Origin of the sequence: Pseudomonas putida (genome assembly GCF_002025705.1) — a bacterium.
Lineage (GTDB): Bacteria > Pseudomonadota > Gammaproteobacteria > Pseudomonadales > Pseudomonadaceae > Aquipseudomonas > Aquipseudomonas putida_J.
On the sequence record NZ_CP018846.1, the window covers coordinates 4,459,841 to 4,511,363 of the forward strand.

The following is a 51,523-nucleotide window of genomic DNA, read 5'->3' on the forward strand; positions in this document are numbered from 1 at the left end:
GCAGCCTGGGCATGCCAGCGCAGCCAGGCACTGGTCCAGCCACTGCCGTCGGATACCCGCACCCGAGCGGCTGCAAGGTCCACCGCAACCACCCGGCAGGGAATGACCATGCACGCCAGCATGCGGTCATGCATGGCACTGACGTAGCTCATGTCAGGTCCTCCGGGGCGATGTAGTGCGCCTCGTTGCCCAAGCCGATATCAGGCGCAAAGCCCAATACCAGGCTGCCGGGAGGCTGGTCCGGCCAGCTCCAGCGTGCCTCGCCAAGCAGCACCGGCTGGTCCCAGCGCACGGTCCAGGCGCTGCCCTCGAATTGCGCCTGCACGTTGCGGCTGGCTTCGACGAAGTCCAGTGCCCAATGCTGCTGACGCAGCAGATCCATCAGTTGTGCGGCAAGCAGGCTGCCCTGCAGGCGCGCTTCGGGGTTGGCGCTATCAGCGGTGATATCCGCCTCGAAGGTGGCGATCAGCACCGAGCGGCCATCGCGTGGTGCCGCATCCGCCGTCATTTGCACAATGCCGTGGCGCAGCGCCGGTCGCTCCGGGGCATTTCCTACAGCTGTATAAGCATCGACCGAGGCCAGTTCCGGCATTGCCTCACGAATAGTTGCGGTCACGGCCGCATGCAAAGTGGCCAATTCGCTCATGCATATTCTCCTTATTGCTCGTCGGCCTGCGTGGTGTCGCGCAAGCCCAGGCGCCGTATCGCCCAACGTTCGTAAAGGCGCATGGCGACATCGGCGCCGCCGACGGCGGTCATGCAGCCAAATGCACTGGCCGCCCAGATCGACAGGCCGCCCGCATACAGCAGCATCACGGTCGACACGCCGCAGACCATGCAGGCCCCGGAGCGCAGCGCCAGACGGCGCAGCAGCGACCAACCGGTGGCTCCGGCCTTGTCGGCCCGCCACATTTCGCCGCTCAGGCCGCCCAGCAATGCCAGGACGATTACCAGCCAGAGCGGCATCTCCAGTAACGCTTGTTGCTCGTTCGTCACTGTCCTGTCTCCTGTGTAATGCCTGTTGACGGGGCCAACAGGCGGGTTGTGGGTACTCTGCATATTTCATAAGCCTCGGCATTCCAAAAAGCCCGGCTCGCCAGGCTTTTCAGTAATGCGTTGTCGAACCGCCGGCCACGACTGGTGACGCCGCGCGGTTCCGCTACAAATTGGTGACTCCGACCGCGGCCGCCTGCCCGCCGGATAACTGTTCGTGGTGCTTTACGCTGCACACCCGGGCCAGTTGCCAACCCTCTGGACAGTTGAGGCCTGTCCATCGCTGCCTGTGTAACAACCGGTTTCCGTCCGGCTTGAGACACAGGCTATGCATTCATGCATATGCAGTCAATGCATTTCTTTAAATTTCTATGCACTTATTTTTGCTGATATGCATGCAGGCCATGCACGGCTTGCCTTGTAGGGCTTTTCTGCAGGCGAAAAAAAACCCGCCGAAGCGGGTTTCTTGTGAGTGGAGGCGTCAGCGAGCGTACATGCCCCACCAGAACACATGCCCGAGCAGGCTGATCTGTTCGTCCTGCATCTGCTGGAAGCTGTAGTCCTCATCGGGGTGTTCGTCACGGTTGAAGCTGCGCAGGCGGATACCGGTAGGCAGGCGGTAAACCTGCTTAACCCGCAGCTGGCCGTTATGGTTGATGGCGTAGAGATCGCCATCGATGATGTCACCGATCGAGCATTTGCCGGTGTTCACACCGACCGTCGCGCCATCGCGCAGCACCGGCAGCATGCTGTTGCCGCGCACGGTCACACACTTGGCCTGGTCGAACTGCACGCCGTTGTGACGCAGGCTGCGCTTGCCAAACCGCAGCCGCGCTCGCTCGCTCTCTTCGATGACGAATCTTCCTGATCCTGCTGCCAATTCGACCTCGCGAAGAAAAGGTACCGACACCTCGTCATCCTCGACGGGGGTTTCATCGTCCCACAGGCTGATATCGCTGAGGTCCGCATGGCCGTGGGCCGGCAACGCCGCTTCGCGCGACTCGCCCAGCTCGGCGCGACCGCGCAGCTGCTCGGTGCTTACACCGAAGTATTCGGCGATCTTCGACACGTGCTTGTCGGAAGGGTCGACGATCTTGCCGCCGAGGATCCGCGACAAGGTGGATTGAGGGACGCCCGTGCGCCGGTACAGCTCCGTCGGGGACAGGCCGTGGCGGTCGAGCAGTTCTCTGAGTACGGTGGCTACATTGCGTTTTTGCATAACATGCATAATGCAGGCATGCGCCGGCAAATGCAATGCGCCTGGCTGCGCGCGCATGCCCCATGGCCCGCGCCTGCATCTGGTTGAAAAAGCCTGTACCATTGCCGGTTTCACAATCGCCAACCAGACCACCCGCTGTAAGGCCCTGAATGTCTGATCTTTCCGCACACACACCAATGATGCAGCAGTAGTGTGAGAAACCGACCTCAGGCCGCGCCGTTCGCGGCCTATGCATCGAGTCTGTCTAATATGCATCGGCGAGTTTGGGCGACTTTCGCCCAGTAAAACCGAGAAGCATCAGCGCGGTTTTAGACAGCCAAAGCACCCTCCTCCGGCGTTCTGCCGAACCCTCCCCCCTTACTTTTTGGCCGGCCGCAGTATCTCGTGCACGTAGTAATTCGGCTCTGGCTCGGTGTACTTGAACAGTCCGCACGCGTACCACTCCTCGTGCTCGGCCAAGCCATACAGCCGCGCCGACTCGACAAACTCGAGCATCTCGCACAACTGATCAGCATCCACCTCTCGGCGCCGGTGCGCCGCCATTGCCATCTCGCTCAGCACCGCCGCCCGGCCATCCGGGTCGGTGGCCAATTCGCACTGGTCGTTGAGCTCATCCAGCCAGGCTCTCGGCAATGAGCTCATCATTCTGTCCTGCACCACCAGGACTGCGCATACAACACGCCGTCGATGTCCTCGACCCCGTTGATGTTAATCCCGAGCTGGGCCATGCCGTTGACTTTGGCGTCGTGCAGCCTAGGGATGATGTCGGGCCCAGGGGTCGGGTTGAACACCCAGGCCTGCGTGGCCACCCGACCCAGCGGCTCGCTGTGGTGGTCGCCGATGTGGATGTCGGCGCGCAGGGGCTGGATCTTCCTGAGCTGATCAGAGGGGATGGCCTGGCCATTCACGCGGCGGCGGACGAGAAGAAAGTACATTGGGCACCAATACTGTATATCGATACAGTATCGTATATCCCAGATCGCACTGACAGCAATAGCCGGTCGGCAGCATCAATGGAGAGGCGGGAGCTCCTGGCCGCGGGCTTTGGCCACCACCCGCATCTGGTAATCGCAGACCACTTGGAATAGCGACTCGGCCAGCAGGTGCAGCCGCTCGATCTCCTCAGCGGGCTTCCCTTCATCCTGCGCCTGGTGATACGCCCGCATGGCATCCAGAGCCTCCTTCAACAGGGGTTCTCCCGCCTCAATCATCCCGATGAAGGTGCGCTTCTCCATTACCTGCTCCGATCAGTTGATCAGCGCATTATAGGACCTCTCGCAGAGCTGGCCCGCTATTCGGGCTTGGTCATAAGCTTTCGCCAGCTCTCCCGCTCGAGCATCAGCCCGGTCGCGCAGTCCGGAGAGCCGATGGCGACGTAGCACAGATCTGTTCAACTCAAGCAACGAGACACCTGATAACCAGAAGCACAGTAGAAAAGCGTCAATCATTTTGCGCTACTAGTAACCTTCTCTTCCTCTATCTTCTTTGCGAACCGCTCAATGACCCGCCGCCAGTTGCCTGGCAGAACTCCACCTGCGGCTACGATGACGGACCTATCATCATCCTTGAAAATATACAATCCGTTTTTCAGGCGCCACACATACTTATCCTTTTCCATTTCAACGGGCTCACCAAACGCTCTCCGAAGCGAATCCTGCAAATACCCCGAGGGAACCTTACTCTCAATATTGTAGGGAGCCATATATAAAATATGCGAAATATTGCTACTATCGCTATAATTATTGTAGTAGACGACGCTGTGGAAAAACGGATGCTCAACTTTTACTGAGACAAAGTCCTGATCTTCATCCTCTTCGATTTGACTAGCAAGATAAACCTTCTTCACCTCACTTATTGACTGCCCAACCTTTACTTTATCAAAGGCGGTTGGATACGACAATCCTTCTACGAAAAGGGCTCCAAGCTTGGCCACTTCGAGCTCTCGGCTAACAATATCAAGTTTAGTCTTCGTAGCCTGCAGCTCGCCAGAGGCGGCATTCAAAGTTGAGCTCAACTCAGCTTTTTCCTTTGCGCTACTATCTATCAAAAGCTCTCGCTGTTTTGTTTCCCGGGCAAGTTGGCGACTCAACTCCGAAATCTTGAATTCACTTGTAGCTAACTGTGCGGGGAGAATGACCTCCTTGTAAACTGCTACACTTAAAGCAATTGTACCAGCCACTGCCACTCCCGCCACATATACAGGATGATCTGAAAATCCGCGCTTTTCGCGATTAGAGCTTCCTTCCATGTTATTTATGACCTCATGCCCAGAGATGAACCTGAACAGCTTAACAGAGCCAATGATAAACTTTTACCATTGGCACGCGTTCACAACTGCAGCAAGCTGTTTTTCGTAGCCAATCCGCTGCCTGCGCTCAGCCAGAAGCGCCCGCACCTTCACCTCTAGGCTGTCGGTGTTGCGAAGACCGGCGACCGCCCAAGGCGGTACCGCCACCTCCGGCGCCCGGCACGGCACCTGCACCGGCACCTCGACGCGAACGTATTGAACCTGTGGCGGCGCCTTGGCCGCGCACCCCGCGAGTAGCAGGCCGACCAGCAGGAATGCTTTTCGGAATGTTTTGCTGTCCATCTTGTCGTTCAAAGGTCCAGCTCCTTATCGATGATCATGGCAGCAGCTGCGCACTGGTCGCCACCGGTGCGCTCCTGCTGAAGCCGGTTCGCCGCGGCGTAGTCGTCTTGAGCGCCGGCCTTCGCTTCTCTCATCGCCTGCTCAGCCCTGGCCTGGCGCTCGTTCGCGGCCAGGGTCAGGTCGCCTAGGGCCTTGCCCTGCTCCGTGGCCAGGCTGGCGAGGTTGTCGCGGGCTGCCTTGCAACTGGCTACCCGGTCCTGCTCGGCGTCGAGAATCGGGCGGAAGTGGCTGGTGGTGGCCCAGGTGCCCACGGTCATACCGAGCAGGATCAGCAGGCAAGCTCCGGCGGAGCGCGACAACCAAGCACTCATGCCGCCACCCCGCCGAGCCGATCCCACTGCGCCAGCAGCTTCTCCAGCTTGTGCGGATTCTGGCCGTAGACGTTACCCGGGAAGCTGGCCCAGATGTTGGAGCACTTGGCGATCGCCTGGCCTATTCGCCCGGCACGGATGTCGTCGAGCGCACGGCGCTCGCGAACCTGCTGCAGCGCGACTCGGTCCTGGTTCTCCGGGGTGAATCCGCCGGTCAGACGCAGGCTGACCTTGTAGGCATCCCAGTAGCGCTCGAGCAGCTGGTACCGGCCGGCCGCAGTGCTGGTAACCGGCTTGCCGTTGATAGGTAAGGTCAGCCGGCGCCGCGGGTGGTCGGCATAACCCTGGAACAGGCCGCCGCCGTACAGCACGTTGTAACCGGCATCGCTGCCGCTGACGGTTGATGTGCCTTCCGAGAAGGCGATCAGGTCCAGGAAGCGGAGCGCGTTGGCGCATCCGGCATGGGCTTCGGTGAGTCTGGCCATGTTTTCTCCAGGCAAAAAAATACCGCCAGGCGGCGGTCGGTGGTTTCGGTGTAGGTCAGGCGGGCTGCTCTTCCGGCGCGCCCGTGTCGGGCTTGGCCGGCATTTCAAGACGAACGTCGATCCAGCTGTTCAACGGCACATCCAACGGGGCTCCAGGCCCCAAGTGCATTTCACCCTCTTCATCCAGCGTCCAGCGCTGCTTGAAGAGTCGCAGGGTGATCACGCCTTGGTCATCCTGCTCGCTTTGCGTGATCCCGAGCATGCGGCCGCCATCAGGTGAGCATGGGTCTTGAATGCGCCACCCCTCCAGAGCCAGGCCCAGGCTACCGGTGATCACGTAGACGCCGACATCGGTCCGTTCAACCGTTACGCCGCGCGCCTCGTCGTTTGTCGCGCCATAGGCGCCAGCAGGCTCGAAGGACTGCTCAAGCAGATCGCGCCGCTCGGATCGCGAAACATCGGCAACACGAAGAATTGGCGAAGCTGCAGACAAAGCACCGCCAGACCCGCGCGTGGTATTCCCGGTGTGGTAGAGCATGCACCAGGGCCCTGGGCTTCCCACTGAAGAAAAGTGCCTTACTGCGATGTATGGATTGTAAACACCGTAAGATGGGTCTTGGACGATCTGCTGAATGTACGAGCCGCCGAGGGTATTTGTGATTACAGATCCGCCGGTACCAGCATGAGGTACACCTGCCTCTTCGCCATTGAAGCGCGAGAATCCAGGGTAATACGTCAAGTTCGGCGACCGAATTACTCCACCGCCCAGACCGCCAAGACCAAAATCTCCAACTCGCAGGACGCTGCCTGCTGATGGGTCGTAATTTGAAGTAGTGAGAGGCGCTACAGCGGCAGTTCCCAAGCCGAGCGCAGTACGTGCGGCGGCAGGGGTGCTTCCGCCCGTCCCCCCTTTTTCAATAGGAAGAGCAGCGGGAAGAACTGCCGGGCTTCCTGACGCCCCCAGAGCAGCATACAGCTCATCGAAATTCGCGCCGATCTTCACGTTGGCGCTGCGGGGCGTATCCCCGCCTTGCCCGGTTGGGGCGACGCCGAGGTTGATTGTCTGTTTGGCCATGTGAGGTCCTATAAGGGTTTCATTGGGCGGGATGCAAAGAGGGTTCTACCATTCACGCTAAGCGCGTTGATGCCGTCGAAGTTCTCGCAATACATCTGCAGCACGTCCCGCCGCCCAGGCAGAAATCCACCGTAATTTGCGCGTATCGGCTGGGTGGTTTGGATCACGTTCGTGGAAGAAAACAGCGCGTTGGCAAGAACATAGTCTGCGAAATTCCCGGTCCATCCCATTTGGGCTGGTGAGGCGTAATAACCTGCGCCCGAGATCGGCGTGCCAGCGGTATAGAAAGAGTTATTGGCCGGCTGGCTATTGAGTAGCGCCAAATTCGCCGTCGTCACAAATGTACGGTTCGCTGAGGCGTCACGTACCGAGGCTCCGTAAAGATCAGCCGGGGTGCTTGGCACCATATAGCTCGCGCAGAACCATTTAATCAGCATAGGGTACAGCGCTGTGTCCCCGTGTGCTGTTTGATTGTTGAAAGCCTTGATGCGAAAGCCCGTCCAATTTCCCGGAGAGCCCGTCACGAAGAAACTGCCAACCATCATGTAGTTGTCCGCGTTCAGAAAAATCAGCGGACGCTCATATGTGGTGATTGGTTGGGCGAAGGTGACCGTGCCATAGGTGATTTGGTTTCTGCTACCGGGCCCTTGGAAGCCAATGTTCAGAGTGCCGTTGTAACGCACAGTAAGCACTCGGTTATCCGCGTCAATCTGAGTCCTGATATTGTTATTTGTAGCCCTAATCCCGTAGCTACCGGGAGCGGCAAAAGGCTCACCACCTTGGGACAAGATCATTACCTGCCAAGTTCGCGTACCAGGCTGCCGCAGCCGCAGTTGACCAGCCGTAGCCCAAGCCGGCGGGCTGAACGTGTTGTCGCCTCCATCGTAAAGCGCATCCACCACCACAAACGATGCGGTTTGAATCTCCGGTATGGGGATGTACTGATCAAAGGCATTGTTGCCGGCAACCTGCATCATCTTCAGTGATCGGATCGGCGTGATGGTCGTGTCCAGGGTTACTGCCCCCGCCGCATCACGCGTCCGGAGCCCATAGAGATCGGCCATCAGGTAAGCCTCCCCACTGCGGTTCGCTCAGTCCCATTAGCGTCGTAGACGTATAGACCGCCATTGTTCAGCAGCGTCGAGCCATTTGCATCTTGGCCGCGCACGGTGAACGCCCCGGTGACCAGGTTGATCTCAATGAGCGGCAAGCCCTGAGCGTTGAGAGCCTGTGACTTCAGCGTCATGCCCACGATCAGGTTCTGAATGTACGCCTGATTGATCAGTGCCGAATTGAGGTACAGCTGGCCGTTCTGGAACACGAACAGGCTCGCCTCGGGGCCATTGATGCCGTTGATGATCGCAACGCGGTCAGCAGACAGGAGGATCTCTCCGACGGAACCGTCACTACCTTGAATGATCCCGGTGGCCACCTTCTTGCCGGCGGCATTTGTCTCGGTCTTCCACGAGGAAATGGCCGATACCCTGCCATTGGCATCGACAATTGCCTGGTCGTTGCGCTGGATTGCCGACGTGTTCTGGGCCTGCTGGGCTTGCACCTGGCTGAACTGGGTCGCTGTTGCTGAGCTCAGGTCAACGACGGACTTGCTGACCTGCTGAACCAGTGCATTGGTTTCGCCCTGACGAACCTCGACCCGGTCGGTGCGCTGCGCCTGCGCTACATCACCCTCAATTCGCGCTGACTGTTCAGTCCAAACCCCGACATACGTCTGCTCCGAGCCAGCAAATCCCTCGTCACTACCAGCCATGGACGGGTTTACCTGGGCAAACACACCGTCGATCTTCTGGGCGTTGGCATTCACCTTGCCCTCAATGGTCTCGACGGTACCCTTCATCTGGCTCAGGCCTTGGGCCGTAGCGGCGACGCCTGTTACGGGGTCATTCACTTTCACCTGGACAGCCTGAAGGCTATCTGCCGTGGCGGTGATACGGTCGTCCTGCTCATCTATATCGACCCGGTTCTGCGCCACCTGCGCAGCCAGCCCGTTCGCAGTTCGAACCGCCTGGCCAACATCGGCCCAGTAGTTCGTGTTCGGCGGCGGCGTGTTGACCGGCACATCACCCTTGGCTTGATACAGCTTTCCGTCGTCGCCAAGCACACCCTGGTCAATGGTGTAGGTGCTCTCCGGGTTGTAGGGCATCGAGTCGGACAGGTCGCCTATCTCTTCGCGCAACTCGCCGATTCGCTCATTGACCGAACCAGGCCCACTCCCATCTATCAGCTCGATGCGGGACTCCAGTTCTGGCCATAACTGCCCCTCCCGGATCTGGCCCTCAAGCGCCTTGAGCATGTTGGTCATGTCGGCGGAGGTGGAGACCACCACCTTCAGGAATGCACTCACCCCGTAGGCATTCTTCGACCGGATGAAGTAGGCGTAGTTGGTGGCAAAGGCCAGGCCGGTGTGGGTGAAAGACAAGCCCTGCCCCAGATACTCGCCCTGCGTGGCCTGCGGGTTGGTCGAGAAGAAGTATTCGTAGGTGCCGCCGTTCAGTCCGTGCAGCGTGTTGCCCGGGATCAGCGTGATGGTGTCGATGGTCGCCTGCACCACGCACGATTCTGGGATGGGCGGGCCATCGATGTTCACGGTGATGCTGGCCTCGCCAGAGCGGGTCAGCGGGCCGAGGGCGGCCACGCTCATCGTGTAGCTGCCAGACGGCAGGCCGGACAGCGGCAGCTGGACGGCGGTAGCCGGCAACTGTTGCGCCTGAACTGCGGTGGTGCCCTGACGCACGGTGACTGCGTAGCCGGTGACGGTGCCCGACGGAGGCGCCCAAGAAAGCACGCCCTGGACGACCTCTGCCGAATCATCGGTCGTCCAAGTCAGATTGGTTGGACTGCCAAGGCCACCTGTCGGGAGGCTGATAAAGCCGATCGGGTTGTACGGCTGGCCCACAGCATCATCGAAGATGGCCGGTTCATTCTGGGAGACCGACACGCTGCAGCCAGTATCAGCTGCCATCGACCAGTCAGTGACGATGAACTCACCCACGATGTTCAGGGAAGGCAGATTGACCTTCACGGATCGACCTGGCCGGCAGTTGTAGCCCACGAAGTTCATCGGAATGCTGAGTGTGCCACCAGCGCGCCGGCGCCGGAGCTCGATGTTTGCGAGACGCTGTGCCTGGTACGGATCGCTCACGTACGAAAACGCCAGAGTCTCGGCCGCCTCGCCGCCATCGGCTACGACCCACTCGGCCACGGAAACCTCGGGATAATCGGTCTCGGCCCAGGCCTGGGACGGGTCGATGAAGGTGCCGCGCACGGTGTTGAGGGCCGAATCGTTGGAAGGCTCAGTGCTACCGGTCACGGTACCAGTGACCATATCCTCGGTGATCTCGAAGTCGTATGGCCCGTAGTAGGCTCCTACCTGCAGCATCCAGCGGCCGCCGACACGGATCAGCTTGCCACCGCACGCAGCCTCCAGCTTTTGCATGACCTGAGTTCGGGATTCGTCGGCGCCGATCACGCAGCCTGAGTGATAACGCGGTGATGTGGTGCCGTCCGGGTTGGCGACCGACTCATCGCACACGCTGGCACTGTTGGCGAAGCTGGCGAACACGATCTCGTCATCTGGCACGCCGCATCGGTTCCGCAGGAACCAGAGGATGTGCAGTGCCGTGTTTGCGCTGTACCCCGTCATGCCGGTGCGCGGGTCGTAGATATCCCGGCGCCCACGGATCACAAATCGAACGTCAGGGATGCCCGACGGGTATTTCTCGGCGCTGTATTTGAACGACAGACGAACGTAGGACAGGCCTCGCCCGATCTGGGTGTCACGCCAATCCGGACAGTTGGCCTTCAGGAAGGCGTTCACCTGGGATGGGTCGACGACAAGCTCATAAGACGCATGATCGCCATAGGCCTGGACAACCTCCTCACCGAGATAGATGTCCTCCAGACCATCAATAGCTCCTTCAGCGAGCACGTAGACCATGTGCAGCCATTCACCATCGGTCTGGCCACCGGCTTGCTCCTGCCCCCAGGCCAGCACTCCGCCCGTGCTCACCAGCCCCAGCACGTAGCGGGCGGCAGCTTTCGAAGAGCGCAGGGTCTGGCTGGACGGCTCACTGGCACGCAGCGAACCGGTATCGAGCTTGTCCTGCTGCGACGAGACGTAGAACGCCAGCGCAGCACCAGCCAAGGCGCCCCAAGGACCGCCCTGGACGAAACCGATCGCGGCGCCGACGGCAACCTGGGCAACCTTCTTGACTGCTGAACTCATTCAACTCTCCACACCGTCAACGGCTCACACTCGATGCGGCCCACCCCGTCGGGGGATACCGACCAGAACTCATCTGCCCAGAACACCGCCACGCCCCGGCCATTGGGGCCGTCGTACAGCGCAATGTCGCCGCGCTGGATCAACCCAGGCTGCACCCGGGCAAAGCAGGCATCCCATGCCGCCTCCAAGGATCCGTGCAGCTTCTTCAGCAACCGCTTTGCGCCTGCCTCAGATGAGTAGTTGCCCCGGTATGCTTCAGCAGGATCCACCTCGCACACCGCCACGGCGCAGTCGGCGGCAAACAAGCAGCAGTCGAATTCGCCCCATGAAAAAGGCCGCTCTATGGCGGCCTTGATCGTGTGGGCAAGCTGTGTCGTCCAATCGCGCTTTCGCATGGTCACTTCTCGTAGGTGAACTTCGGAGCATCCTTGGAGGCGCCCCAGTAAATCGGCCAGTCGGCAATCTGTGCGATGGCGAAGAAGAAGCGGTCATCCTGGCGACGGGCACGATGGTTCTCATCCGTCCACCGCTCGGTGCCGGTGCGGTTCCATTCGGCCATTCGGTCGATGAGCGGGACCGTGATGCTGTTGCCCTCCTCGCCATTGCCGGCGTAGGAAAATTTGGCGGCATCCATCCGCCCGCTGAACAGGATATCGGCGGCGTAGGTGCCGTCCTCGGCGAACACTACGAACATGAGTTTGCCGGCCCGCCCCCGGCAGCCCTTGAGAGAAGTTTCGGTAATGATCTGCGTGTCCAGGCCGTTGAGGGTCAGGTCGACCGACATCGGCGAACCTGAGTTGCTGCTCTCCTGCGACTGGCCAACCTCACCGAAGCTTCCAACGCCCTGGTAAGTGATGCCATCAATGACCAGGTCACCGGTACCGGTGTGCGCGAAGACCATACCGTCCGGGAAGTCTAACTGGCAGGCATACACCGCCATGAAATTGCCCCGGGCAATGATGTCGACCACCGTCTGGCTGAAGGGGAAAACGCCCGTGGCCATCAGAAAGCCTCCCGAAACTGGAAGCTGCCGTTCGACACCACAGGCTGGATATTCCACTGATTGGTGTCATCCATGCGCCGCATCTCGCAGTAGGGGTTCTTGTATTCAACCGGGGTGCCGGCGGCAATGGCCTTGCGAACACGCTTGTTCACATAGACCACAGCCTTGCCGGCGGCATCGGTTGAGGCACGCTCAACCACCTCGAACATTTCGCCGCCGATGGTGATGTGGTCGCCGCGGCTGAACACCTGACGGCTCGCTGTCATTCCCTGCAGCTGCAGGAACGTCGACTGGGCATTGGCCGAGGCCACGACCGGGGCGCCGATGTTATCGGTCCGGGTTCGGGTGATCGATGGAACCTTCACAATGCCGAACATGCCGTGCAGGCGACCCAGCAGCGATGTCAACTCACGCTCATCCTCTTCGTAGAGCACGCCGAAGTTCAGCGTGCACATCCAGTACGAGCCTGGCTGCGCCATGATCTGCTGGGAGTTCGACAGCGACGAGGTGAACGCCCGGTTGTTGTAGACGATTCCCCAGGTAACCTCAGTGGGCTCCAAGGATTCCGGCCATTCCTCCGCCATTGGATAGCTCCAAGAAAAAGCCCGCCGAAGCGGGCTGGATCAGTCATCTGCGCTCGAGCAGTTGCCTCGCCGCGCCATTCGTTTTGAAGTCTCGAAGTACCAGTTCATAGCCGTCTCGCGCTCCCTGCTCCGCCGCTCGCCGGACATCAGCCACCGTGGCGGCGTTGGCCTGGCCTGACACCTGGATGTGCTGGGTGATACCGCCGAACGTTACTGAAGCCTCTCCGCCTCCCCCGCCAGCGCCGGCGGCCATAACCCCGAGCGAACCATCCGGGCCACGGTGCAGCGGCAGGATTGCCTCTGGCCCGGCCTCAGCGAAAATGCCGGCGCCCTTGGCGAAGGCGAACATCTGCGGGCTGTCGTACACCTGGCCCGAGTAGGCCGACAGGCTTGGCGACTCATAGACGCCGCCCTTGGCATTCTTCACGAACGATCCTTCGCTGGACCCCGTCATGGTGCCCTGCCCCAGTGCCGAGCCGCCCCCACCAAGGAAACCGAACGCCGAGCTGAGGAAGCCTGCGGCGGCCTGGCGGACCTGAATCCGTATCAGGTCCTCGATGATCGAGTCAGCAAAGTCGCTGAAATTCGCCTTGCCGGTTTTGACGAACTCGACGACACCGTCCTCCAAGTTGCCAAAGGCGTTGGTGAACAGGTCCTGAGTCTGCCCGGCCACATCCGCCGCGCTGTCCAGGTAGTTCTCCAAGGCTGCCGTTGCGCCATTTGACCAGCTCGACTGGGCCTCATCGACCCGCTGGAAGTAGCTCTGCTGTGCAGACAAGCGCTTGTTGAGCTCGTCGGTGAGGACCTGCGTTTCCTGCTGATAAAGCTCAGGGCTGATTTGCCCGGTATTGCGCTGCTCGTTCAGCTCATTCAGGTCTTCAACGTACTTCTGGCGCAACGCCAGGTCCGCCCGCATTCGGTCGCGCGCCTTGTCCCCTCGACCAATGCCGGCGAGCTCTTGATCGTAGCCATTGATCGCGGTTTGGGTGCCGGTGGCTTGGGCCGCCTTGAAGGCAGAGAGTTTCAGGGCGTCCTCGTTGGCCTTCTTGATCTTGTTGAGGGCGTCCAACTCGGCAGCCAGGTCGAGCAAGTGCTTCTGCTGAGCCTGTGAAAGATTGCCGAGCTTGCCCTCCTGAAGCTCGAAGGACAGCTTCGCGACCTCTGTGGCGTCTTTCTGCTTGTCGCCGGTGGTGTTGATTAGCTGAATTTGCCGCTTGTAGCCTTCCTCGGCGGACTCGAAGTCCTTGTTTTGCTTCTTGGCCGACTGCTCAGCCTCGGAGGCGTTCTTCCTGCCGGCCTTCGCTGCAGCATCATCGGCCTTCTTCTGCGCATCGCGAGCAGCAGCAACCGAAAGGATTGCTGTTTTCTCACCTTCCGTCAGGTCGGTCCTCTCTGCGATGTAACGCTTTGCGGCATCCGTATTGGTTTTGTCCTGAGCGGAAGCCAGCTGCTTCAGCTGCTGGTCGAGATATTTCTGAGTTTCCTGAGCAGCCGTGGCCCTGGCCGCCGCATTCTCTCTCTCCGCTTTTGTGTTGGCATCTGTCTCGCCGGTCAGCTCAGCCATGGCCTGCTTGAGGCGACCGATCACCTCCGCCTTCTCGGTCGCGGCTCCGCCACTTTCTTCAAGGGCATCGGCCATTACAGCCGTGACGCCGGGGACCTCCCTGATTTGATCGGCCACCGACTTCCAGTCGACAGCCATGCCGGCAGCCTGGTCGGCTGAGGCCTTCTTCACGATGTCCATCGCCGCTTGGAACTCGGCCGGCAATGGCGCTATGCCCCCCATGAATCCAGAAGAGCCAGCCAACCCAGCGTTCGTTAAGCTACTCTGGAACTCGAACGCGATAGATCCAGCAGCAGTTGTCAGCTCGCTCTCTGCGTCCTCAATCGAAGCCTTGAGCTCCCGAAGAGTTACCGACTGGGTGGCACGGTTGAGCTTATTGAAGCGCTCAACCAGCTGGTCTATAGGGTCGTTGAGGTCTCCGAGCTTTTGCTCGAGGACGCTCGTGTTGTCACGCAAAGTGAGGAAAGCCGTAGCGGCGCCAATTGCCAGAGCGGCAATACCTGCAGGCCCTCCAAGTACGCCAATGACACCGAGAGAAGTTCGACTGACAGTCGATTGCGCAGCAGCAACAGCGTTCGTCGCTCGTGTTTCGAGCATCCGCGCCTCAGCGAGTTGCAGCGACATCTGAGTTTGTACAGCAGTGCCTCGCGCTGCTATGGCCTCCTTCTCTGCCAGGAATACAGCAGTTTGGGCCTTCTGCTGCTCAGCCTGTGCTGCAAGCAGCACAGCGCTTGCTTGGGCCTTTCTTGCAATTGCGTCGGAGATAGCGCCTTTTGTAGCTGCGATTGACGCTACAGCACTACCAGCAAGGCTCCTTGCATAGCCTGCAAGGGCGCCAACCGCAATTACGCCAGCGATGTTCGCCAGCGATTCGAAGTTGTCCCCGATAACGCTGATGCCTTGGGCCAGAACACCCGTACCATCGGCGGTCTCGTTGAGGCGACCGATATAGACCGTGAAGGCATTGCTGAGGTTTTGCAGTGCATCACGCACTGCCACGCCCATGCTGTCGGCGAGCTCGCCGTTAGCCTGAGCCGACTTCTGCAAACCTCCAGTGAGGATGTCTAGGCTGAGTTTGCCATCCGCACCAAGAGACCGGATCTCCTCGGCGCTCTTACCAGTCGCCTTAGAAAGCGTATCAACGATGGTCGGCATAGCGGCCAGGATCGACTGCCAACCGTCAGCTTCGACCTTGCCGGTCTGTAGTGCTTTGGAATATGCATCGATCGCCGACGCAGCCTTGTCAGTGGTGGCCGAGTTGGTCACGAGCAGGAAGCTGAAGCTATCCATCACATCCAGCGCCTGGCTGGTGTTGTACCCCATTGATTTGAGGCTGTCTGCCGTTCGTATGTAAAGCTCTTGCGCCTCGCTCAATGGACGGTAAGTGCGCTTGGCAGTGTCCAGCAACCGGTCTTGCACCAGGTTGTACTCGTTGACACTGGATGTGGCCAGCCCCATGCGGTCCGACATCTGAGAGTAGGAGTCGGCGACATCAATGATGGAACGGACCGAAGCAGCGCCCACTGCAACCGCAAGTGCATTCTTGATCAGGGCGCCTGCACTCTGCGCGCTATCCGCCGCCCGATCGAAGCTCTCGTCAATTCGGGAGAGGCTGCGATCGATCGCCGTGGCGCCCTGGGCAACAGTTGATTCAGCCCTCGCAATCTCCGACCGAAGCTGAGCAGTAGTCGCCTCAATTCGAACCAGCATCCCCTGGATGTCTGAATCTGCCATGCCGATCTCCAGGCAAGAAAAAGCCCAGCATCGCTGGGCTCAAGAACAATGATGACTGCATTCAGTCAGGGCTTCTGTTGGCCTTATTCGCAGCATCGGTAAGTTTTTTGACTCTCTTTTCAAGCCGTGCTTGTTGCTTCTCCGGATCATAAAGATGACGGAGAAAGAGAGTCGCACCTCCAAGCACCAGGGCAGCAGCAACGCCAAAAATTACAAACGCAGCGCCTCCAGCGACAACGACTGTCGCGATTACCCCAAGCATCCAAGGTGCTATCAGGACAATGATTACAAGAAGCGCCAATAGAATAAGTAGCTGCATGGATCCATCCCCAATCGAAATCGGGGAATAGGATACCTGCCGACGTCAACTCAAGCAGCTTTTCTGCCCGTCAACGCCTGCCGGAGCTTATCCGCAACGGTGGATGGCTTCGGCTTATCCTGCTGGCCCGATTTCTTACCTCCGCCGAATGGATTGGTCATCTGCACCCACTCGAGCCTGGCGTCCATCGCCATGAACAGCTCAGGCAGCGGGGTGATCCAAGCCACATCCGGCGCCCAGCCCAACCACCCGGTGGCGATAGCATACAGCCGGTCGACGTAGCTGCCGTCCTCGACGACGCTTACGCCGTCCCGGCTTGGTCGTTTCCCGGCGCATCGGCGCCTCGGGGGTTGTAGAGGGCTTTCAAGTACTTGTTCAGCTCCACCGATACGTCGAGCACGCCAGCCTGCCAGACCTTCTCAGTTATGGCGTCCGCCGCCTTGCCTTCCAGGCCAGCGCCTGCGGCAAGAATAATTGCGCATCCTTCCACGCTCAGCGCATTGATAGTTTGCGAGGCGCCACGCAGACCTCCGAAGCGGTTTTCGATCGCCCTCACCGCCTTGAGGGTGGGTCGAAGGGTGATTTCCTCATCGCCCAGCTTCACGGTCATGGTGCCGTGCAGGGTATTGTTCATCGCTCAGTCCTGTGAGGCCGGGGCCGGAGCCCCAGCACGGTTATGGGGTTACCGGAGCCGGCAGCAGCTCGAGGATGTCCGAGTTGATGCCGATGGTGACGTTGCGGCGCACGACGTTGTCGGCGGAACCAGGTGCAACGGTGTTGTTCATCACCTTGCCGCGGTAGTAGAAGGTGGTCGGCTTGATCGCCGGCGAGGCATCTGGATCACCGTCGTTGAGGGTGATCTTGATGTTGTAGTCGCCCTTGCTGCGATCCTTGTGCGCGGTCTTGATGGCAGCCTGACCAGCGTCGCCGTTGTCCAGGCCCACGGTCAGGGTCAGATCGCCGGCATCGGCGGTGCCCTTGTACTTGCGCACGCGGCCATTCTTCAGCGAGGTGAAAGTCACGCTGCTAAAGGTATCGCCGAACTCGCCCAGGTCTTCGATCTCGCCCACTTCGACGTAGGTGTCGGCTTCGTATTCGGTCTGGGTGTCCGCGCCGGTCTTACCGCCAATGAAGAAGCGGCAGCCGGCGGCTGTGTTGAGGTTGTCGTCGGCCATGGGGGTTCCTCCAAAGGCACATTGGATAAAAGCCGCGGCGCGGCCGGTGGGTGATTCAGTGGGTGGTGATCACGCGAACGGTGATCGAGCCCTGGTAAGTGATGCCGTCGGCGTCGCGCTGGGCATCGGCCTGCTCGATCCGGACGGATACCGCGCGCCCCACCTCCAGCGGCAGCCGCCGCTCGTCCAGCGCGGCGATGATCTCGCCGTTGATGCGCTTGACCTCAGCCTGGCCGTTCGCATCGGACCAGACTGACAGGTAGATCAGGCGCTGCTCTCGCTTCCTGCCGGCAATGGGGCTGGCATTCACCGAGATTTCACGATCGATAGAAACGTATGGCATGGGCGCATTGAGGCCTGCCCCGTCGTAGATCGGGCAGCTGACCTCGGCCTGGAGCCTGGCGAAGAGCGCTTTCTGCAGGGCAAGCGATGGATCAGGCATTTCCTACCCCCTGGCTTGCCTTGCGCAGCGTGCGGCGCACTGCGGCCTCGATATCGGCCATCACATACTCCCGGTTGACCTGCATCGACGGGCGAAGCCATGGGTGGGCTGGCCGGGCCGGAATGTCGGGGTACTTACCGAAGAAGTGCGTACCGTCGCTCTTGTTGGTGGCCTTTCGGTTACGATTCCCAGCGCGCTTACCGCCGAGGTAGCCTTTGGTTCCATACTCGATGAAGCGCAGATAGAAGAACTTCCTGTTGTCGCGTTTGCCGCGGATGCCGATCTGAGCATCCAGGCCGCTCGGTGAGACATAGACTTTCAAGGCCGCCGCCGCCGCCCCGGTATCCTTTGGCATCAGTTGCCGCTGGGTCTCCAGGATGCGATTCGCAGCCTCCTGCATCGCCGGCTGCAGCTCGTTGTCCATCGTCTTGTGGATGTTGCGCAGCGTCCGGCGCAACCGGATGTCGCCGCGAATGCTGGAGCGCCGCGCCATGGATCACTCCTTGGCCTGGGCGGCCTTCGCAGGTTTCTCCACAGCCGGGTCCGCTTCCGTTACCTCTACCGCGTAGCCGCGGGCGATCAGCCCATCGCCATACGCCTTCTCCACGACGAAGATTTCACCCTTCTCGCGCTCACCGGAGGCCCCAGTGAGCGGGCCCAGTGCTTGAATTTTCATGATTCACCTCATGGGTTTGGGACGCTGGAGCACAGCAGCCGCAGCATGTCCCGTTCGTTGTTGAGTAGAGCAGCCTCGACCTTGTAGGTGATGCCGGTGCGCTTCTCAGTCAGCCGCCAGCCGGCGGCAATGTCCGACCGAGGCCGAATGCGAATTTCAGCGCTGATGACAGCCTCGATCTGCTCGGCCACAGGCGACATCCTTCCCGTGGGCATGGCCACTTCTGCCCACACCTCACCAGCTGGCAACCAGGCGAGATCAAAGCCACCCGAGTCGTTCTGAACCCGGTCCTCATATGCGAGGCGACAGCGGTGCCGCATTGGGCCGGCTCTCATACGTTCACCCAACGATGCGGGCGCCAGAGAGCGTTGGTCGCCAATGGCAGCTCTGTCGCGATGGTCCCGGTGGCCACAGCCTCACGGTTTGCGTACCAGTGGCCGATCAGCAGCAGCGCTCCCTGGCGAATTGCCTTGGTGATCGCAAGCGCGTTGCCAACCGGATCAGGCAGCGGATCGCCCTCGGCAACCAATGATCGGTTGGTCCAGAGCTCAAAGGAGCTGATGGCGGCGTCGGTGTACCCCTGAATCAGGGTGTCCTCGTCGTCGCCATCGACCTTCAAATGCACCTTGACCAGGTCAAGATCAATCATTTTTCGGAACCAGGGCCTGCAAGGCAGGCTTGAGCAGGCCGGCATCGAATTCAATGTTGTTGGCGGTGAGCCACTCCTTGAGCTTCGGCACTGTCATTTTGAGGGGGTCGGTTTCGTTCTCGGCTTCCTTCTGCAACAGAATCGCCGCGTCGATCTCTTCTTGCGAGCTGCGCGAGTTGTAGCCTGTCGGCGGGTAGCTCGCGGCGGGATAGCCAGCCTCTACCCACTCGGCCACCGTAGGACCGTCTTCGAGCAGCATCGGCCCACTCTGGCGTTCGAGGTACTCGGCCACGCCCAGGTGCTCCACCGCCACCAGCGCGCAGCGCTCCGACACGTCCTGTTCGCCGGCCTGAAACTCGACCACCTGATTGCCGTCCACGGCGAACGGAAAAGGCTTTTTCACGAGAATGATTGGCATAAATCCTCCGAAGAATGGGCGCCCGGAGGCGCCCGCCCGATCAGGCAGCGCTCAGGGTCAGAACCTTGATCGCCTGGGAGTCGACGAGCATGCCGCCGACGCGCTTGGTGGTGTAAAAGCCCACGTTCGGCTTGTTGGTGTACGGATCACGCAGCACCCGGGTGCCGATGCGATCGACGATGGTGTAACCGCGCTTGAAGTCGCCGAAGGACACCGCATTCGCGTCAGCAGCCCGCTCTGGCATGTCCTCGTTCTCAACGATGCCGTAGCTGAGCAACGTGGACGGCTGGCCAAGGGTCAAGCCGGGTTGCCAAATGTAGTCGCCACGCTCGTCCTTGAGCTTGCGCACGTAGGAGACCGTGAGGTTCGACATCATGAAACGAGCGTTCGCCCGATAGCCGGCCTTCAGCGCGTGCACCAGGTCGATCAGGTTGTCGGCGGTCAGCCCACCAGCGACACCAGAGATCAGCTTCTGTAGCTTCCCGAACGCTCGGACTTTATCGGTCTCGGTGGTCAGGTCGTAAGCCAGATAGCCTTTCGGCTTGTTCGAGCCGTTGCCGAGGGTGAAAGCGCTTCCCTCCTTCTCCGAGAACTCGCGGGCGACCTCATCCCCCAGCCAGCCTTCGGCGTTGAAGAAGATGTCGTCCAGGCTTGTCTGAGTGGCTTGAGGGTTGGCGTAGAGCTCTCCCATGAAAGCCGAAATCTGCCCGAGGGTAGGAGTGCCAGTTGCTGGACGCGGATCGATTTCGCCGACCCAGCCAGAACCGGCGCCGCCCAGGCTGACCAAGCGCTTGTAGTCAGGCGAGCCGACGGTGATCTGATTGCACACCTGACGCATGGGAGAGGTGTCCTTCAGCAGCTCGATGATGTTGCGGTCCAGCTCCTCCGGCACCGCGTAGCCACCGTCGGCGTCGCTGCCGATCTGGAGCGCCTTGGCCTGCAGGTCGCCCAGGCCGGTATCGACGCCTTTGCGAACGAACTGCATGAAGGCGGTCTTGTGCTCGCTCGCGGCCTTGGTTCCGGAGCCATCAGGTCGCTTCAGATCGGCCAGTTCCTTCTCGAGAGCTGACTTGAGCTCGTCAAGCTCACCCAGCTTCTCGTTCAGCGTGTCTACCTGGCCGGAGAGTTTGCCTTTCTCGGCCTCCAGGCCTTCGATGCGCTTGTCATTCTTTTCCTTGAATTCGTCGAACTTCTTGCCCAGGGCATCGGCGACTTCTTTGATGTCTTTTTCTTCAACGGCCATGAGAGGCTCCTTCAATGCGGTCAATAAGGGATTTCAAGTGATTGAGTGATGCGTCGGCACCCGCCTCTCGCGGTGAAACTGCGCCATAGCCCTTAGCCATAAAGGCCTTGGCTTGGGAGCCAGAAAACCCTACCTCTCGCAGGGCTCGCTCCACTTTGCTGGGCGGCGGGGTTTCGCCGCGGGCCAGCAGAGATTTCACATCGGTGATCCGGGCCTCGTCGTTGGCCGGGAAGGTGACCAGGGACAACTCCCAAAGGTCGATCTGTTTCAGAATCCAGACGCCCTTTTCCTTGTCGTACTCGTAGTCGTCCAGCATGTAGCCGATGGACGTGCCGGTCAGGCTGCCGGCCTTCATGTGAGCATGGGCGCGCTTGGCAAGAGGATCGTCTTCGATGAGCAATCGCCCCCTGAAGAACAGGCCCACGTCGTCCTCGCGCATCTCGGTGTAGATGCCGATTGGCTCGCTCATGTTGTGCTGCCAGAGCATCGCCGGCAGACGGCCCTTCTCTTTCCACTTGGCGAGGCTGGCCTCGAAGGCACCCCGGACAACTACGTCGCCGTAGCTGTCTTCGACGCCAAACACGGAGCCATAGCCTTCGAATTCGCCTGTCTCGCTGACCGACTTGATGGTCAGCGGGCGATCAAGGCGCTGTTTTGTCTGCATCGTCGGCAGCCTCTGGTTTGGTGGTCATGTTCAAAGGAGTCAGATACACATCGCCGCCTTCTCGCGGGTTCATGTCCTCAAGATCTCGGCACTCGTTGGGGCACAAAATGCTCCACTGAATACCCTTCGCGTATGCTTCGTAGCGTCCCTTGAGGTCGCCGCGCATCAGGGCGCCGGCGTTGAATTTGGCGTAGTGGGTGAGTCGGTCTTTGTCGTTGAGCAAACCGACCTGCACCCGGTGCTCGATGCGCGTGATGATCGGCACTAGTGAGTAGTTCACGAAGTTCATGCCCATTTGCTCAACGTTGTTGAGCGTCATCTTGTCCATGTTCGCCACCAGGTGCGGCGGAACACGGAAGAGCCCGCAGATCTGCGCTTCCGTCATGCGCTTCGACTCGATGAACTGCGTGTCCTGGGCATTCAGGCTGATCGGCTTCCAATCCAGCCCCATCTCCAAGATCATGGGTTTGTAGGCATTTGCCACACCCATGTGCTCGCCTTGGAACTCTTCCTTAAGCCGACCGAATGCCTCATCGGTGAGGGTCTGCTCGGTACGCAGAACTCCGCTGGTTACCGCGCCGTTGGTGAAAAGCTTCCCTGCATGGGCATCCATCGCCTGCCCCAGACCGAGCGTCTGCCGCGCATAAGCGATAGGATTCAAACCGTGCAGCCCGTCCAGCGTGAACAGCCGCACATGCCAGATTTCTTTCTGTGAAAGAGTTTTCTGCCCAGTCTTGAAGTCGACTTTGTACTCAACCGACCAATCGTCGTTCAGCTTCGGCTGGACAATGTCAGGGTTGAGCGGCAGAAGCTCGACTACATTGCCGAGAGCCTCGACCTTGTAGGCGTAGAAGTTGCCGCGCAAGCACAGGCACGCCACCAGCATTTCCCAGAATTCCTGGGCGGTCATGTAACCGTTAGGGGCCATGGACAGAAGCGGATACAGCCGATGACCAGTCGCCGGCAGTCTTACCTTTTCCGTCTGCTTCATCAGCCGGCATGGAAGCATGCCTATCGACTCGGAAAGCACGCGCACGCAGTTGAAAACTACTAGCTGCTGCAGGGCGGTTGTAGTCGTGACCTTCTGGCCGGATGCCGTCTCGTAGCCAGACCCGAGCGCCTGTGCCAACTTTTCCGAAGTGTCGATGGTCAGCGGATTGCTCTTTCTTCCAAGGAGAGCGCGAAGCATCAGCTACCCCCTCGAATGATTGCGTAAGCGGACAGAGCCATCAGGATCACCCCGCAGACAGAAAGCGACACGGCCTCTCCAAAGCCCACCCACAGACCTCGGGCCAGCAACCCGAAGCCGACCATTCCAACCAGGTCCGGCAGGCTTTCGCGAAGGCGATCAAGGGCCGACGCCCCGTCATCGCGAGGCGCCTCTTGCTCAGTGGTCATAGAGATCTGATTCCGTGCTTCATGATGTGGTCCGAGAGCGTTTTCTCGGGTTGTGGATTCAACGCCATCAATGACACGGCGTTGAATGTGGCCATCAGTGGGTCAATTTTCGCGGTGCCGGAAGCCTGCTTGGTAATCAAGAACGCATTCGCAGAGGGAACGCCCTTGGCATTGCCGCACGCCCAAGCCATGAGAGGCTGACCGCAGTGCTGGAGAGACCCATCTGCAAGGCGCCGCTCGGTGGTTTTAATCGCCCCCGTGAGCTTCCACCCCTGGGAGATGCCGATGACCTTGTCTTCCGGAACGCCCGCCTCGGCCAAGGCGTCTAACACTGCACCAATGCCCGCAGGATCGAGCCCTACCTTGTCCAGCAATCCGGCTTGGTGAATTCGCGCAACGACCGCAGCAAGCTGCTCAACATCGTCACCGATGCGATCCACAATGGTGAGGTCGCCCGTAGCCTGAAGATCGAGCAGCCTGGGGGCTTCCGACTTCCGCCTCTCAAGCACAGATGGATGGGCCCAGGCGTGCGCCCAGTGCAGCCAGGTTCGCGAATCCCGCATCCGACCCACAGCGGCAAGCCCAAGCAAGTCGTCCAGACCGCCGCCATCCCCACCAACCGCGATGACATCACACAGCTCGAACATTCGGTCGAGTGTGAGCCCGGGCCTGACCTGAGCCTCCCAGTACGATGCACCAACCCAGCTATCAGACATCAGCGCTAGGCCGATCTCGATGTTGAGATGCTTGGCCAGGAAGCCACGCACTTCCGCTTCACCGTCGATCTCCGCCTGCATAAACAGGCGCTCCAGCGTTGGCCGGTCGACCGAGTAGTCCATGTTCGGGTTGACCAGCCTGAAGTTCTCAGGCTTCCGGGCCTCCCCGCTGTCGATCATCTCCTTCGGGAATTCGTAGATAACCGCCAGGAAGCGGTTGTCATTGATCCGGCCGTCTCGCACGCCGCGGGCGTAGTTCAGCTTGGAGCGGAACACGCCTGCCGGCGGTTCGTTCGACTGGGTGGTCAGCCAGATGATGAATCCTTCTGGCCGCGACAGCAGCCCCCCCGTTGCCTCGCGGATCATGTCCGCTGCTTTCGGGTTCTTGCCAAAGAGCCAGGTCTCATCGATCAGCACACCGACGGCCTTTTTACCGCCGACCGTATCACTATCTGCTGCAACCACCTTAAGCGTGGCGCCGGTCTCAAGGTGCGTGATCAGTCGCAGGTGCGGCTGCACATGCAGCAAGGCCTTCAACTCTTCGTCGTTGTTGACCATGTCCTTCGCGGGAACGAAGGCGTTGTCTGCAATCTCCTTGGTCGGCGCGAGGATGATGAACTCGGCCGACTTCCGCCAGTTGCGCACCAGCGCGGTCACCATGATGGCAGCAGCGATGGTGGACTTGCTGTTCTTCTTCGGGATGCAAAGCATGAACTCCCGAATCAGGCGCTCGCCAGTTTCGCAGTTGTAACTGCCGAATACCGCCCCTGCAAAAGCGAGCACCCACGGAGCACACGCGCTCTCAATGGTCGGGCTGCCTGGAGCATCGACGATGCGAAGCCCCTTGAATACTTCAAGACTTTCTTCCGCTTCCCGGGGAAAAAGCGGCTCGGGAATGATCGACTCGCCGGCAGCCAGGCGCTGCCACCAGTCCGGGCAGGCCGTGGTCCAAAGCATGTCTTATCCCTTGACGACAGTGAGAGGCGGTTTGCTCTGGGAGTACTTGCCCTTCCCGGCCTCTTTGGCCGCTTCGGCTTTCTGCTCTTTCTTGCCGGCCTCCGCCCTTTTTCCATGGATGTATGGCACGGCAGTCTGCGCAGCGTTGCGCCGGTCGAAGACCTTCGCTCGCGGTTCGTTCATCAAGGCCAGTAACCACTCCAGAGGATCCTGGGTTGAGGGCAGGCAACTGAGGAACTCGCCGTCGGCCTCGTTTACCTCCACGGGGTCGCTGGAGGCCTCGTCAGCTTGCGGCTTCCTGCTTCGTTTCTTCGGCTCAGGGTTAACACTGAGCTCAGCTTTGCGAGCCAGGATGGCTGCCGCAATCTTCGGATCATTGGCCCAGCGCGACCCTGCCGCAGCAGCGGTCGAAGCCTTGCTGCCTGCGGCCTCCGCTGCTTCTTTGTTGGACGCACCTCGGGCCTTAGCGTCAACAAACTGTCGTTGTTTGTCTGTTAACACCATTAACAAAAACCTTCAGGGGGGGAGAAAAATGTGCACGTGGGGTCGGTGGCGGTCTAGCTAAGTGAGAATGGCTATATTTTGACCGCCCCCCTGCCCATGACCCGATTTTTCAATCTGGAGCCTTCGCCGTGCTTTTTTCCTTAGAAAAATAAGATTCTTATGGCGCTATAAGATTCCAGCTGCCTCTTCGGCCTGCTTGACCGAGTCGTGACAGGGCTTGCAGAGAGGCTGCCAGTTGGCCTGATCCCAGAAGAGATCCTTGTCACCTCGGTGCGCCACGATGTGGTCGACGACACTGGCCGCTGCCGTTCGCCCTTGCCGGGCGCAGTAGGCGCACAGCGGGTTGTCGCGCAGGTACTGCTCTCGCGCCTTCTGCCATCGGTAGTCATAGCCGCGCTGGGAGCTGGTCATGCCGCTCCTCCAGCTGCCAGGTGTGACGACCTTAACCCGGGAGCCGGCGCTCTCCTTGATGCGCGAGCCAAGCGTCTTGAGCCTGGCCATCAGCCTTCAACCTTCTTGCTCATGAACCTGTCGGAGTACTCACGCAGCTTCTCCACCCCGATGAATCCCACCAGGCAGCCAGCGAAGACCGATAGGTTGGGCGGCAGTGCGAAGTACTCCAGCACCGGCAGCAGGCTGATGGCGATCAGGCCACAGATAGTGCCCTCAAGCACGACCTTGCGGCCTCGACCACCACCGTAGATGACGCGACACATAGCCACGGCAGCGGCGATACCACCGGTGTACAGCTGAGGCTGGTGAGCCAGCACCCAGGCGAGCACAGCGGCCCACAGGCCAGGATCCTTCTCGGGCATGTTCGGCATCTCGATTCCTCCCTTTTGGGGAGCGGAATAGGTTAGGCCCCAACAGCACACCCATCTCGGGGCGATGGTTGTGGTGGAGCCGAGAACGAAAAAGCCCCGGCAGATGCCGAGGCTTGGAATGAGGTGATATTGGAATGGCTTCATCGAACTAGACGACCTTCGATGAGTAGATCCAATCGTTAAATGGTGGTATCAAAAAGCGTGGCAATTCGCCACCTATGAAAAGGTGTTCACCGTGGTTTGGAAAAGCGACGACAACAAAAAATATCGCGGAAAGATTGACCGCATTTATGTATCGATGTCCGAAGAGTGGGAGGTCGAGTATTTCATTGAGCAATACCTGAAGACTCGAAACTACAAACAAAACGATGAGAACCGGAGCCTTGTGGCGCATAAGCTAGAGCATGCTCCAGGGAGCGCGCCCCATAAGCGCGACGATTTGAACGCTTGGCTAGACAAGCAATACGGCAAGGCGTAAATGCAAAAACCCCGGCTAACTGGCCGGGGTTTCTCTGTGTCGCGTTGCTTGCAAGCTGGACACGCTGCTATGAAAACAGGTGTTTATCCGCGCGGAAAGCTTTTTATGCAGCCTCTCGCAGTTGTTCCAAAGCGCAGTCAATCCAGGCCACCCCGGTGTTGATCAGCTCGCGCGCCTTCGCTTCGCCCATCTTGTGCTCGCGAGCGATCCGTAGCGCCGGCCACTTAGCACCGAAGTACAGCCATACGAAGCCGCCCATCTGAGGGTTTCGTTTATTCAGCCTGGCTACGGCGCCGTCAACCGCAAGTGCTAGGTCGTCCGTGATCACATACTGCTTGAGCCCTCCTTCCGCTGGAGCGTGCTCCTTCATAAGCGCATACAGCGGACAGACATACTGAGGCACGCCCATGCCATCCATCCGCCACCAGCCCCATTGCTCGAGCATGTACGCTGTATCACCAAGGGCCTTGTCTACGTAGGTTCGTTTCTTCATGTCCTTCCCCCTCAATCCCCGGTGTAGTTGGTGCCGCCAGCGCCGCGCTGGTTGCTTCCTTGATATGTCGCCTCAGGCCCGGATGCCTGAGGGTTCTTCAACTGCTCGATCTGCCTGAGCGCTGCCCGAAGCCTCATGCTTAGCTGAGTCACCAGTACATCCAGGGCCAGAGCCTCGCCGGTTGCAGCCGCCACAAAGCCCGAGGCATGGCAGTGGCCGCATGGCAGTTCGTGAAACACACCCTGAGTGATCGCTCTCCCACGGCACAAAGGGCACTGAGCCAACTTGATCGCAGCCTTCTTGAAGGCAGGGCCATGGCTCTTCCTTGTCACTTCGAATCCTCGCTTATGGTTGATTCCTGAATCACGCCGCAGGCCCCGCGCTGCTTGGCCTCCGGGCATTTACCCGAAATTGCGTTTCTACCCTCCTTCAACCCGTGAATAAGGTCGAAACCCTTGCTGTCTAGAAACGCATGCCACTGCTCCAGGGCGGCGCGCTTGCGCTCCTCGGCCGTGGTCTGGATGTAGGCCTGGACGTTGTGGCCCATGGCGTGGTTGATCAGCAGCTCGCCGATCAGGAAGTCGATGCCCTGCTCTGCCCAGCAGGTCCTGGCCAGCTTGCGCAGGTCGTGGCTGGTCCACTCACCCTGGCCCAGGCGGGTGAAGACCTCCGAGGCCTGCTTCTCGCTCAGGCACTTGCCGCTCTTGCCCGGGAACAGGTACTGGCCGGTGTAGCCCTTGGCGCGCTGGGACTCGCGGTACCAGGTCAGCAGCGCGCACACCTGCTCAGTCAGTGGCAGCGAGTGCTCGGCGCGGGTCTTCGTGTTCTCCGCCGGCAGGTGCCAGTTGCGGATGGCCAGGGCGATGTGCGGCCATTGGGCCTGGCGGGTCTCGCCCAGGCGGTTGCCGTGGCACAGCATCAGCAGGGCCAGCATGGCGTCGGCGGGCTCGTCGGCGATCACCTCGGCCAGCTGGCTCAGCAGGTATTCGATCTGCACCCCGCGCAGGCGTGCCGGGCGGGCCTTGATCTTGGCCTTGGTGAAGTCGCTGAACTTGATCCCAACCATGGGGTTGCGGGCAACCAAGCCCAAGGCAGCGGCCTTGCGGAAGGCGTCGATCAACAGGCCGAACACCAGGCGCACGTACTCGAGCGACAGCTGCTCCTGCATCGGCCAGACCAGTTGGTTGTCCAGGGTGCTATGGCTCACATCGGCGAGGGGCAGGCCGCCGATACGCGGCAGCAGGTGGCAGGCAATGGCCGACTTGGCCGTGGCCCGCCGGCTCTTCGACAGGTTGCGGGTGCGCTCCACGCGATCAGCAAACCACTCCAGCAGCTCGCCAACCGTCTGCCAGCCCGAGACAGCTGCCTTGCCTTCGCTCAGCAGGCGCTGGCGGACCTCCGGCAGCGAGGCCAGCACCACCTTGGCCGACTGGTCCGGGTAGGTGCCGATCTTGTTCCACTGCTTGCGCACGACCAGGTACCAGGTGCCGCGCGGGCGATCCTCGGTGAAGCGCAGGTACAGCCCGGGGTGACGCGGATCGCGCAACAGCACGACGTCCAGATCATCCGCCCGGCGGCGCAGCTCGGCATCGGAAAGCGCGACCACGACCGTCATGCAGCCACCGTCACAGGCTGCAGCAAGTAGGCGCGAATGGCTTCGACAGCGTCGATGCTGCCCCGGCACACGATGGCCAAGTATCCCTGACTGAGCAGCGCCTGCAGGAAAGCGTCCTGACTGGGTGACACAGGGGCGTCAAACGGCGGCCTGGCCTTGAACTCGATGTACAGACCGAAGTAGCCGCCACGCGCCATCGGCAGCACTAGGTCGGGAACACCAGCCTTGACGCCCTGCCCCTTCAGCTTGGCGGCCACAGCCTTGACCCGGTGACCGCCGTTCGGGACGTGGTAGATCAGCTTGTAGGCCTGCGGGTAGCGCATCTGCAGCTCCTGCATCAGCGCGGCCTGCTCCTGCCCTTCCCGGTCGACGGGCTTGGCACGTGCAGCTTTGGCCTTGAACGGACGAAGGGCGGGAGCATTCATGCGACCAGCACCCCCTCGTCGAGCAGCAGCGCCTGGGTGCGCATCACGCCCTCGGCGTGATACTGGCGAGCGGTGGCGCGATCAACGTCACGGCTGCGGCCGTCACACGCATCGTGGCACGCACTGCAGGACCAGGCGCCTTGCAGATCGTGTGGTTTTTTGCCGACGCCGCAGGTTCCGGCCAGCCGGTAGTGCGCCAAGACGGTGGTATCGGGGTTGCCGTTGCACACTCCCGGAATACGTACCTGGCATTCCCGGCCGCGTGCGGCCTTGGTCAGCTTGGTTTGCCGCATGGTCAGAACTCCTCCTTGCCACGGTGAGATTCCCACTCGAAAGGCACAACCACCCCGCCGCCCTCGCGCAGGCGGTCGTAACACCGCTCGCCCATGGCGTGCCGCAGCTGGGCTGGCTCCAGGTTGGAAATCACCACCGTGGGGCGCATCTGCTCGTAGCGCCCGTTGATGATCGAAAACAGGGTGGTAAGCTCGAATTCGCTCGGCTGCTCCTTGCTGACGCCGACCTCGTCCAGCACCAGCAGCGATGGCTCGATCAGGCTGGACAGGATGTCGGCCTCGGACTGCTCGCTGTGGCGGTCGTACGTCGCGCGGATGGACTGCAGGATCGCGCCCACCGTGCGGTAGACGGCGGTGGCCGAGGTGTTGCGCATCAGCTCGTTGGCCATGCCGGCACCCAGGTGGGTCTTGCCAGTGCCGACCTTGCCCAGCAGCATCAGGCAACGCCCGGTGCGCTCGATCTCCTCGAACGCGGCCACGTAGCGCGTGCAGTAGGCCAGGGCCTTGCGCTGGCCTTCGTGCTCAACGCGGTAGTTGGCCAGGGTGCGCTCGGCGAAACGCTTCGGGATCAGCGCCGCCCCCAGCTTTCGGGTCATGGCCTCGCGCTTCAGGCGGGTTTCCTCAGCCTGCTGCTTGGCCTGCCGCTCGGAAATCGCGGCCTTCTCGCACTCAGGGCAGCGACCAACAATCTCGCGCCCCATGAGCATGGTCACCCGCTGCTCGAAGGGACCGTGATGCTCACAGTCCGCTGGCTGGATACGAAAACCAGCGGCGTTTTTCACCTCGGACATGGTGATCACCGATTCAGATCGCATAGGTGCCGTCCTCACGCTCGGACAGGCCGGCGGTGTAGTCGCGTTCGTTGAAGCCGTGATGACGGCTGTGAGGTTTGACCTGGGTCGGCAACTGGGCGCCGATGCGCTTGGTGACCCATTCCACTTCGAAGCCGCGCCAGCCGTTCTCGACGGCGACTTCCAGAGCTTGGGCTGGCTGGATACCGAATGCTTTGCACTGCTCCAGCTTGGTGTTCAGGGCGGACCAGATACGGGCAGTCACCGGGGCTTTGGCGGCCTTTCGGACAACCAGGTAGTCAGTAATCAGCGACTCGTCCAGGCCGTGAGGGTTGTCGGCCAACATGGAGGCCTTCCCGAACGGTGCTTTGCGGTCAGCGTTGGCCGGAGCCGGCTGCTCATCGCTGGGGGGGCATGTATTTTCTTCCGAAGGAAGAAATACATAGGGGGTTAGATTCTTAGAATAAAGAAGGGACTCGGCGGTTTTGGTCTGTTTCGACTCTTCGCCGATTCGGATCACCTCAGCCGAGTCGGCTGTTTTGGTCTGTTTCGGATCAACGTAGATCCAGTCCTTCGGGTCATTCACGCCGATGTCACCCCGTGCACCGCCTTCACGGAACAGCACGCGACGACGCAGCAGACTCGAAATCGCCTTGGATACGGTGTCAGGGTGAGCGTGGATGGCTTTCGCAATGTCGGTAGCCGGGATGCGCTGAGCGCCCGCCCCGAAGTTGATGGTGGCCTTGGCCACGTACAGCACAATCTTCATCTCCCGGGCCGGGAGATCGATAGCCAGCAGGCCATCCATGAGCTGGTTGTCCATCCGGGTGAACCCCCTGGACTTGTCAAGTGGGACGATGTTTGTCATGCTTAAACCCGTTCAAATGCTGTAGAGAAAGCCGCCCTGCCAGGCGGTTTTTTTTCGCCCACAATTCGGGCGTTATGAGTGTCCGGTGCATCCGTGGTAGCTTTTTGCTTCCACACAATAAGGTCCAAGGAGACCGGACATGAGCGATGAGAAAGTGGTCACTCCGTTTGAAATTGGCGTTCTGGCGGCAATGCAACTGCTCGGGAAAGCTGTTGCAATGAATCCGAACCTGAACATTGACGAATTTCGAGCTGATGCGGACCGCCTGATGGCAGCGATGCCGAAAGAACCGAAGTGGCAAGGAGGCGACCTTGGGGTTCACCAAGCCGCTCTGGACTCGCTGCTTCGCGGCATTGATAAAGTTCAGCGGTAGAAATCTGGGCGGCGAGGTAGGCGAGCTTTTCATCTACACCGCTGTCCACTGGATACTGCTTGTCCATCTGCTTTCTCCTACTGGTTAAATTCACAGCTGGTTCAGATCACTACTCGCTCAGGGCCAGGTCACGCATACTTCGTCTCGTTGCCACCGGATACCGCAGGCATGTCTGGGTAGATGTCAGGCCGAAGCTCTGAACGATGAACCCCGGTAAGCCTCTCGATATCCAGCACCCGCTCGGCAGGCACGCGCCCGGTAGCGCACATCTTCTGCACTGCCTGGGGCGTAACCTTGAGAGATCGAGCAAGCGCCGACTGACCGCCAGCGGCGGATGCAGCCTTCTGAATTGCTGTCTGGGTCATACCCACCTCAAAGTTACAACTACAACCAAAGGTTACCCCGATTATGCGCAGGGCTACAACCTATATTCGCAATTACAGCTACAACCAATGTTTGTATGATTGACACCATGAAGAGTATTGGTGAGCGCATAGCGCAAAAGCGGGAACAGGCCGGCCTGAACCAGTCAGAGCTGGGGCGGCGTCTCGGGCTGACAGCTCAGGCTGTCCAGAAATGGGAGTCTGGAAAGTCAACACCTCGGAACTCCAAGCTGCACGATATCGCGTCGATCCTCGGCACTACGGTTAGCTTTCTTGTCGGCGAAGAGGTGGAGCAATCCCCGGGCCTTGTCGACATCGATACCTGGGATGAGGACACCCCTTTACGTGATGATGAGACCGAGGTTCCACTCCTCCGAGAGATCGAGCTTTCCGCCGGATCGGGAAGAGTAGCCACCGAAGACGGGCGCACGGCGCCTCTTCGTTTCGGCAAGCGCAACCTCCGCCACAATGGGGTTCAATTCAATCAAGCCACGTGCTTCACCGTGCGCGGCAACAGCATGTTGCCGGTACTGCGCGACGGGGCCACCGTGGGGGTGAACACAGCCAAGAACTCCATCACCGACATCATCGATGGTGATTTGTATGCCCTAAACCACAACGGCCTGCTTCGCATCAAACAACTTTATCGTTTGCCTAAAGGCATCCGCCTGCGCAGCTTCAACCGTGACGAGCACCCCGACGAGGACTACAGCTTCGAGCAGATGGCGGATGAGCAAATCGTGATCCTTGGGCATGTATTCTGGTGGGGCATGTACGCTCGCTGACTCAAGAAATTTTTCGACCTCCAAGAAATCCCGCTCAAAAGGCGGGATTTTTTGTTTCCGAAATAACAACTTACGCCCCATGGCGTTGCAAAAATGCATAGAAAATTCGATCACCTACAACTTTTACACTTGCTAACTCCAACTTTCGGTTGTAGATTTGCCTCATCGCCGGATAGACACCGGCCAGCAACGAAGGCAGCGATGGACAGGCCTCAACGGTCCAGAGGGGTGGCAACTGCCCCGGGCGTGCAGCGTAAAGCGCCAATGCAGTTATCCAGCGGGAGAACAAGCCGAAAGGCCCGCGGCTGGAGGAACAACCAGAAGATTGCCGCGCAACTGACGCCAGTAGCGGGTCGCGGCGCAGGACCAAGCCAGCTTGAGGTGATAGCTGGGCATCGGTGGGCCTCTACGGGGCGCTACCCACCAAAACCGTAGGCAATATCGGGAAGCGGGTTAAGGCGTAGCCCCGCACGCAACATCTGATTTCACTGGCTGGCCTTGGCGACAGGGCCAGACGGGAAATCATCCCCCGAGATCAATCATGGACACGATCACTATCGGCGCATGGATAGGCCATCTCGGCCGAGGCCTGGCGCCTCGCGAACTGCAATGCCTGTTGGAAGTAGCCCAGGGCTTCACCACCAAGGAAATCGCCAAACACTTCGGCATCAGCGAGAGCGGCGTAGAGAAACGCATCGGTGACGCAATGCTGAAGCTAAAGGTTGCCCGGCGCGCCGCGATGGTCGCCGAGGCAATGCGCCGCCAGATCATCAGCCCGCTCTGCATCCTGCTCGCCAGCCTCATCGCCATGCATGCAGTGATAGACGACAGCGACCCTATGCGCCGTGACCGCCGCGCGCCGGAGCGCCGCACCGCCCAAGTTCGAATCGTTCGCAAGGCCGAGGCCTTCGAATACCACGCCTGACCCAACCGAGGATCAACCCATGCAGACAGCTATGCATCCTGCCTTCGAGCAGAAGCTTGCCGTGCTCGCGGCCCTGCTCGAACGCAGCAAGTCAGTGAGGGCCGAGGCGCACGCCAAGGTCGGCCAGCCCGCTCCGCGCTACCAGGCTTCTGGTAAAGCCGGCACGTGGGATGTGGTCGAGATCGCTACCGGCGCCGTCCAGGGCTTCGCCTTCAGCTACCGGGCCGCGCTGCGGTTCGTGGATGCGATGGAGGCAGGCGCAGCGAGCAAGGGAGGAGCATTGCAGTGAACAGTCCAACGACCTCGGATCAGCGCGAGGCAGTGCTGGCCCAGCTTAATGCGAGCATTGAGAGCTTCTTCGGCAGCGGAGGCGCTGTTGAAGTGCTGCCAGGCGCGGGTTATGTGCCGCCTAGGCCGCGCCGCGAAACGGCGCCCGTTGAAGTAAGCGCGGCAGCCGAAAAGCAAGTGTCTGTTCGACAGCAACGGCTGGACGAGATCCGTGAGCTGGCTAAGACCATGACCTACAAAGAGGCCATGGCCCATACCGGCCTTTCCCAATCAGCTCTCGTCCGGGCGGCATCGCGAGGACAGTTCAAGTTCAAGCGCGACCCGAATTACGGCATGAGCAACTACGGCAAGAAGCTCAGCGACCCCGTCGAAGACAGGGAAAAGGCCGAACGAATCATCGCCTATCGCAATGTAGGCATGACCAGGGCGGACGTGGTCCGGGCTCTCGAAATTTCCTACAAACAGCTCGGCCGAATCGTTCGGGAGTTCGATATCAACTTCCCGACCACCGCTGAGAAACGAGCGAAACGCAGGTCATGAAACGCATCACCGCACGCGTCCGGCACGGCCGGCGCCAGCAGCACATCAATCTGCCGCCCAGCGGCTTGGGAGGTATCGGAAATGGCGATGGACCAGGCGGAGCGCGACCGGCGCCGGCGCGAGAAGGCCGAACGCCTGCAGGAAGAAGACCTGCGCTTGAAGGTTCGACCAAGGACTAAACAGGCCCTGCTGGAGCTGATGGAGTGGGCCGGGATCGAGGAACAGGGCGAGGCGATGACGCTGATGATTCATCACCTGCATAGCTTGGGCCCAGGCGGTGCGCTGCCGCTTCTGACACCTCCGCGCCACGAAATCACGGTATCGCAGGCTGTGGCGCGGAAGCTTGAACTTGCATATCTGCGCGAGGCAAATCGGCCAATGCCAGAGTGAGAGCTTATACGTAAGATCTCAGCTTCTGCTCTGACAAAGGTCCGCCAGTGATACGGCGACACAAGGCGTCCATGGCATGCTCGCACTCGTCCAGGCGTTTAGTGCCGTATGAATGCAGCCCCGTGACGAAGTGCTTGATTTCTTCGTCCTCTGAGAAGTTGATGAAGTGGTCTCGGACATGCTTCGCCTCTGCAAGCTTTTCATATACCGCACTGACGGCAGTGAACAGATCTTTGTCGGTCTCGGCAAGGCCTACGTACAGCTTTTCAAAGACCGCTGTATGCACTGGCCACAGAGGATTGGACTCCGGTAGCGTCTTATTGTGGAAACGAATCTTCTCGCTACCCGCAGATGATTTGTAGTACGAAATCCCAGTGAAGCCAGGATCGCCAATCAGCTTACACATGTCCTTTAGAGAGGAGATGGTCCAGGCATTCTTCCGAAGCTCCTCCAAAATCAGCTGCTTGTAGGCGGTAACTTTTCGGCTTCGCTCGTTCCGACGTTTAAAATACTCGATGGTCTCCTTCGCAATGAAAATCGTGAAGGCTGCGACCACCGTCACTGGAAGAATGTTCTCTAGGCTCAATTCGTTAGCTCACTTTGCGTTACCGGCCAGGCGCCGGGCAATCGTATAACCCACCTCCAAACAAATATCCACCATGCCGCATCCGGCCACGGAGGGCGGCGCTCACTCGGTGTTGATCTGCACGTCAGGTACAGACTTCATTGTCGGGCGAGTCAACTCCGGATCGCTTGAGTCAAGGCAGCGGAACTGTATTTCTGCATTTGCAGGGATGCTATTGACGTATCTGTTGCTGCCGGAGCCCGGAACACCATCCCGGGATTGGTCTCTCACCGGCATTAGCTGCTTTCCCCTGGACTCGCAAAAGGCATTGGCCCTCCGGTAAAGATCAGCTTTAACAGCACTACCAGAGGTTTTGAACTGGTCTTCTTTCGTGAGCATGAAGGTGTCAAGCCCCATAGGCACAACATCTGAAAATGGCTGCGGCGATGTCAGTTCAGCACAGCCAGTAACAAGCAGTGCAATGATTGAAATCAGCAAAGGCCGCATTTGTGCTCTCCCAACCTAAGTGATAGCGAACCGTAGAACTATAGCTCCGCTGCTTAGGTTCGCGCAGCCTGACCCTCCGGCGCTGCCCGCCAGCGCCTTCCCCTATTCAACGACCGGGTCGGCGCCAAGGCCTTTCCGGTAGCGCGCAATCGCAATGATCTGGCGCAGGCCGATGACCAGTTCCTTCTTCAGGTGGTCATCCGGCAGGCCGATCTTTTTCAGCATCGCCTGTGCTTCTTCCTCGATCGAGGCAAGGGCCTCGCTATCGCTTTTCAGTGTCATGGCGACCTCCACCAGGTCGAGTCAGCCATGAATTGATAGCTCACCAGAACAGCGCGCGCCAACTGCGGCGCCTACCCCTATTCAACGATAACGCCTCCCCGGCGAGGGCGGCGCCTGCACGCAAGGATCACAACATGACCGAACAACAGCACGACGAGAGCAAGCTCGAGCGGGTCATCCGCAAGATAAAGCGCTGCCTGGCCCTGTCCAAAAGCTCGAACGAGAACGAGGCGGCCACGGCAATGCGCCAGGCCCAAGCGCTGATGCGCGAGTATCGACTCACCGAGCTGGATGTGCGCCTGAGCGATGTGGACGAGGTGCAGTCGGAGAAGTCCAGGGCGAACCGCCGGCCAACCTGGGATCGGCAGCTTAGCGGGATCGTGGCCAGAGTGTTTGGTTGCCGACCTCTCTCGTATCGCCACTGGTGCGACACCTCCGGGCGCATGGTGGAGCGGGCCTTGTTTGTCGGCGTCACACCAGCACCCCAGATCGCGATGTACGCCTACGAAACCCTGCTTGCCAAGCTGACGCAGGCCCGGCGCGACTATGTGGCACGGGTACGATGCGGCAAGAGCCGCAGCGCCTACTCGCCAGAGACTGCCGGCGACCACTTCGCAATCGCGTGGGTTTCAGTGGTGCACGGCAAGATCCATGAGCTGGTGCCTCGCGGCGAGGAAGATCAGGCCCTAGAACAGCGCTCCAATGGTCGCGACCTCGTCGCCGTGGAGAGCCAGGACAATGCACTGATTGAGCAGTACCTGGCCGGCAAGGAGATCGGCAAGCAACGCAAGGCTCGCCCGATTGAACTCGACATGGCCGCCCAGATTGCAGGGATGCTTGCCGGTCAGAAGGTCAAATTGAATCCCGGCCTGGCTACAGGCGCAGAAACACAGCTGCAACTGACTGGCGCGTGAGACTTCAGCATGACAACAGCTATCGACTTGTTCGCCGGCCTCGGCGGATGGAGCACCGGCGCGCGCGCCGCAGGCGTCCAGGTTCTCTGGGCGGCAAATCACTGGCCGGTGGCCGTTGAATGGCACAGCGCCAACCACCCCGACACGCAACACGTCTGCCAGGACTTGCACCAAGCTCGCTGGGAGCAGGTGCCTGCACATGACATCCTGCTGGCCTCGCCCTGCTGCCAAGGTCACACGAAGGCTCGCGGAAAGAAGTCTGGCAACCCTCAGCACGACGCTTCGCGCTCGACGGCATGGGCGCCGGTATCGGCTCTGGAGTTCCACCGACCACATGCGGCAGTGATCGAGAACGTGCCGGAGTTCACCGACTGGGTGCTCTACCCTGCCTGGCTGCAGGCGGTCCAGGCGCTGGGATATCAGGCCGCTCCGCACATCGTGGACTGCGCCGACCTTGGCGTGCCGCAGCACCGGGTGCGACTGTTCATGGTGCTGACTCGCAGCAAGGCCCCGCTGATGCTTCAGCTGCCGCAGGAACGACATGTGCCGGCCGCCAGTTTCCTCGACTTCGACGCCGGGCGCTGGTCGCCAATCGAGAAGCCAGGCCGGGCTCAAGCCACCCTCGACCGGGTGCGCAACGGGCGCCAGCGCTTCGGCGACCGCTTCATCATGCCCTACTACGGTAAGGGCTCTGGCACCACCGGCCGCGACATCAACCGGCCGATCGGCACCATCACCACCCTGGACCGCTGGGCCCTGGTCGACGGCGACCGCATGCGGATGCTCAGCGCCAGCGAGGCCCTGGCCGCCATGTCGTTCCCGGCCGACACCCTGCGCCCCGACAACCACCGGCTGACCATGCACATGGCCGGCAATGCGGTACCACCATTGGCCGGACAGCGCGTTATCGAGGCGCTAATGAAAGCCGCCTGACCCCTCGGCGATGCCAGCTACTGCCTTGCCGTCACAGAACAAGTATTTAGTTAGACCATTTCTTTGACGCGAACCCATTCTTTTTTAAGAATCACTTGAGACACTTTGATAATAGCTTCGACATGATCGATTATACGTTTATTGTCGTAAGCATCACTTATTAACCGGTCGATGTAACCCTGCAGTTCTTGCGACTCTGGCTCCGCAGGGTTTAAGTGCAGTTGAATATTCGAAACATGAAACCTAGCCTTCGCCACAAAAGCATAGAACTTATCCGCCTTAGATCTATGTTCACGCCATGAGTCCTGAAGTTGCTCCGTACTCTCACCCCGAATCTTCGGATCTCTCACATCGTAAGCCAAGCCATGAATTTCATGCGCCACCGAGAGAAGGTGAGCGATCTCGCTGCGAAGACTATTGATCCACTCCTGCCGACTGGTCTTCAATGCATTTGATTTTGATATTTTCTCTTGGCTTTCTATTTGATCCGAAAGACTCTTCGCCTGACTATCAAGGCTCAGCCGTAGAAGCTCGCGCTGTACTTCTGAATTTTTATCAGCATTCCGCATTGCCAGCCAGGTACCTAAAGCAAATACCACCATAGTCACTAGAAAACCCAAGAAGGTTGTCAAGTCAAATCCCGTATCGATAGCTAGCTTTGGTAGCTCCTCAACATACACCACTGAAGTTTCGTACTTCACGACACTCTCCTTGAGCAATCCGAGTTCAGCACAGAATCATACTTCCGAGGTGTGTCCATGCCCACAGAAAACCGATCCAGCAACACCGAGATGGTCAGCGTACCCGAAGGCTACATGCTGGTAGAGCGCAGCATCTGGACAGAGCAGCAGGTCGAGGCCGCTACAGCGTGCATCACGCGCCTAAGGGGCGTGCACGGCATGCGCGACCGCGACTTGGCGATGGCCGCCATAGATGCCGCCCAGTGCAAAGCGCCCGATATCGCCCTGGCCGACATTCTTCCAGCCCCGCAGCCCCACCCCGAGCCTATAGCCTGGATGGTTGGTACTGCCTTCTGGTGGACCAAAGAAGAGGCAGAGAGGGATGCGGCGGCGACTGGGCTGCCGATTGTTGGCATGGGGCCGATGGACGGCGCAGCACTTTCCGGGGCGCATGCGCTGCTACGTGAGGTGCTCGAGTTCATCGACGATGGCGTGGGCCGCAGTGACGCCGAATGGCAGCTGATCCAGAAGGTGCGAGTTGCTCTATCCGCCAGCGCAGAACCGAGCGAGCCGATCGCCTGGCATGTCGGCGGCAATGGCTATGACCGGATCTGCTTCGAGAAACCAGCGGATCTACCTGGTCACCCGTGCATCCAGGCCATTCATGACCAGCGCCAGCTGATCAACCTGCTCAAGCGCTACGACCTGCGCGACGAGGATGTGCCGCCAGATGATCGCGCCCACGGCATCCCCGGCACGTCCTTTCAGCGCCTTAACGCACTGGCCAATCAAGGCGAATGACCACAGGAGTACAAATGTACTCCGACCAGCTGTAACCCCTCTCCCCTCTATTCACTGCCGCGATATGGCGGCCAAGGAACGACCGTGCCCGAAAAAATTGAGCTGGACCTCGACGCGATCGAGGCGGCGGCCAAGGCTGCTACACCGCAAGACTTCGACAGCGCCCAGGTCGCCGATACCGAAGAAGGCTGGATCGAATGCCCCGGGTGCGGCGGTGAAGGCTCCGTCGAACTGACTGCCGACTACCTGAACTACGACGGCCAGGCCCTGGGTGTCCAGTTCTACGGGATCGGCGATCCACACGTCCATGCAGAGGCTCACTACCGGGAGGCCCGACCTGCCGTCGTTGTCGCGATGGTCGAAGAAATCCGCAATCTGCGCCGCGCCCTCGGCGGCATGCTGTTCGCCTTCGACGACGGCGTAGGCGAAGACTGGTCGCAGGGCGTGCTCGATTACGCCCGCCAGGTTGTCCCGGCAGTCGAGTTCAAACCATGAGCCGCCTCGCCCTCTGCCTCCTGCTACTGGCCACCGGCGCCAGCGCAACCGATAACGTCATCGACGTGCAGCACGACAGCCAGCGAGGCGTCACCTGCTACCTGCTCAATGAGGTCGGCATCAGCTGCATCCCCGACAGCCAGCTGCAGGCCAGCAACCAGCGCCAGCTCTCCCCGCACGAAACCCAACCCGAACCTACACCCGCTCTGGCGCCTGGGCGCTGGATTGATGAGAGGTATGAGCTGTGAACACTGATCGAATCCGCATAGGCGATCTGTCCGAACCCGTCCCTAAAACCTCCGTCGACTTCCTGCAGGCAGCGATCGACGTGCAGGCTGAGCGCGGCAAGCAGTACGACGCCCCTGGCGGCGAGCGCAGCATGGGTCGCACCGTCCAGGCATTCAACGCCATCACCGGCCGCGACCTCACCGAGGCCGAAGGGTGGCTGCTGCTCCAAGTGCTGAAGGATGTGCGACAGTGGCAGAACCCCGACAAGTTCCACGAGGACAGCGCGCTCGACGGGGTGGCGTACTCCTCGCTGAAGGCTGAAGCCCTGGCCGCAGGAGACAAACCATGTTCATGACCCCGGATGAGGTAGCCGACATGACGGGCTACCTCCGCCCAAAGGACCAGGTCCGCTGGCTGAAGGATGAGAAGTTTGGATTCGTGATTGGCGCCGACGGTAAGCCGAAGGTGCTGCGTCAGGTCGTTTTCGCCCGCCTTGGCGGTCAAATCGAAAGGAAAGGGCCGGAGCTTAGGCTTTAAGGCGGCAGATGCACGACGTGAGGAGAAAAGGCGGGACGGCACTGCCGCTCGCCTGAGCGGCAAAGCCGAAGATTACTTAGTTGGAATCAGAGGCTCAAGATACTTCTTGTGCGCCGGGATATCATTTAGAGGAGGAGCCATAGGCCCCCGCTCGCACTGAGTGCCGTATACACAAGTACCCAATGGAATATGAATATAATTCTTGTAGAACTGAACCACAGCAATTAGTAAAGCCACCAGTACCGCAAGAGATATACCACCTTTAAACCAGTGGTAATAATCATTAAGCGCAGCAATAACGCCACGCCTTGCAAAATACTCCTGATCGCAACACATTTCTATCTGCTCAGTAACATCAGCAGCCGCGTCGCGAATCAAATATGGAGTTTCAACGTTATCTTCTGCTTTTTCATGAATCTCGATCTCTCGAAGACTCGACAGCAGAGCCGCATCAAAAATATCTTTACCGACGTGACGATTGAGATGACCGATTCTAACTTCAATCTGAGTCACCAATCCTGCGAACGTTGACTCGGTACGGACCGAGGAAAAATCATCCTTTCCGATTTCAGACTCAACCCAATCCGCAAGATCTTCGAGCTTATCAATGATTTTGTCTTTTCGCTTGAGCGCCTCAGCACGTCGATTAGACCTATTTTGAATAAATACGGTAAACGACCAACCCAAGGCCAGTGCCAAAAGTTGCCCTGGTAAGTTCTCAAAATTCATTCACAGGCCTTCCTAGCCGCTTCCAATCGATCATCGATCACCAACTCTATACTCTTAACCAGGGAATGAGTATAAGTCAGACGACTTTTAAGGTCTTGATAGGTAAATTTTTCATTGCGAATCAAGCCGCCAAAGGCTTCATCTAAAAATGATCTACCATAGCGGTTATAACCATCCAAAACGACATGTACTGCATCATACTTACGCAGCGCAGGAGCCAACACTTTTTCACGAAAATACTGACCGCACCCATCGCCATCCTCAGGGTAGCGTCCGTAAGGCTTCTTGTTAAAGTCTTTTACCACCGTTATGGTATGCATAATTAAGGCAACTCAATATTCCATTGGACCAAAGTGCCAGGGAACGACTTTGGCAATCGATACAGCTCAGGCTTCTTGTCCGACTGATTGAACTTATAAAGCCCGCTATTACTAAAAACCCACAAAACCCCATCTTCCGTATCATTCACTAAAGCAAGTATGCTCTTACTTCCTTGACCATGCTTATCTTCTTTTGTTCCTGAAACATCACCCTGCATCGACAAATAAATCAAATCTTCATCTGATATCTTAGTCGGTACTAGCGCCAAAAGCCAAGATTTTTCTCTTTCTGGATACTCAGCCACAAGATCCGAATATTTTTCCGGGTGGGTTAGCTCAACTGCTCTCAGAAACCACGGGCGCTCCACAACTGTTTTTGGAATGCCTACACCAGTATCGTAAATAGCAAGATAAAGTTGCTTACCTACCACACTGCACATAAGCCACCATTTTTTATCAGCTGGCGAAGCTTCGGGATAAGCATGAAGACGAACATTATTTATCGTCTCCGAAACAGCATCCCCATAGATGTGCTCCGTGGTAGGACTCATATCCACATAAATACGCTTCTGAATAAAGTCAATAATCTCCTCCATCATTTCACTACCAACACTCGAAATGACTGGCATGGACTTAACACTATCCAAAGCATAACTAAATTTAACACCCCGGATAAGCTTATGGATATTATTTGCCCGAAGAATGGCATTGACCCGCTGATTCTTCTTTGACCATATAACCTCAGCATTCCCGGTGCGCTTAATTCGCGCCTCGTCCAAGGCAGCGTAGACAACAACCAGTGCTGCAGCAGTAATGCTGGACGTACTACTAAAATCCACAAAGCAATCCTTTTTAAGGAATCGCTTCTTAATATCCTCTAGAAACTTTACAGTTTCATCATAGTGCTTATTTTTCTTACCAAAGCCATAGATGGAAATAATTGCTGGAGCAACGATAACCTCCCATCCAGCGCCTTTAGATACACCTGATTTCTTACGACCGGTATAAGAAAAGTCCTTTCTCGACAGCTCATTAAGCCACCGAGCCACGCCAGCTCTACGTCGAAAAAACTCTCTTTCCGGGTTGCTTTTCTTCAATTACCGCTGCTCCAGTGCTCTTAGCTGATACGTCCTGCGACGTGCTAATAGCATTTGAGGGGGTACCAGTCAACGTAAATGATAAGAGGGAGCGTGGGCGATGAGGCCACGAAAAAGGGATAGGCATCTGCCACCATGCATGTACATGAAGCATGGGGCTTACTACCTGGTAAGGAAGGGGAAGTGGGAACGCCTGGACAAGGACTACCAGGGAGCCCTGCTCGCCTACGCCAAGATCATGGGCGGCAAGGGCCAGGGCGGAATGCCCAAGCTAATCGATGACGCGCTGGACGCGATGCGTGGGCGCCTGGCAGACAACACTATCAAGCAGTACGAAGCGGCGGCCGAGCGTTTGAAGAAGAACTTGGCCGAGTTCGAGCCCCGCCAGGTGCTGCCGAGGCATGTGGCCGCACTCAAGCTGCACATGTCCGACACGCCGAACATGGCCAATCGAGTGATCTCGTTCCTCCGGATGGTGTTCGCCTACGCCCTGGAACAGCAGATTGTCGACTCAAACCCCTGCACCGGCATCAAGCGGCACGTCGAGAAGAAGCGTGACCGGTACATCACCGACGAGGAATTCGCGGCAATATGCGGCGCCGCGTCCCCCTACATCCGCTCGATCCTCGAGATGTGCTATCTCACGGGGCAGCGAATTGGCGATGTGCTGGCCATCAAGCTTTCGGATATCACAGACAAGGGTATCGCCTTCGACCAGCAGAAGACGGGCGCCAAGCTTATTGTTGGCATGACACCGGATCTTGAACAGCTGATTGCAAGGGCAAAGGCCATCCCCAGGAAGGTGCGCGGGCTCACACTGTTTTGCACCCGGGGCGGCGGCAAACCGGTCTCCTACGAGACGGTGAAGGACGCCTTCAAGAAGGCTTGCGAGAAAGCAAAGGTCACCGGAGCAACCATCCACGACCTCAGGGCGAAGTCGCTGACCGACACCGACGACCAGGGCAACGATGCCCAAAAACTCGGCGGCCACACCAACGCCAAGATGACCGAGCGCTACCTGCGCCTGCGTAAAATTGACATCGCACAGCCCCCAGCAATGCCGAAAAAAAGCCTGTAGTATTAGACGTTTCGCAATTGTCTAATAGACGCACAGCTGTAAGGCCTTGAATGTCCAGTCTTTCCGACCATACCCCAATGATGCAGCAGTACTGGAAGCTGAAAAACCAGCACCCGGACCAGCTGATGTTCTACCGCATGGGCGATTTCTACGAGATCTTCTACGAAGATGCGAAGAAAGCCGCGAAACTGCTGGACATCACCCTGACCGCGCGCGGTCAGTCGGCCGGCCAGTCGATCCCCATGTGCGGCATTCCGTTCCATTCGCTGGAGGGCTACCTGGCCAAGCTGGTCAAGCTTGGCGAATCGGTGGTGATCTGCGAGCAGATCGGCGACCCGGCCACCAGCAAGGGCCCGGTGGAACGCCAGGTGGTGCGCATCATCACCCCCGGCACGGTCAGTGACGAGGCCCTGCTCGACGAGCGCCGCGACAACCTGATTGCCGCCCTGCTCGGTGACGAACGCCTGTTCGGCCTGGCGGTGCTGGACATCACCAGCGGCAACTTCAGCGTGCAAGAGATCAAGGGCTGGGAAAACCTGCTGGCCGAACTCGAGCGCCTGAACCCGGTAGAGCTGCTGATCCCCGACGACTGGCCACGCGACCTGCCCGCCGAGAAGCGCCCGGGTGCCCGTCGCCGCGCGCCATGGGACTTCGACCGCGATTCGGCGCGCAAGGCCCTGTGCCAGCAATTCGCGACCAAGGACCTCAAAGGCTTTGGCTGCGACAAGCTGACCCTGGCCATCGGCGCTGCTGGCTGCCTGCTGACCTACGCCAAGGAAACCCAGCGCACGGCCCTGCCACACCTGCGCAGCCTGCGCCACGAGCGCCTGGACGACACGGTCATCCTGGATGGCGCCAGCCGCCGCAACCTGGAACTGGACGTCAACCTGGCCGGCGGGCGCGACAACACCCTGCAATCGGTGATCGACCGCTGCCAGACCGCCATGGCCAGCCGCCTGCTGACCCGCTGGCTGAACCGCCCGCTGCGCGACCTAAAGGTGCTGCAGGCGCGCCAGGACTCGATCCGCTGCCTGCTCGACGGCTACCGCTTCGAAAAGCTGCAACCGCAACTCAAGGAAATCGGCGATATCGAGCGGATCCTCGCCCGTATCGGCCTGCGCAATGCCCGCCCGCGTGACCTGGCGCGCCTGCGCGACGCCCTTGGCGCCCTGCCCGAGCTGCAGAACGCCATGAGCGAGCTGGAGGCTGCGCACCTGGCGCGCCTGGCAGCCATCACCGGAACCTACCCGGAACTGGCCAGCCTGCTGGAACGTGCAATCATCGACAATCCGCCAGCAGTGATTCGCGATGGCGGTGTGCTCAAGGCCGGCTACGACAGCGAGCTGGACGAGCTGCTGGCAATCAGCGAAAACGCCGGGCAGTTCCTCATCGACCTCGAAACCCGTGAAAAGGCCCGCACCGGCCTGGCCAACCTCAAGGTCGGCTACAACCGTGTGCATGGCTACTTCATCGAGCTGCCGACCAAGCAGGCCGAGCAGGCGCCAGGCGACTACATCCGCCGCCAGACCCTCAAGGGAGCCGAGCGTTTCATCACACCCGAGCTCAAGGCCTTCGAGGACAAGGCGCTGTCGGCCAAGAGCCGCGCCCTGGCGCGCGAAAAGATGCTCTACGACGCGCTGCTGGAAACCCTCATCAGCCACCTGGCACCGCTGCAGGACAGCGCTGCCGCCCTGGCCGAAATCGACGTGCTGAGCAACCTGGCCGAGCGTGCGCTGAACCTCGACCTGAACTGCCCGCGCTTCACCGACGAGCCGTGCCTGCGTATCGAGCAGGGCCGCCACCCGGTGGTCGAACAGGTGCTGACCACGCCGTTCGTGGCCAACGACCTGGGCCTGGACAACAGCACGCGCATGCTGATCATCACCGGCCCGAACATGGGCGGTAAGTCCACTTACATGCGCCAGACCGCCCTGATCGTGCTGATGGCGCACATCGGCAGCTTCGTCCCGGCAGCCAGCTGCGAGCTGTCGCTGGTCGACCGCATCTTCACCCGTATCGGCTCCAGCGATGACCTGGCCGGCGGGCGTTCGACCTTCATGGTCGAGATGAGCGAAACCGCCAATATCCTGCACAACGCGACTGAACGCAGCCTGGTGCTGATGGACGAAGTCGGCCGTGGTACCAGCACCTTCGACGGCCTGTCGCTGGCCTGGGCCGCCGCCGAGCGCCTGGCCCAGCTGCGTGCATATACCTTGTTCGCCACCCACTACTTCGAGCTGACCGTACTGCCGGAGAGTGAACCGCTGGTGGCCAACGTGCACCTGAACGCCACCGAGCACAACGAGCGTATCGTCTTCCTGCACCACGTGCTGCCTGGCCCAGCCAGCCAAAGCTACGGCCTGGCCGTGGCGCAGCTGGCGGGTGTGCCGGCGCCAGTGATCCTGCGCGCTCGCGAGCACCTGGGCCGGCTGGAAACCACCAGCCTGCCCCATGAAGCACCGGTGACGAAAAAGGCCAAGGACGAGCCGCAAGTCCCGCACCAGAGCGACCTGTTCGCCAGCCTGCCACACCCGGCCATCGAGAAGCTGGGCAAGCTGGACCTGGATGACATGACCCCGCGTCAAGCTATCGAAATGCTATATCAACTAAAGAACCTGTTATAACGGCGCCCACTACAAGCTGGTAGAATCCGCCGCGGTTTGCTGGTGCTGCAGGTTATTAGCCTGGCCTGCAGCCACATGCCCGTAAACCGCGCGGCCCTGAGAGGAAGGGCCGCCGCCGTCGCCTGAGGAGAGAACTAGAAATGACCTTCGTCGTCACCGACAACTGCATCAAATGCAAATACACCGACTGCGTGGAAGTCTGTCCGGTGGACTGCTTCTACGAAGGCCCGAACTTCCTGGTGATTCACCCGGACGAGTGCATCGATTGTGCACTGTGCGAGCCTGAGTGCCCGGCCCAGGCGATCTTCTCGGAAGACGAGATCCCTGCAGGCATGGAAAACTTCATCGAGCTCAACGCCGAACTGGCGGAGATCTGGCCGAACATTACCGAGCGTAAGGACGCCCTGCCCGACGCTGAAGAGTGGGATGGCAAGACCGGCAAGATCGCCGACCTGGAGCGCTAAGCGCACGGATACGAAAAAGGCCCGCAACGGGCCTTTTTTAATTTTCTGCGGGCAAAAAAAGGGGCGGTTTGACCCGCCCACATTTTTTCCGTAGTCCCTGCTTGTCCCAAACATCATCCTGATGAAATCGCGTCTTGCGATGTCCTTGGCCTTCTCCCTGAAAGCCTGTGCATGTCCGTGTGCACAGTTCGAATATTAGCGAGTTCCCCAAGGCAGGCAACTGCAGGATCTCTCAAGATAATACTGGGGACACATTTCCACACAGCCTAAAAATACATATTTTTCATACACTTACGAAAAATCATTATCTGAAAACGACTTTGATTTACTGGTAGTTACACAGATGGCTTACATAAAGAGTAAGCAAAGGCTTACACGCCATGCATCAGGGGTAGCGCCGTACACATTGCTCGGCTCCATATTTATGCCGTCTCTACCGGCCTCTTCGCGGGCAAGCCCGCTCCCACAGAGAGGGCGCAAACCTCAGGCCTGTGGTGATCCTGTGGGAGCGGGCTTGCCCGCGAAGAGGCCAGTACTGGGTTACCGAAATGCCGAAAATAAAAAACACCCCGAGGTCATCGGGGCGTTTGCATACGGTACAGCCAGGCTTACTGGAACAGCGACTCGCTGGAAAGCCCGTTCTTCTCGAGGATCTCGCGCAGGCGCTTGAGCCCCTCCACCTGAATCTGCCGTACCCGTTCGCGGGTCAGGCCGATCTCCAGGCCAACATCTTCCAGGGTGCTGCTTTCATGCCCCCGCAGGCCGAAGCGGCGCACCACCACCTCGCGCTGCTTGTCGGTCAGCTCACCCAGCCACTGATCGATGCTCTGCGACAGGTCGTCATCCTGCAGCAGTTCGCACGGATCGGTCGGGCGATCGTCGGTCAAGGTGTCGAGCAGGGTCTTGTCCGAGTCCGGGCCGAGCGACACGTCCACCGAAGACACACGCTCGTTCAGGCCCAGCATGCGCTTGACCTCGGCGACCGGTTTTTCCAGCAGCGTGGCGATTTCTTCCGGCGACGGCTCGTGGTCGAGTTTCTGGGTCAGTTCGCGCGCGGCCCGCAGGTAGACGTTGAGTTCCTTGACCACGTGAATCGGCAGGCGAATGGTGCGGGTCTGGTTCATGATCGCCCGCTCGATGGTCTGGCGGATCCACCAGGTCGCATAGGTCGAGAAGCGGAAACCGCGCTCTGGGTCGAACTTCTCCACCGCACGGATCAACCCCAGGTTGCCCTCCTCGATCAGGTCGAGCAGCGACAGGCCACGGTTTACGTAACGACGTGCGATTTTCACAACCAGGCGCAGGTTGCTTTCGATCATGCGTTTGCGGCCGGCTGGGTCACCCTTTTGCGACAGGCGCGCAAAGTGCACTTCCTCTTCCGGCGAAAGCAGAGGCGAGAATCCAATCTCGTTGAGATACAGCTGGGTGGCATCGAGCGCCCGGCTGTAATCGATGTACTTGTGTTGCTTGAGCGAAGAGCCTGACTTGGCCCTGGTCCGAACCGAAGGTACAGCAGGTTCGTCTGACACCACATCCGTTTCCAAAACGATGCCCGTCTCCATGAGGAGGACGTCATCGTCGATGTCAAACTCCGGCGCTTCTTTACTGAGAGCCATTGTTATAGTCCTTTGCTGAGTTCGAACTCAGACTCATGCGGCGCCTGTCTCCCTGGCAACGCAGGAGCCTGTCCCCTTTACGTCACAGGAACAGGCCGGGCACAACGATCAACGACGTGGCAGGAACTGGAGTGGATCGACGGGTTTGCCCTGGCGGCGAATCTCGAAATGCAGCTTCACCCGATCAGTGCCCGTGGACCCCATTTCAGCAATCGACTGCCCTGCCTTGACCTGCTGCCCCTCCCGAACCAACAGCCTGCGGTTGTGACCGTAGGCACTGACGTAGGTATCGCTGTGCTTGATGATGATCAGTTCGCCGTAGCCCCTCAAGCCACTCCCGGCGTAGACCACCGCACCATCAGACGCAGCAAAAACAGGCTGTCCCAAATCACCGGCGATATCAATGCCTTTATTCAAACTACCGTTTGAAGCGAATTTTCCAATCAGCACGCCATTGGCTGGCCACGTCCAGTTGCCCACCGCCCGCTCTGCTGCGGGCACCGTGGCAACCACCGGAGCAGGCGTGGCGGGTGTTGTTGGCGTCGGCTTTCCGCCGTTTTCCGGGGTGTTGATAGGCGTTCCTGCAGGGCGACGAATGACCGTTGTTCTGCTCGAGGAAGACGGGCTGGAGACCACCGTGGTACTGCTGGCAGAACCGCTGCTGAAACGGATCGCCTGGCCCGGGCGGATGGTGTAGGGGGCGGGAATACCGTTACGCGCGGCCAGCTCCTTGTAGTCCCAGCCATAGCGGAACGCGATGGAAAACAGGGTATCGCCAGGTTTGACGACGTACTGCCCCGAGGTCACTGCAGGTCGCTTGGGCGCAGCAGTGTTGCGGTCGACCACGCGCGCCCCGCTGGAGCCTGTGCTGGAGCAACCTGTCAGCAGGGTGCCCATGGCCAGTGCAATCACCAGAAGCTTTAAAACCGACCGATCCTTGCGCTGCCGAATGACTGTGTGCCCCACCCGCGCTCCCCTCATGGTGCCGAAAATCGATAATACGATATGAAATGCAATATTGTTGCAATTATAACCAAGCCAGACGGCATTGGCAGGGCCCAGGCCCCGCCAGATAGACAGGGCCATGCTGCAAGAATTCGTTGCTGCTGCAAATATTCCTGACGGCTCAGGCCAGCGGGCCATTGAGCAGCGGCACGAAACGCACTGCACCCAGCACACGACGGGAGAAGCCGTGCTCTTCGCGCACGATCAGCATCAGCTGTTGCACCTCGCCGGCCGGGCCGACCGGAATCACCATCCGCCCTCCCGGCGCCAGCTGGTCGAGCAGCGCCTGCGGCACTTCCGGGGCCACCGCAGTAACGATGATGCCATTGTAGGGTGCCAGCGCCTGCCAGCCATCACAGCCATCGCCCCAGCGGAACACCACATTGCGCAAGTTGAGCTCGACCAAGCGTTCCTTGGCCCGATCCTGCAACACCTTGATCCGCTCTACCGAGAACACCCGCTCGACCAGCTGGGCCAGGATCGCGGTCTGGTAGCCGGAACCGGTGCCGATCTCCAATACCTTGTCCAGCGGCCCCGCCTCCAACAACAGTTCGCTCATGTGCGCCACCATGAACGGCTGGGAGATGGTCTGGTTGTGCCCGATCGGCAGCGCCGTGTCTTCGTATGCCCGGTGCGCCAGCGCCTCGTCGACGAACAGGTGGCGCGGGGTACGGCGAATCACGTCAAGCACCTTGGCGTTCGACACACCCTCTTCATAGAGGCGCTGGATCAACCGCTCGCGGGTCCGCTGCGAGGTCATGCCGATACCGCCACGGCGCTGCAGATCGTCCTGTTCACGCATCAGAGCAGGCCCTCCAGCCAGCCGTCGAGCTGTTCGAAGGCATCGTTGAACGTACGATCCAGCTGCAACGGGGTGATCGACACGTAACCTTGCATGACGGCATGGAAATCGGTACCTGGCCCACCATCCTCGGCATCACCGGCCACGGCGATCCAGTAGCCTTCCTTGCCACGCGGGTTGACCACCTTGGTCGGCGCCGCCGCCCGCGCCCGGTGACCGAGGCGGGTAAGCTGGATGCCACGGATGTGCTCCAGCGGCAGATTGGGGATATTGACGTTGAGCACGGTCCGCGGCGGCAGTTGCAGGCGCGGCAGCGCCTCCACCAGGCGGCGGGCGATGAAGGCGGCGGTCGGCAGGTTGTCGGGCAACCGCGACAGCAGCGAGAACGCCAGCGAGGTGCCGCCCAGGAAACGGCCTTCCAGCGCGGCGGCGACCGTACCGGAATAGATCACGTCATCACCCAGGTTGGCCCCCAGGTTGATGCCCGAGACGACCAGGTCCACAGGCTCCGGCAACAGACCGTTGAGCCCCAGGTGCACACAATCGGTAGGCGTGCCATTGAGGCTGATGAAGCCGTTGGCCAAGGTCTGCGGGTGCAGCGGCCGGTCCAGCGTCAGCGAACTGCCAGCGCCGCTCTTGTCTTGGTCCGGGGCGATCACCACGCACTCGGCATAATCCGCCAGCGCACCGTGTAGCGCGGCGAGGCCCGGTGCCGTAACACCGTCGTCATTCGAAATCAGAATACGCATGGGCTGTCCGTCTGCCCTGCCGGCACCAGATCGACGAGTTCGCGCACCACCACGGTGGCGAAGCATCCGGCCGGAAGGACGAATTCCAGTTGCAGGATATCAGGCTCGGGATAATGCCACGTCAGGCCGCCAATAGGGAGCCGCAGGATGCGCCGTTCGTGACTCATGCCCGCATATGCGAGCCATTGGCACAGTGCCAGGTGGCGCTCGCCGACCGCCGTCTCAAGCTCGGAGGTCGCGCCAGCCGCGGGCGAAGGGCCTTCCCCCCACATCGGGCCAGTCGGATGCAAATCAAGAATTGCCAGGCGAGGATCGGAACATTCCTGCTCTCCAGCAGGAAAGAAACTACGGCTATCAGTGAATGCCAACAGGTCCCCGACCTGGGCGCGCTGCCAGCTGCCATCAGCGACACGCGCCGCCAGCACCTGATTGAACACATAGCTGCGCGCCGCCGAAAGCAGGCGCGAACGCACATTGCGCTGTTCCGGCAGAGCCTTGCGCGCGGCCCAGTCCTGAGCGTCGTGGACGTTGCCGCCGCCGTGACCGAAACGCTGGCTGCCAAAGTAGTTCGGCACGCCCTGCTGCTTGAGTTGCTCCAGGCGAG

The 51,523-nt window shown here is 59.7% G+C and carries 72 protein-coding genes and 1 pseudogene (2 of these 73 cut by a window edge); 17 read left to right on the forward strand and 56 right to left on the reverse strand.

From position 1 onward, the window contains the following. The 36 genes and pseudogenes from BUQ73_RS20125 to BUQ73_RS20295 all read right to left on the reverse strand — a co-directional run. Positions 1-152, reverse strand: the 5' portion of a protein-coding gene (locus BUQ73_RS20125; protein ID WP_079229389.1) for a phage baseplate assembly protein V. It extends 409 nt beyond the left edge of the window; 152 of the gene's 561 nt are visible here — the first part of the coding sequence; it begins with the start codon at positions 150-152; its stop codon lies off the left edge, out of view. Further along, positions 149-646, reverse strand: a complete 498-nt coding sequence (locus BUQ73_RS20130) for a hypothetical protein (protein WP_079229390.1) — start codon at positions 644-646, stop codon at positions 149-151. The genes BUQ73_RS20125 and BUQ73_RS20130 overlap by 4 nt, the downstream gene beginning before the upstream one ends. Before the next feature lie 11 nt (positions 647-657). Next, the gene (locus tag BUQ73_RS20135) at positions 658-996 is read right to left on the reverse strand and encodes a phage holin family protein (RefSeq protein ID WP_027920007.1); all 339 of its coding nucleotides are present in this window, start codon (positions 994-996) and stop codon (positions 658-660) included. Between the two features lie 478 nt (positions 997-1,474). Continuing rightward, positions 1,475-2,221, reverse strand: a complete 747-nt coding sequence (locus tag BUQ73_RS20140; protein ID WP_027920008.1) for a LexA family transcriptional regulator — start codon at positions 2,219-2,221, stop codon at positions 1,475-1,477. A 348-nt stretch (positions 2,222-2,569) separates the two neighbouring features. After that, positions 2,570-2,857 (reverse strand): hypothetical protein, encoded by a 288-nt coding sequence (locus tag BUQ73_RS20145; protein WP_079229391.1) that lies wholly within the window; start codon positions 2,855-2,857, stop codon positions 2,570-2,572. Further along, a complete protein-coding gene (locus BUQ73_RS20150) occupies positions 2,854-3,147 on the reverse strand; it encodes a hypothetical protein (protein ID WP_079229392.1) in 294 nt (97 codons plus the stop codon). Before BUQ73_RS20150 ends, BUQ73_RS20145 begins: the two co-directional genes overlap by 4 nt. Before the next feature lie 75 nt (positions 3,148-3,222). After that, positions 3,223-3,447, reverse strand: coding sequence for a hypothetical protein (locus BUQ73_RS20155; RefSeq protein WP_152031584.1), 225 nt, complete (start codon positions 3,445-3,447; stop codon positions 3,223-3,225). A gap of 12 nt (positions 3,448-3,459) precedes the next feature. Further along, a pseudogene (locus BUQ73_RS28225) lies at positions 3,460-3,576 on the reverse strand (DUF2514 family protein); the annotation flags it as partial. 80 nt (positions 3,577-3,656) lie between these two features. Further along, positions 3,657-4,460 (reverse strand): hypothetical protein, encoded by an 804-nt coding sequence (locus tag BUQ73_RS20160; protein WP_152031585.1) that lies wholly within the window; start codon positions 4,458-4,460, stop codon positions 3,657-3,659. Positions 4,461-4,523: 63 nt separating this feature from the next. Then, on the reverse strand, positions 4,524-4,802 hold the full coding sequence (locus BUQ73_RS20165; RefSeq protein WP_079230596.1) for a hypothetical protein: 279 nt from the start codon (positions 4,800-4,802) through the stop codon (positions 4,524-4,526). 8 nt (positions 4,803-4,810) lie between these two features. After that, positions 4,811-5,173 carry a hypothetical protein gene (locus BUQ73_RS20170; RefSeq protein WP_079229394.1) on the reverse strand — a complete coding sequence of 121 codons (363 nt, stop codon included), beginning with the start codon at positions 5,171-5,173 and terminating at the stop codon, positions 4,811-4,813. Next, complete coding sequence (locus BUQ73_RS20175) at positions 5,170-5,658, reverse strand: glycoside hydrolase family protein (RefSeq protein WP_079229395.1); 489 nt, start codon at positions 5,656-5,658, stop codon at positions 5,170-5,172. The genes BUQ73_RS20170 and BUQ73_RS20175 overlap by 4 nt, the downstream gene beginning before the upstream one ends. Before the next feature lie 55 nt (positions 5,659-5,713). Continuing rightward, positions 5,714-6,733: a hypothetical protein gene (locus BUQ73_RS20180; RefSeq protein ID WP_237772719.1), complete on the reverse strand. Its 1,020-nt coding sequence runs from the start codon at positions 6,731-6,733 to the stop codon at positions 5,714-5,716. 8 nt (positions 6,734-6,741) lie between these two features. Then, the gene (locus BUQ73_RS20185; protein WP_079229396.1) at positions 6,742-7,797 is read right to left on the reverse strand and encodes a hypothetical protein; all 1,056 of its coding nucleotides are present in this window, start codon (positions 7,795-7,797) and stop codon (positions 6,742-6,744) included. Next, positions 7,797-10,976: a phage tail tip fiber protein gene (locus tag BUQ73_RS20190; RefSeq protein WP_079229397.1), complete on the reverse strand. Its 3,180-nt coding sequence runs from the start codon at positions 10,974-10,976 to the stop codon at positions 7,797-7,799. Before BUQ73_RS20190 ends, BUQ73_RS20185 begins: the two co-directional genes overlap by 1 nt. Beyond that, positions 10,973-11,371, reverse strand: a complete 399-nt coding sequence (locus tag BUQ73_RS20195) for a DUF6950 family protein (RefSeq protein WP_079229398.1) — start codon at positions 11,369-11,371, stop codon at positions 10,973-10,975. Before BUQ73_RS20195 ends, BUQ73_RS20190 begins: the two co-directional genes overlap by 4 nt. Before the next feature lie 2 nt (positions 11,372-11,373). Then, positions 11,374-11,979, reverse strand: coding sequence for a hypothetical protein (locus tag BUQ73_RS20200; RefSeq protein WP_079229399.1), 606 nt, complete (start codon positions 11,977-11,979; stop codon positions 11,374-11,376). Continuing rightward, complete coding sequence (locus BUQ73_RS20205; RefSeq protein ID WP_079229400.1) at positions 11,979-12,563, reverse strand: hypothetical protein; 585 nt, start codon at positions 12,561-12,563, stop codon at positions 11,979-11,981. The genes BUQ73_RS20200 and BUQ73_RS20205 overlap by 1 nt, the downstream gene beginning before the upstream one ends. 43 nt (positions 12,564-12,606) lie before the next feature. Beyond that, positions 12,607-15,861 carry a phage tail tape measure protein gene (locus BUQ73_RS20210; RefSeq protein WP_079229401.1) on the reverse strand — a complete coding sequence of 1,085 codons (3,255 nt, stop codon included), beginning with the start codon at positions 15,859-15,861 and terminating at the stop codon, positions 12,607-12,609. Positions 15,862-15,922: 61 nt separating this feature from the next. Continuing rightward, complete coding sequence (locus BUQ73_RS28230) at positions 15,923-16,180, reverse strand: hypothetical protein (protein ID WP_152031586.1); 258 nt, start codon at positions 16,178-16,180, stop codon at positions 15,923-15,925. 50 nt (positions 16,181-16,230) lie between these two features. Beyond that, positions 16,231-16,407: a hypothetical protein gene (locus BUQ73_RS20215; RefSeq protein WP_322114585.1), complete on the reverse strand. Its 177-nt coding sequence runs from the start codon at positions 16,405-16,407 to the stop codon at positions 16,231-16,233. A gap of 74 nt (positions 16,408-16,481) precedes the next feature. Beyond that, the gene (locus tag BUQ73_RS20220) at positions 16,482-16,814 is read right to left on the reverse strand and encodes a hypothetical protein (protein ID WP_079229403.1); all 333 of its coding nucleotides are present in this window, start codon (positions 16,812-16,814) and stop codon (positions 16,482-16,484) included. A gap of 40 nt (positions 16,815-16,854) precedes the next feature. Further along, a complete protein-coding gene (locus tag BUQ73_RS20225) occupies positions 16,855-17,355 on the reverse strand; it encodes a hypothetical protein (RefSeq protein WP_079229404.1) in 501 nt (166 codons plus the stop codon). A 55-nt stretch (positions 17,356-17,410) separates the two neighbouring features. Continuing rightward, a complete protein-coding gene (locus BUQ73_RS20230; RefSeq protein WP_079229405.1) occupies positions 17,411-17,797 on the reverse strand; it encodes a DUF3168 domain-containing protein in 387 nt (128 codons plus the stop codon). Continuing rightward, positions 17,790-18,290 carry an HK97-gp10 family putative phage morphogenesis protein gene (locus BUQ73_RS20235; protein ID WP_079229406.1) on the reverse strand — a complete coding sequence of 167 codons (501 nt, stop codon included), beginning with the start codon at positions 18,288-18,290 and terminating at the stop codon, positions 17,790-17,792. The genes BUQ73_RS20230 and BUQ73_RS20235 overlap by 8 nt, the downstream gene beginning before the upstream one ends. A 3-nt stretch (positions 18,291-18,293) precedes the next feature. Continuing rightward, complete coding sequence (locus tag BUQ73_RS20240; protein ID WP_079229407.1) at positions 18,294-18,473, reverse strand: hypothetical protein; 180 nt, start codon at positions 18,471-18,473, stop codon at positions 18,294-18,296. Positions 18,474-18,481: 8 nt separating this feature from the next. After that, positions 18,482-18,808 (reverse strand): head-tail adaptor protein, encoded by a 327-nt coding sequence (locus tag BUQ73_RS20245; RefSeq protein ID WP_079229408.1) that lies wholly within the window; start codon positions 18,806-18,808, stop codon positions 18,482-18,484. After that, a complete protein-coding gene (locus BUQ73_RS20250; RefSeq protein ID WP_079229409.1) occupies positions 18,805-19,122 on the reverse strand; it encodes a head-tail connector protein in 318 nt (105 codons plus the stop codon). The genes BUQ73_RS20245 and BUQ73_RS20250 overlap by 4 nt, the downstream gene beginning before the upstream one ends. Then, positions 19,115-19,540: a HeH/LEM domain-containing protein gene (locus tag BUQ73_RS28750; protein WP_237772720.1), complete on the reverse strand. Its 426-nt coding sequence runs from the start codon at positions 19,538-19,540 to the stop codon at positions 19,115-19,117. Before BUQ73_RS28750 ends, BUQ73_RS20250 begins: the two co-directional genes overlap by 8 nt. 40 nt (positions 19,541-19,580) lie before the next feature. Continuing rightward, positions 19,581-20,783 carry a phage major capsid protein gene (locus BUQ73_RS20260; RefSeq protein ID WP_079229410.1) on the reverse strand — a complete coding sequence of 401 codons (1,203 nt, stop codon included), beginning with the start codon at positions 20,781-20,783 and terminating at the stop codon, positions 19,581-19,583. Further along, complete coding sequence (locus BUQ73_RS20265) at positions 20,773-21,447, reverse strand: HK97 family phage prohead protease (RefSeq protein ID WP_079229411.1); 675 nt, start codon at positions 21,445-21,447, stop codon at positions 20,773-20,775. The genes BUQ73_RS20260 and BUQ73_RS20265 overlap by 11 nt, the downstream gene beginning before the upstream one ends. After that, positions 21,425-22,636, reverse strand: a complete 1,212-nt coding sequence (locus BUQ73_RS20270) for a phage portal protein (protein ID WP_079229412.1) — start codon at positions 22,634-22,636, stop codon at positions 21,425-21,427. The genes BUQ73_RS20265 and BUQ73_RS20270 overlap by 23 nt, the downstream gene beginning before the upstream one ends. A gap of 205 nt (positions 22,637-22,841) precedes the next feature. Then, positions 22,842-24,518 (reverse strand): terminase large subunit, encoded by a 1,677-nt coding sequence (locus BUQ73_RS20280; RefSeq protein ID WP_079229414.1) that lies wholly within the window; start codon positions 24,516-24,518, stop codon positions 22,842-22,844. A 3-nt stretch (positions 24,519-24,521) separates the two neighbouring features. Then, positions 24,522-25,022 (reverse strand): terminase small subunit, encoded by a 501-nt coding sequence (locus BUQ73_RS20285; protein ID WP_079229415.1) that lies wholly within the window; start codon positions 25,020-25,022, stop codon positions 24,522-24,524. Between the two features lie 165 nt (positions 25,023-25,187). Then, on the reverse strand, positions 25,188-25,523 hold the full coding sequence (locus BUQ73_RS20290; protein ID WP_079229416.1) for an HNH endonuclease: 336 nt from the start codon (positions 25,521-25,523) through the stop codon (positions 25,188-25,190). Beyond that, positions 25,523-25,837: a phage holin, lambda family gene (locus tag BUQ73_RS20295; protein WP_392524948.1), complete on the reverse strand. Its 315-nt coding sequence runs from the start codon at positions 25,835-25,837 to the stop codon at positions 25,523-25,525. Before BUQ73_RS20295 ends, BUQ73_RS20290 begins: the two co-directional genes overlap by 1 nt. A 244-nt stretch (positions 25,838-26,081) precedes the next feature. Between BUQ73_RS20295 and BUQ73_RS20300 the strand changes: the two genes are divergently transcribed. After that, complete coding sequence (locus BUQ73_RS20300) at positions 26,082-26,324, forward strand: hypothetical protein (protein WP_079229418.1); 243 nt, start codon at positions 26,082-26,084, stop codon at positions 26,322-26,324. A gap of 103 nt (positions 26,325-26,427) precedes the next feature. Here BUQ73_RS20300 and BUQ73_RS20305 read toward each other — a convergent pair whose 3' ends face one another. Genes BUQ73_RS20305 through BUQ73_RS20335 form a run of 7 tightly spaced genes read right to left on the reverse strand, consistent with a single transcriptional unit; the run spans position 26,428 to position 30,764 of the window. Beyond that, positions 26,428-26,817 carry an antiterminator Q family protein gene (locus BUQ73_RS20305; protein ID WP_019471606.1) on the reverse strand — a complete coding sequence of 130 codons (390 nt, stop codon included), beginning with the start codon at positions 26,815-26,817 and terminating at the stop codon, positions 26,428-26,430. A gap of 11 nt (positions 26,818-26,828) precedes the next feature. Then, positions 26,829-27,149, reverse strand: a complete 321-nt coding sequence (locus tag BUQ73_RS28755) for a hypothetical protein (RefSeq protein ID WP_079229419.1) — start codon at positions 27,147-27,149, stop codon at positions 26,829-26,831. After that, positions 27,146-28,432: a tyrosine-type recombinase/integrase gene (locus BUQ73_RS20315; protein ID WP_079229420.1), complete on the reverse strand. Its 1,287-nt coding sequence runs from the start codon at positions 28,430-28,432 to the stop codon at positions 27,146-27,148. The genes BUQ73_RS28755 and BUQ73_RS20315 overlap by 4 nt, the downstream gene beginning before the upstream one ends. Further along, positions 28,429-28,857, reverse strand: coding sequence for a VRR-NUC domain-containing protein (locus tag BUQ73_RS20320; RefSeq protein WP_079229421.1), 429 nt, complete (start codon positions 28,855-28,857; stop codon positions 28,429-28,431). The genes BUQ73_RS20315 and BUQ73_RS20320 overlap by 4 nt, the downstream gene beginning before the upstream one ends. Beyond that, positions 28,854-29,150, reverse strand: a complete 297-nt coding sequence (locus BUQ73_RS20325) for a DUF1364 domain-containing protein (RefSeq protein WP_079229422.1) — start codon at positions 29,148-29,150, stop codon at positions 28,854-28,856. The genes BUQ73_RS20320 and BUQ73_RS20325 overlap by 4 nt, the downstream gene beginning before the upstream one ends. 2 nt (positions 29,151-29,152) lie before the next feature. Continuing rightward, entirely contained in the window at positions 29,153-29,965 is an 813-nt protein-coding gene (locus BUQ73_RS20330; protein WP_079229423.1) for an ATP-binding protein, read from the reverse strand. Continuing rightward, the gene (locus BUQ73_RS20335) at positions 29,955-30,764 is read right to left on the reverse strand and encodes a replication protein (RefSeq protein ID WP_237772721.1); all 810 of its coding nucleotides are present in this window, start codon (positions 30,762-30,764) and stop codon (positions 29,955-29,957) included. Before BUQ73_RS20335 ends, BUQ73_RS20330 begins: the two co-directional genes overlap by 11 nt. A 184-nt stretch (positions 30,765-30,948) precedes the next feature. Here BUQ73_RS20335 and BUQ73_RS20340 point away from each other — a divergent pair, with 184 nt between their 5' ends. Next, entirely contained in the window at positions 30,949-31,182 is a 234-nt protein-coding gene (locus BUQ73_RS20340) for a hypothetical protein (RefSeq protein ID WP_079229425.1), read from the forward strand. A 128-nt stretch (positions 31,183-31,310) separates the two neighbouring features. Here BUQ73_RS20340 and BUQ73_RS20345 read toward each other — a convergent pair whose 3' ends face one another. Then, positions 31,311-31,547 (reverse strand): transcriptional regulator, encoded by a 237-nt coding sequence (locus BUQ73_RS20345; protein ID WP_079229426.1) that lies wholly within the window; start codon positions 31,545-31,547, stop codon positions 31,311-31,313. Positions 31,548-31,642: 95 nt separating this feature from the next. Between BUQ73_RS20345 and BUQ73_RS20350 the strand changes: the two genes are divergently transcribed. The 5 genes from BUQ73_RS20350 to BUQ73_RS20370 all read left to right on the forward strand — a co-directional run bounded on the left by BUQ73_RS20350 (position 31,643) and on the right by BUQ73_RS20370 (position 34,493). Continuing rightward, positions 31,643-32,350, forward strand: a complete 708-nt coding sequence (locus BUQ73_RS20350) for an XRE family transcriptional regulator (protein WP_237772722.1) — start codon at positions 31,643-31,645, stop codon at positions 32,348-32,350. Positions 32,351-32,891: 541 nt separating this feature from the next. Further along, positions 32,892-33,275 carry a helix-turn-helix domain-containing protein gene (locus BUQ73_RS20355; RefSeq protein WP_049587761.1) on the forward strand — a complete coding sequence of 128 codons (384 nt, stop codon included), beginning with the start codon at positions 32,892-32,894 and terminating at the stop codon, positions 33,273-33,275. A 19-nt stretch (positions 33,276-33,294) separates the two neighbouring features. After that, positions 33,295-33,564, forward strand: a complete 270-nt coding sequence (locus tag BUQ73_RS20360; protein ID WP_079229427.1) for a hypothetical protein — start codon at positions 33,295-33,297, stop codon at positions 33,562-33,564. Continuing rightward, complete coding sequence (locus BUQ73_RS20365) at positions 33,561-34,103, forward strand: hypothetical protein (protein WP_079229428.1); 543 nt, start codon at positions 33,561-33,563, stop codon at positions 34,101-34,103. The genes BUQ73_RS20360 and BUQ73_RS20365 overlap by 4 nt, the downstream gene beginning before the upstream one ends. A gap of 81 nt (positions 34,104-34,184) precedes the next feature. Continuing rightward, positions 34,185-34,493, forward strand: coding sequence for a hypothetical protein (locus BUQ73_RS20370; protein ID WP_079229429.1), 309 nt, complete (start codon positions 34,185-34,187; stop codon positions 34,491-34,493). Between the two features lie 4 nt (positions 34,494-34,497). Here BUQ73_RS20370 and BUQ73_RS20375 read toward each other — a convergent pair whose 3' ends face one another. The 3 genes from BUQ73_RS20375 to BUQ73_RS20385 all read right to left on the reverse strand — a co-directional run bounded on the left by BUQ73_RS20375 (position 34,498) and on the right by BUQ73_RS20385 (position 35,847). Further along, positions 34,498-35,079, reverse strand: a complete 582-nt coding sequence (locus BUQ73_RS20375) for a hypothetical protein (protein ID WP_079229430.1) — start codon at positions 35,077-35,079, stop codon at positions 34,498-34,500. A gap of 102 nt (positions 35,080-35,181) precedes the next feature. Beyond that, positions 35,182-35,565: a hypothetical protein gene (locus BUQ73_RS20380; protein ID WP_152031587.1), complete on the reverse strand. Its 384-nt coding sequence runs from the start codon at positions 35,563-35,565 to the stop codon at positions 35,182-35,184. Between the two features lie 102 nt (positions 35,566-35,667). Next, on the reverse strand, positions 35,668-35,847 hold the full coding sequence (locus tag BUQ73_RS20385; protein WP_079229432.1) for a hypothetical protein: 180 nt from the start codon (positions 35,845-35,847) through the stop codon (positions 35,668-35,670). Positions 35,848-35,981: 134 nt separating this feature from the next. Between BUQ73_RS20385 and BUQ73_RS20390 the strand changes: the two genes are divergently transcribed. After that, entirely contained in the window at positions 35,982-36,761 is a 780-nt protein-coding gene (locus BUQ73_RS20390; protein WP_079229433.1) for a DUF2786 domain-containing protein, read from the forward strand. Positions 36,762-36,770: 9 nt separating this feature from the next. Beyond that, positions 36,771-37,694 carry a DNA cytosine methyltransferase gene (locus BUQ73_RS20395; RefSeq protein ID WP_079229434.1) on the forward strand — a complete coding sequence of 308 codons (924 nt, stop codon included), beginning with the start codon at positions 36,771-36,773 and terminating at the stop codon, positions 37,692-37,694. Positions 37,695-37,744: 50 nt separating this feature from the next. Here BUQ73_RS20395 and BUQ73_RS20400 read toward each other — a convergent pair whose 3' ends face one another. Next, positions 37,745-38,395, reverse strand: a complete 651-nt coding sequence (locus BUQ73_RS20400) for a hypothetical protein (protein WP_079229435.1) — start codon at positions 38,393-38,395, stop codon at positions 37,745-37,747. A 57-nt stretch (positions 38,396-38,452) separates the two neighbouring features. Here BUQ73_RS20400 and BUQ73_RS28760 point away from each other — a divergent pair, with 57 nt between their 5' ends. The 5 genes from BUQ73_RS28760 to BUQ73_RS20425 all read left to right on the forward strand — a co-directional run bounded on the left by BUQ73_RS28760 (position 38,453) and on the right by BUQ73_RS20425 (position 40,435). Next, entirely contained in the window at positions 38,453-39,175 is a 723-nt protein-coding gene (locus BUQ73_RS28760) for a hypothetical protein (RefSeq protein WP_237772723.1), read from the forward strand. Between the two features lie 84 nt (positions 39,176-39,259). Beyond that, complete coding sequence (locus BUQ73_RS20410; RefSeq protein WP_079229436.1) at positions 39,260-39,670, forward strand: hypothetical protein; 411 nt, start codon at positions 39,260-39,262, stop codon at positions 39,668-39,670. Beyond that, positions 39,667-39,918 carry a hypothetical protein gene (locus BUQ73_RS20415; protein WP_079229437.1) on the forward strand — a complete coding sequence of 84 codons (252 nt, stop codon included), beginning with the start codon at positions 39,667-39,669 and terminating at the stop codon, positions 39,916-39,918. The genes BUQ73_RS20410 and BUQ73_RS20415 overlap by 4 nt, the downstream gene beginning before the upstream one ends. Next, positions 39,915-40,253 carry a hypothetical protein gene (locus BUQ73_RS20420; protein ID WP_237772724.1) on the forward strand — a complete coding sequence of 113 codons (339 nt, stop codon included), beginning with the start codon at positions 39,915-39,917 and terminating at the stop codon, positions 40,251-40,253. The genes BUQ73_RS20415 and BUQ73_RS20420 overlap by 4 nt, the downstream gene beginning before the upstream one ends. Next, positions 40,244-40,435, forward strand: coding sequence for a DUF4224 domain-containing protein (locus BUQ73_RS20425; RefSeq protein ID WP_079229438.1), 192 nt, complete (start codon positions 40,244-40,246; stop codon positions 40,433-40,435). The genes BUQ73_RS20420 and BUQ73_RS20425 overlap by 10 nt, the downstream gene beginning before the upstream one ends. Positions 40,436-40,507: 72 nt before the next feature. Here the strand turns inward: BUQ73_RS20425 and BUQ73_RS20430 are convergent, their stop codons facing one another. The 3 genes from BUQ73_RS20430 to BUQ73_RS20440 are packed head-to-tail and all read right to left on the reverse strand — an operon-like array spanning position 40,508 to position 42,581. Next, on the reverse strand, positions 40,508-41,164 hold the full coding sequence (locus BUQ73_RS20430; RefSeq protein ID WP_079229439.1) for a hypothetical protein: 657 nt from the start codon (positions 41,162-41,164) through the stop codon (positions 40,508-40,510). After that, the gene (locus tag BUQ73_RS20435; protein WP_079229440.1) at positions 41,161-41,484 is read right to left on the reverse strand and encodes an STAS-like domain-containing protein; all 324 of its coding nucleotides are present in this window, start codon (positions 41,482-41,484) and stop codon (positions 41,161-41,163) included. The genes BUQ73_RS20430 and BUQ73_RS20435 overlap by 4 nt, the downstream gene beginning before the upstream one ends. 2 nt (positions 41,485-41,486) lie before the next feature. Beyond that, positions 41,487-42,581, reverse strand: a complete 1,095-nt coding sequence (locus BUQ73_RS20440) for an ATP-binding protein (RefSeq protein ID WP_152031588.1) — start codon at positions 42,579-42,581, stop codon at positions 41,487-41,489. A gap of 100 nt (positions 42,582-42,681) precedes the next feature. Here BUQ73_RS20440 and BUQ73_RS20445 point away from each other — a divergent pair, with 100 nt between their 5' ends. From BUQ73_RS20445 to fdxA, 3 genes are all read left to right on the forward strand, one after another. Next, positions 42,682-43,659: a tyrosine-type recombinase/integrase gene (locus BUQ73_RS20445; protein ID WP_152031589.1), complete on the forward strand. Its 978-nt coding sequence runs from the start codon at positions 42,682-42,684 to the stop codon at positions 43,657-43,659. A 50-nt stretch (positions 43,660-43,709) separates the two neighbouring features. Further along, the gene (gene mutS / locus BUQ73_RS20450; RefSeq protein WP_079229443.1) at positions 43,710-46,283 is read left to right on the forward strand and encodes a DNA mismatch repair protein MutS; all 2,574 of its coding nucleotides are present in this window, start codon (positions 43,710-43,712) and stop codon (positions 46,281-46,283) included. A gap of 140 nt (positions 46,284-46,423) precedes the next feature. Beyond that, positions 46,424-46,747: a ferredoxin FdxA gene (gene fdxA, locus BUQ73_RS20455; RefSeq protein WP_051097441.1), complete on the forward strand. Its 324-nt coding sequence runs from the start codon at positions 46,424-46,426 to the stop codon at positions 46,745-46,747. Between the two features lie 608 nt (positions 46,748-47,355). Here fdxA and rpoS read toward each other — a convergent pair. The 5 genes from rpoS to truD form a co-directional block, all read right to left on the reverse strand. Continuing rightward, the gene (rpoS, locus tag BUQ73_RS20460) at positions 47,356-48,363 is read right to left on the reverse strand and encodes an RNA polymerase sigma factor RpoS (RefSeq protein WP_016392283.1); all 1,008 of its coding nucleotides are present in this window, start codon (positions 48,361-48,363) and stop codon (positions 47,356-47,358) included. A 108-nt stretch (positions 48,364-48,471) separates the two neighbouring features. Continuing rightward, positions 48,472-49,329, reverse strand: coding sequence for a peptidoglycan DD-metalloendopeptidase family protein (locus BUQ73_RS20465; RefSeq protein WP_079230601.1), 858 nt, complete (start codon positions 49,327-49,329; stop codon positions 48,472-48,474). Positions 49,330-49,489: 160 nt separating this feature from the next. After that, positions 49,490-50,128, reverse strand: a complete 639-nt coding sequence (locus tag BUQ73_RS20470) for a protein-L-isoaspartate(D-aspartate) O-methyltransferase (protein ID WP_177326721.1) — start codon at positions 50,126-50,128, stop codon at positions 49,490-49,492. Positions 50,129-50,169: 41 nt separating this feature from the next. Next, positions 50,170-50,919: a 5'/3'-nucleotidase SurE gene (surE, locus tag BUQ73_RS20475; RefSeq protein WP_079229444.1), complete on the reverse strand. Its 750-nt coding sequence runs from the start codon at positions 50,917-50,919 to the stop codon at positions 50,170-50,172. After that, positions 50,907-51,523, reverse strand: partial view of a tRNA pseudouridine(13) synthase TruD gene (gene truD / locus BUQ73_RS20480; protein WP_079229445.1) — the 3' portion only. 442 nt of this gene lie beyond the right edge of the window; only the last 617 of its 1,059 coding nucleotides appear in the window; its start codon lies beyond the right edge, outside the window — the gene reads right to left on this strand; its stop codon occupies positions 50,907-50,909. The genes surE and truD overlap by 13 nt, the downstream gene beginning before the upstream one ends.

What these genes read in the sequence shown, in the direction of transcription:
- BUQ73_RS20130 (WP_079229390.1), bottom strand. Translation starts at nt 646, where the DNA reads ATGAGCGAATTGGCCACTTTGCATGCGGCCGTGACCGCAACTATTCGT.
- BUQ73_RS20140 (WP_027920008.1), bottom strand. Translation starts at nt 2,221, where the DNA reads ATGCATGTTATGCAAAAACGCAATGTAGCCACCGTACTCAGAGAACTG.
- BUQ73_RS20145 (WP_079229391.1), bottom strand. Translation starts at nt 2,857, where the DNA reads ATGATGAGCTCATTGCCGAGAGCCTGGCTGGATGAGCTCAACGACCAG.
- BUQ73_RS20150 (WP_079229392.1), bottom strand. Translation starts at nt 3,147, where the DNA reads ATGTACTTTCTTCTCGTCCGCCGCCGCGTGAATGGCCAGGCCATCCCC.
- BUQ73_RS20155 (WP_152031584.1), bottom strand. Translation starts at nt 3,447, where the DNA reads ATGGAGAAGCGCACCTTCATCGGGATGATTGAGGCGGGAGAACCCCTG.
- BUQ73_RS20160 (WP_152031585.1), bottom strand. Translation starts at nt 4,460, where the DNA reads ATGGAAGGAAGCTCTAATCGCGAAAAGCGCGGATTTTCAGATCATCCT.
- BUQ73_RS20165 (WP_079230596.1), bottom strand. Translation starts at nt 4,802, where the DNA reads ATGGACAGCAAAACATTCCGAAAAGCATTCCTGCTGGTCGGCCTGCTA.
- BUQ73_RS20170 (WP_079229394.1), bottom strand. Translation starts at nt 5,173, where the DNA reads ATGAGTGCTTGGTTGTCGCGCTCCGCCGGAGCTTGCCTGCTGATCCTG.
- BUQ73_RS20175 (WP_079229395.1), bottom strand. Translation starts at nt 5,658, where the DNA reads ATGGCCAGACTCACCGAAGCCCATGCCGGATGCGCCAACGCGCTCCGC.
- BUQ73_RS20180 (WP_237772719.1), bottom strand. Translation starts at nt 6,733, where the DNA reads ATGGCCAAACAGACAATCAACCTCGGCGTCGCCCCAACCGGGCAAGGC.
- BUQ73_RS20185 (WP_079229396.1), bottom strand. Translation starts at nt 7,797, where the DNA reads ATGGCCGATCTCTATGGGCTCCGGACGCGTGATGCGGCGGGGGCAGTA.
- BUQ73_RS20190 (WP_079229397.1), bottom strand. Translation starts at nt 10,976, where the DNA reads ATGAGTTCAGCAGTCAAGAAGGTTGCCCAGGTTGCCGTCGGCGCCGCG.
- BUQ73_RS20195 (WP_079229398.1), bottom strand. Translation starts at nt 11,371, where the DNA reads ATGCGAAAGCGCGATTGGACGACACAGCTTGCCCACACGATCAAGGCC.
- BUQ73_RS20200 (WP_079229399.1), bottom strand. Translation starts at nt 11,979, where the DNA reads ATGGCCACGGGCGTTTTCCCCTTCAGCCAGACGGTGGTCGACATCATT.
- BUQ73_RS20205 (WP_079229400.1), bottom strand. Translation starts at nt 12,563, where the DNA reads ATGGCGGAGGAATGGCCGGAATCCTTGGAGCCCACTGAGGTTACCTGG.
- BUQ73_RS20210 (WP_079229401.1), bottom strand. Translation starts at nt 15,861, where the DNA reads ATGGCAGATTCAGACATCCAGGGGATGCTGGTTCGAATTGAGGCGACT.
- BUQ73_RS28230 (WP_152031586.1), bottom strand. Translation starts at nt 16,180, where the DNA reads ATGCAGCTACTTATTCTATTGGCGCTTCTTGTAATCATTGTCCTGATA.
- BUQ73_RS20220 (WP_079229403.1), bottom strand. Translation starts at nt 16,814, where the DNA reads ATGAACAATACCCTGCACGGCACCATGACCGTGAAGCTGGGCGATGAG.
- BUQ73_RS20225 (WP_079229404.1), bottom strand. Translation starts at nt 17,355, where the DNA reads ATGGCCGACGACAACCTCAACACAGCCGCCGGCTGCCGCTTCTTCATT.
- BUQ73_RS20230 (WP_079229405.1), bottom strand. Translation starts at nt 17,797, where the DNA reads ATGCCTGATCCATCGCTTGCCCTGCAGAAAGCGCTCTTCGCCAGGCTC.
- BUQ73_RS20235 (WP_079229406.1), bottom strand. Translation starts at nt 18,290, where the DNA reads ATGGCGCGGCGCTCCAGCATTCGCGGCGACATCCGGTTGCGCCGGACG.
- BUQ73_RS20240 (WP_079229407.1), bottom strand. Translation starts at nt 18,473, where the DNA reads ATGAAAATTCAAGCACTGGGCCCGCTCACTGGGGCCTCCGGTGAGCGC.
- BUQ73_RS20245 (WP_079229408.1), bottom strand. Translation starts at nt 18,808, where the DNA reads ATGAGAGCCGGCCCAATGCGGCACCGCTGTCGCCTCGCATATGAGGAC.
- BUQ73_RS20250 (WP_079229409.1), bottom strand. Translation starts at nt 19,122, where the DNA reads ATGATTGATCTTGACCTGGTCAAGGTGCATTTGAAGGTCGATGGCGAC.
- BUQ73_RS28750 (WP_237772720.1), bottom strand. Translation starts at nt 19,540, where the DNA reads ATGCCAATCATTCTCGTGAAAAAGCCTTTTCCGTTCGCCGTGGACGGC.
- BUQ73_RS20260 (WP_079229410.1), bottom strand. Translation starts at nt 20,783, where the DNA reads ATGGCCGTTGAAGAAAAAGACATCAAAGAAGTCGCCGATGCCCTGGGC.
- BUQ73_RS20265 (WP_079229411.1), bottom strand. Translation starts at nt 21,447, where the DNA reads ATGCAGACAAAACAGCGCCTTGATCGCCCGCTGACCATCAAGTCGGTC.
- BUQ73_RS20270 (WP_079229412.1), bottom strand. Translation starts at nt 22,636, where the DNA reads ATGCTTCGCGCTCTCCTTGGAAGAAAGAGCAATCCGCTGACCATCGAC.
- BUQ73_RS20280 (WP_079229414.1), bottom strand. Translation starts at nt 24,518, where the DNA reads ATGCTTTGGACCACGGCCTGCCCGGACTGGTGGCAGCGCCTGGCTGCC.
- BUQ73_RS20285 (WP_079229415.1), bottom strand. Translation starts at nt 25,022, where the DNA reads ATGGTGTTAACAGACAAACAACGACAGTTTGTTGACGCTAAGGCCCGA.
- BUQ73_RS20290 (WP_079229416.1), bottom strand. Translation starts at nt 25,523, where the DNA reads ATGGCCAGGCTCAAGACGCTTGGCTCGCGCATCAAGGAGAGCGCCGGC.
- BUQ73_RS20295 (WP_392524948.1), bottom strand. Translation starts at nt 25,837, where the DNA reads ATGCCCGAGAAGGATCCTGGCCTGTGGGCCGCTGTGCTCGCCTGGGTG.
- BUQ73_RS20305 (WP_019471606.1), bottom strand. Translation starts at nt 26,817, where the DNA reads ATGAAGAAACGAACCTACGTAGACAAGGCCCTTGGTGATACAGCGTAC.
- BUQ73_RS20315 (WP_079229420.1), bottom strand. Translation starts at nt 28,432, where the DNA reads ATGACGGTCGTGGTCGCGCTTTCCGATGCCGAGCTGCGCCGCCGGGCG.
- BUQ73_RS20320 (WP_079229421.1), bottom strand. Translation starts at nt 28,857, where the DNA reads ATGAATGCTCCCGCCCTTCGTCCGTTCAAGGCCAAAGCTGCACGTGCC.
- BUQ73_RS20325 (WP_079229422.1), bottom strand. Translation starts at nt 29,150, where the DNA reads ATGCGGCAAACCAAGCTGACCAAGGCCGCACGCGGCCGGGAATGCCAG.
- BUQ73_RS20330 (WP_079229423.1), bottom strand. Translation starts at nt 29,965, where the DNA reads ATGCGATCTGAATCGGTGATCACCATGTCCGAGGTGAAAAACGCCGCT.
- BUQ73_RS20335 (WP_237772721.1), bottom strand. Translation starts at nt 30,764, where the DNA reads ATGGACAACCAGCTCATGGATGGCCTGCTGGCTATCGATCTCCCGGCC.
- BUQ73_RS20340 (WP_079229425.1), top strand. Translation starts at nt 30,949, where the DNA reads ATGAGCGATGAGAAAGTGGTCACTCCGTTTGAAATTGGCGTTCTGGCG.
- BUQ73_RS20345 (WP_079229426.1), bottom strand. Translation starts at nt 31,547, where the DNA reads ATGACCCAGACAGCAATTCAGAAGGCTGCATCCGCCGCTGGCGGTCAG.
- BUQ73_RS20350 (WP_237772722.1), top strand. Translation starts at nt 31,643, where the DNA reads ATGATTGACACCATGAAGAGTATTGGTGAGCGCATAGCGCAAAAGCGG.
- BUQ73_RS20355 (WP_049587761.1), top strand. Translation starts at nt 32,892, where the DNA reads ATGGACACGATCACTATCGGCGCATGGATAGGCCATCTCGGCCGAGGC.
- BUQ73_RS20360 (WP_079229427.1), top strand. Translation starts at nt 33,295, where the DNA reads ATGCAGACAGCTATGCATCCTGCCTTCGAGCAGAAGCTTGCCGTGCTC.
- BUQ73_RS20370 (WP_079229429.1), top strand. Translation starts at nt 34,185, where the DNA reads ATGGCGATGGACCAGGCGGAGCGCGACCGGCGCCGGCGCGAGAAGGCC.
- BUQ73_RS20380 (WP_152031587.1), bottom strand. Translation starts at nt 35,565, where the DNA reads ATGCGGCCTTTGCTGATTTCAATCATTGCACTGCTTGTTACTGGCTGT.
- BUQ73_RS20385 (WP_079229432.1), bottom strand. Translation starts at nt 35,847, where the DNA reads ATGACACTGAAAAGCGATAGCGAGGCCCTTGCCTCGATCGAGGAAGAA.
- BUQ73_RS20390 (WP_079229433.1), top strand. Translation starts at nt 35,982, where the DNA reads ATGACCGAACAACAGCACGACGAGAGCAAGCTCGAGCGGGTCATCCGC.
- BUQ73_RS20395 (WP_079229434.1), top strand. Translation starts at nt 36,771, where the DNA reads ATGACAACAGCTATCGACTTGTTCGCCGGCCTCGGCGGATGGAGCACC.
- BUQ73_RS28760 (WP_237772723.1), top strand. Translation starts at nt 38,453, where the DNA reads ATGCCCACAGAAAACCGATCCAGCAACACCGAGATGGTCAGCGTACCC.
- BUQ73_RS20415 (WP_079229437.1), top strand. Translation starts at nt 39,667, where the DNA reads ATGAGCCGCCTCGCCCTCTGCCTCCTGCTACTGGCCACCGGCGCCAGC.
- BUQ73_RS20425 (WP_079229438.1), top strand. Translation starts at nt 40,244, where the DNA reads ATGTTCATGACCCCGGATGAGGTAGCCGACATGACGGGCTACCTCCGC.
- BUQ73_RS20430 (WP_079229439.1), bottom strand. Translation starts at nt 41,164, where the DNA reads ATGAATTTTGAGAACTTACCAGGGCAACTTTTGGCACTGGCCTTGGGT.
- BUQ73_RS20435 (WP_079229440.1), bottom strand. Translation starts at nt 41,484, where the DNA reads ATGCATACCATAACGGTGGTAAAAGACTTTAACAAGAAGCCTTACGGA.
- BUQ73_RS20445 (WP_152031589.1), top strand. Translation starts at nt 42,682, where the DNA reads ATGAGGCCACGAAAAAGGGATAGGCATCTGCCACCATGCATGTACATG.
- mutS (WP_079229443.1), top strand. Translation starts at nt 43,710, where the DNA reads ATGTCCAGTCTTTCCGACCATACCCCAATGATGCAGCAGTACTGGAAG.
- fdxA (WP_051097441.1), top strand. Translation starts at nt 46,424, where the DNA reads ATGACCTTCGTCGTCACCGACAACTGCATCAAATGCAAATACACCGAC.
- rpoS (WP_016392283.1), bottom strand. Translation starts at nt 48,363, where the DNA reads ATGGCTCTCAGTAAAGAAGCGCCGGAGTTTGACATCGACGATGACGTC.
- BUQ73_RS20470 (WP_177326721.1), bottom strand. Translation starts at nt 50,128, where the DNA reads ATGACCTCGCAGCGGACCCGCGAGCGGTTGATCCAGCGCCTCTATGAA.
- surE (WP_079229444.1), bottom strand. Translation starts at nt 50,919, where the DNA reads ATGCGTATTCTGATTTCGAATGACGACGGTGTTACGGCACCGGGCCTC.